The sequence below is a fragment of the Trichocoleus sp. DQ-A1 genome (assembly GCF_039961955.1).
GTDB lineage: Bacteria > Cyanobacteriota > Cyanobacteriia > Cyanobacteriales > FACHB-T130 > FACHB-T130.
This window is the reverse complement of the sequence record NZ_JAMPKE010000018.1, coordinates 57,672-115,342: the sequence shown is the minus strand read 5'-3', so window position 1 is coordinate 115,342 and position 57,671 is coordinate 57,672. Positions and strand designations below refer to the sequence as shown.

Here is a 57,671-nt window from a genome sequence, read left to right as displayed (position 1 = left end):
TGTATAGACCGTTCCCTAGAGATGATTGTAGGACTGTTAGGCATCCTCAAAGCCGGAGGAGCATACCTGCCTTTAGATCCAACCTATCCACAAGAACGTCTTAGCTTCATGCTAGAGGACGCTCAGGTATCCATCTTGCTAACTCATTCCCATCTATCCTCCCTGTTGAAGACCTGTTGGGGGGATCGCCAAGACGGTTTATCTGTAGTTGGTTTGGATACGGACTGGGATGCGATCGCTCACCATCCCCAACACAACCCAAGCAGCAACGTAACATCTGAAAATCTAGCTTATGTCATCTACACCTCTGGTTCAACTGGAAAACCAAAAGGCGTTTTAGTGCAGCACAGAGGGCTATCTAACTTAGCAGAAGCTCAGCTCGAAGTTTTCAAGGTACAGCCAAGCGATCGCATCCTGCAATTTGCATCCTTAAGTTTTGATGCCTCAATCTTCGAGATTGTCATGGCATTGCGATCGGGAGCAACTCTCTATTTAGCCAAAAAAGAATCTCTTCTGCCTGGACAACCCTTAATCAAGTTATTGCGCGAGAATGCGATTACTCACGCCACGCTCCCGCCTACTGTACTCGCAGTATTACCAGAAAAACTTCCTGCGCTGCAAACTATCATCTGTGCAGGCGAATCTTGTTCTAAAGATATTGTAAACAAATTGGCTTCTGATCGAAGATTTTTTAACGCTTATGGACCAACTGAATCAACTGTCTGGGCTACGATTTCAGAAATTAATGACAATAGCAAAAAGCCGCCCATCGGTCGCCCAATTGCTAACACTCAAATTTATATATTAGATAAATATTTACAGCCTGTACCCATCGGAATTACTGGCGAATTGTACATTCAGGGTGATGGACTGGCGCAGGGATATCTCAATCGCCCTGATTTAACTACCGAACGATTTATTCTTAATCCTTTCAAAAAGGCAAAAATAGAAAATGAAGAAGAAACCCGAAAAAATTCTTTTTTCTCCCCCCTTTTAAAGGGGGGTAGGGAGGATCGTCTTTATAAAACCGGCGATTTAGCTCGTTATCGACCAGACGGCAACATTGAATTTTTAGGTCGCCTTGATGACCAAGTAAAAATTCGCGGTTTCCGCATCGAATTAGGAGAGATTGAGGCACTGCTGACTCAGCATCCGACAGTCAGAGAAACGGTGGTAATTGCTACAGAGATATCTGGTGATAAGCGTTTAATCGCTTATATTGTGCCAGCCCAAAATTTTACCCCTACAATCATTGAACTCCGTGATTTCCTAAGGAAGAAGTTGCCAGAATACATGGTTCCTTCAGCTTTTGTCATGATAGAAGCTCTGCCTTTAACACCTAATGGCAAAGTCGATCGTCGGAACTTACCCGAACCCGATAATTCAACTAGCCAAACCCTAGATAAGGCTTACATTGAACCTCGTAATCCTACTGAGTCAGTCCTCGCCAAAATCTGGGTTAAAGTTCTTAACATCGAGCGTGTAAGTATTTACGATAACTTCTTCGATTTAGGGGGAAATTCGCTGCTGAGTATCACCCTCATGGAGCAGATACGCAAGCAATTTGAGCGCGAATTACCGCTGTCTACCCTGTTCTTAAATCCAACCCTTGAAGGTCTAGCAAGGGCGCTATCTCCCGAAATTGATTCTCCGTATTGGTCGCCCTTAGTTGCAATTCAGCCTAAAGGTCAAAATCCACCTTTCTTTTGCGTTCATCCCATTTTAGGAGTAATCTTTCCTTATTATGAAGTCGCATATCATTTGGGGACAGAACAACCATTTTATGGGCTACAACCTCTGGGTATGGACGGAGAACAATCCCCATTAACTCGTATTGAGGATATAGCGGCTTATTATATTGATGCCTTACGTGCAGTGCAGCCGAATGGCCCTTATTTTTTAGGAGGTTGGTCTTTTGGAGGTTTGGTTGCTTTTGAAATGGCTCAACAATTGCAGAAATCTGGGCAAAAAGTAGCTCTACTTGCTGTACTGGATACTTCAGCCCCAGTTTCTAACAACAAACCTTCCTTCGGGGACGGTTTAAAGTTTCTGATGAACACAGTAGCGCGACATATATGGCCTTATTTTATGGATTATTTTTATCTTATAGCCGCTACCGACAAGCCCCAAAGCAAGCTAATCTCTAAAGAATCTAAAAAACGAATATTAAAAGAATTAAGAAGTAAATCGATACTTAGGGTTTTTCAAGCGAATAGTCAAGCAGCGCTTAGCTATGTGCCGCAAGTCTATCCTAGCAAAATTACTCTTTTGAAAAATAGCGAACAAAATATCGCTGCGAATCAAGATCCAAGTATGGGTTGGGGCGAGCTAGCTGGAGGAGGAGTGGAAATTTATAACATTCCTGGCAATCACCTAACCATGCTCAAGAAACCCCATGTCCAGGTTCTCACCGAACAGTTAAGAACCTGTATTGAGAATGCACAGGTCGGAAGATAAGAGCGATCGCTTACTCTGTGATGTAGCGATCGCTCTTACCGTGGCTTACTATTCGTACAATGCCCATAAGTAGTGGGCACCCAGCACCAGCCCTTGAGCAACATGAGCGCGGTTGCGTGGCTCCTCCCAACTGGGTTCTGCCAAAGTCAACAGTTCTCGTGCGTGTTCTACGTCAAGTTCCTCGTGGACAGTATAGTGTGACTGGCTACCCGGTGCTGCCCAACCTCGCTCGTTAATCGTGCGGGCGATCATCCCACTAACACTCGAATACAGATGCTCCAGCATCCCCAAAGCGGCTCCACCCGCTTCACTTGATTGCGTCAGACAGTAGCCCAGAAGTGAATGATTGAAAGCTAACACTGATGCAGGACAGGGTATTTCTAAATCTTCTGGAGTGGCACCTAAAGCACGCAAAAATTGGCGGAAGGTGTATTTGTGAGAGGTCAATAAATTGCCGTGACCATGTTCTTCAGCCACGTTTTCCATCACCGAAAGTCGCCGTTCTAATACTGGAGTCCGAGCCAAAACTGCCGCTAATGATTGCGAAAATGACTCAATTGCAAAACAAATTGGTAGCTGTGTGGAAAGAAATTGTGCCCGTGAGGTAGAGGGTGCCTGCATCCACATAAAGTAAGGATGACGGTGGAAATCATAAGCCTTATTTACCATCAGCACTGCTTCTGATAGCGTGGTGCATCTCACGATATCTTCTACATACAATTGGTGAAGTCCTACTTTTCTCTCGGTAGCAATCGAGCAATTGTCTAGGAGCTGCATGACTTACCTCTTCCCGCTAACCTTACCCCTCAGTGGTAGCCTTTCTGTAAATCCCTAGTCCACCGTGAATGTGCGTAACTATGAGCTTTCCATAAAAAAATCCATAAGCACAATTACTGAGAATGCTGCTTGTCCTCTATCTGATAAAGGAGATCGGCTTGTGAAGACAAAGGTTAATGTTGCGGACGGATCGGAATCTCAACAATAAATTCAGTTCCCTGCCCAAGTGTGGAAAAACATTGCAATTGACCGCCGTGTTTTTCCACCACAATCTGGTAACTAATTGCTAACCCTAGCCCTGTCCCTTTACCAATCGGTTTTGTAGTAAAGAAAGGATCGAAAATACGTTTTTTGACTTCCTCTGTCATCCCAGGGCCATTATCAGCAATGGCAATCAGAACCCGACTTTCGTCTACGACACAGGTGCGAATCCGAATTGTCGGTAATTGGTAATCGCTAATTCGCAATTGGTTATGAGAATTTTGTTCTTTTTGTTCCCAGGAAGATAAACAAGATGCCTGGGCTATTTCCTGGTAATCTCCTATTGTTTTTGAACCATTATTCATGACTTCTTCCAAAGTATCGATCGCATTAGCCAGAAGATTCATAAATACTTGGTTAAGCTGACCTGCATAACACTCTATGAGCGGCAGGGAACCATACTCTTTAATCACTTTAATAGCGGGAATTTCTGTCTTAGCTTTCAGGCGGTTTTGCAGAATTAACAACGTACTATCTAGCCCTGAGTGAACATCGACCTCTTTCATTTCTGCCTCATCAAGGCGCGAAAAATTCCTCAAACTCAGGACAATTTGACGAATTCTGTCAGCCCCCACCTTCATCGACGACAGCATTTTTGGTAAATCTTCAACTAAGAAATCTACTTCTATCGCCTCCGCTTCGTCTTGAATCTCAGACACCGGATTGGGATAATGCTTGGCATATAGCTGCATTAGGTTTAGTAAGTCTTGAGTATATTCATTAACGTGGACAAGATTGCCATAGATAAAGTTAACTGGGTTATTAATTTCGTGGGCAACACCCGCTACTAATTGACCCAAACTAGACATTTTCTCGGTCTGAATTAATTGCGTCTGAGTACGTTTAAGTTCTTGTAGAGTTTGGGACAACCGTACATTCTTTTCATTTAGCTCATGCGTCCTCTCTTGGACTTTTTGTTCCATCGAATTGTAAAGCATAGCATTTTCCAGAGAAATTGCTGCCTGAGCTGAAAGTACCCTTAAAACTTCTATTCTATCGGGAGTAAAAGCTCCGGATGTTAGATTATTTTCTAAATAGAGAATACCGATTAATTTCCCTTGATTAATGATAGGCATACAGAGAACGGACTTCAATTTATTTAGCTCTATATAAGAGTCATTAATAAACTTTCCCTCACTAGCCGCATCATTTAGAACCACATCTGAGCGAGTTCTTTTTACATAATTAATCACTGTCAGAGGTAACTCTTGACAACCTTTAAGCGGAGTTGACTGTCGAACAATAACCTCTTTTGATTCAACCGATGAGCGGGCTTCAATCAGCAGTTTTTCATCTCTTACCAAGAGTAGTAGACCTTTTTGTGCGCCAGCATTCTCGATAGATATTTTCATTAAAGAAGCTAGTAACTTATCCAACACGATACAAGCAGCGATCGCTTGACTAGCTTTCATCACAGTGGTGAAGTCCAACGTATTAGAACTACTACCCGTAGAGGAATGTCCAGTAGTCGTGGGAGTATCTTTAACGCGAGGCAGAATAGATGTTTTAGTCAGAAAGTGCGGATATTTTTCCTCTAAATCTTCTACTTTGCGCTTAGCTCCCCAACGTTGATAGCCGTAATAAGCTTCTGTAATATGGACTTTAGCATACTTCTCTTTTCCTTTCGCTAACCAAAACTTAGCAGCGAGTTCATTCGCTAAAGCTTCATTCTGAATAAACTCATTTTCTTTTGCGGACTCGATGGCGCGTTCATACAAGTCTATCGCCTCTAAATCATTGCCAGTGATGCGACTAATTTCAGCTTCTACTAACAGGTACTTGTGCAGAAAATTTTCTGGACAGTTGTCTGCCCAAATCTTCATCTGCTTTTGATTCGCTGCTAACGTCTCCCAAGATTGTTTTTGTACAGATTCTGAAGCATTCGGATAGAGAGCAACTAGAATCAGTGAGTGATAAAAGTTATGTGTAGATACTGAGATATGACCGAAAATAGAAGTATGTAGCTTTGAAGCTAACAAACTACTGTTCAAAGCTAAATCCGGTTTTTCGTATAAGTAAAGAATTTGGGCTTTTAAAATATGGAATTCACAAATTGCCGCCGAACTTTGATGTTGTTCGCAACTTGTCAAGAAGTTGGATTCGCTAATCCCATCGTTTTCAAAAGATGAGGTTCCAGCAGTCATGCCTATCAAGTTCGACACCGCTAGGTTATAACCTAAAATTATATCAATTGCCCATTGATTTTTACTCTTTTGGCAAAATAGCAAAGACTGAGGTATTTGTTTTAAACTTTGCTCTAAACTTTTACATTGATGGAAGGAAGCAATGACTTTGTGAAGACGAGTATAACCTGCCCATTGCAAATCTCCAAAGTCTAGCCCCGTTTTATATGCCTCATCATTAATTGTATGACTAAACTTAATTGGCTTCACCCAATTACTCAAGTAATTGGCAAGAACTACCAATTCTGCACATTTTTGAGCTACATTATTAAACTTATTACTTAGTTTAGTTGCTAGCACCCCAAACTCATAACCAGAGTGGGAATTCCCTAAAATTGCGCTGAGTATCATTCCATAACACGAGTAGCTATACGCTGCTCCTGATGCATAACCATAGGTGAGAGAAAGATTAACTGTTTTAACAGTAACTAGCTGCCAAAGGTCAAAATTAACAAAATATGCTAACGGCCCCATGTTTGCTAATAATTTGACTGCTGCTTTTACTTCCGGAATTTTTATTGCTTCTAAATTAATTAAAGACCCAATATCATGGGTTTCTAATTTCTTATTAACTTCGCCTATTTCTAGCTCAACTGCTGTTGCTAATTCCCCTTCAGGTAAGTCAATTCCTAGCAGACTAAGAGCATTACGCCCTGCTTGAATTGCCTCTTGGTATTTCGCAAGCATGGTATGCTGCACAATCAGCATATTATAAACTTCAGCTTTGTCGAGAACTGATTTTGCTTGAGATAGGGTTAGCTCCAGCAAGGCTTCAGCCTGAGCAAAATTACCGTTTAAATACTCAATTTCGGCTCGTTTTTTATGCAATGAAAAAGCTAGATCGTAGCGGTTTCCCCAAATATCGCTTGGTAAAACATTCATACAAGCAGTCAAATAGTGAAGTGCTGAGCTGTATGCGGTTGCATCTTTCGCTTTTCGAGCTGCTTCCAAATTCAATATTATTAATTCAATTTTTGCCTCTTCATCGACAATTAAGTCAGAACCGATATTTAGATGATCGACTAATTTAAAAATTATTTCTATCTGGTCTTCCAAAGGCGTACTTGCTAAAAGGAGATTGCCAATTTTGAGATGAACTGCTTTTTGAAGCGAGTTATCAATCAGTGCATAAGCTGCATGTTGCACGCGGTCGTGTGAAAATTTATAATTAAAAACTAATAGTTGAGAACTAACCCCTTCCTCTTCGGTCGTTTCCAACACAGAAGTAGGCTTAATTAATTCTTCTTTCAGAGCTGGCAAAAGGTCTTTAAAAGTTTCATAAATTGATTTCTCATAAATGATAGACAGGGTATTTAAATCGAAACTATTACCGACACAAGCTGCTAACCGTAAAGCCTGCTGTGTTGAGTTCGGCAATTTTTTTAATTTTCCTATCATTAATTCGACAACATTATCAGTAATACCCAACGCTTCAATTTGAGCGATGTCCCATTGCCATAGGGCTTTACTTGCCTCTTCTTCCCCCTGAGTAAGAAAGGTCTGAGGGGGGGTGAAGGTAAGCAGGTTTTCCTGATATAGAGTTTTTAGAAATTCATTGACAAAGAAGGGATTTCCTTCTGTTTTACGCAGGATGAGGGAAGCTAAGGATCTTACTGATTCCCTATCCGTATGCAAGGTGTCAGCAATCAAGTGGGTAATATGCTCAAGTTCTAAAGGTGCTAGATTAATCTGGTTGATGATAGCTCCATCATCGCGTAAACTATCCAGCGTCATCATCAAGGGATGAGTGGAGCTGACTTCATTATCCCGATATGCTCCAATGAGAAATAGATAATGCGTTTGATCATCCGTCATCATCAACTCCATCAATTTGAGCGTGGCAGAGTCAGCCCACTGCAAATCATCCAGAAAGATGACTAATGGATGTTCTTGTTGGCAAAATACCCGAATAAAGTTTTGAAAGACTAAATTAAAGCGGTTTTGGGATTCAGTTGGCCCTAATTCCTGAACTCTAGGCTGAGAACCGACAATGAGTTCTACCTCAGGAATAACATCAAGAATAATTTGCCCGTTAGAGCCAAGGGCTTCTAGGAGTTTTTCTTTCCACTGGTTGAGCTGTGCTTCGCTTTCCGTTAAAAGTTGCTGGATTAAGGCAGAAAAGGCGCTGACGACAGCAGAATAGGGAATACTCCGCTGAAACTGGTCAAATTTCCCTGAAATGAAATAAGCTCGCTGTTGAGTGATTGGTTTGTAAATTTCTTGCACTAAACATGACTTGCCGATGCCAGAATAACCCGACACCAACATCATCTCAATATCCCCTGGCATTGGCTTACCAAACGAGAATTGGCTCACTCGTTCAAATGCTGTTAGTAAAGTATTAATTTCTTGCTCTCTGCCATAGAGCTTCTCAGGGATTTGAAATTTATTAGAGATATCATGACGACCGGGAGAGAACTCTGGAATTTGGTTATTTATTTCTAATTGAGTTAGACAATATTCTAAATCTGCTTGAATTCCATAAGCACTTTGATATCTATCTTCAGCAGTTTTAGCCAGCAATTTCATAACAATGTCCGAAACTGCTTTGGGAATGTTTTGATTAAGCTTATGAGGCGGAATTGGCGTAAGCGCAATATGATTATGTACTAACTCTATTGCATCAGTACCATTAAAAGGTAGTCTGCCAGTGAGAAGCTCGTAGAAGGTAACGCCAAGGGAGTAAAAGTCAGTACGATAATCCAGCGAACGATTCATTCTGCCAGTTTGCTCTGGCGACATATAGGCAAGAGTGCCTTCTAAAACATTAGGATTTTTTAGGGTAGGGTTTTCCCGCGACAAAACGCTGGAAATCCCAAAATCAATAAATTTGACTTGCCTACTTTTTGGGTCAAAAACAATATTAGATGGATTAATATCTTTGTGAATAATGTTTAAATTATGCAGTTTAGCTAAAGTTTCAACAATTTTTATAGTAATTTTAATAGCTTCTAAAACTGTAAAATTTTGTTTGTCCATCAATATCTTTAGAGATTGACCCCCAAAATCCTCCAAGAGCATTACTAGAGTATTTTGATATGATTTTAAATCATACGCTTTAGCAACACCATCTATATTCAACGAACGGGTAATTTCATATTCTTGCTTATACCTAGAAATTTCTTCTGGTAATGGATAGTCTTCTTTGATAACTTTAAGAATAAGAGGCAAATTATCCCGAAGTCGGCATCCTCGATACACAAGCGACTTGCTACTTTCATAAATTAGCTCAAAAATCTGATATCCCGGAATTGTTCTCATAATTATTCCATTTACGGATTTGTAGGCGATCCAGTCCAGTTAGAGACGCTTTTTGTAAGTGAACACTAGATCAGCCTATTGTGCTGAAGTAAAATTAAAACTTTATTCGATTAATTGAAAGCGTATTTATACGGAAATATAGTTTTCTCCTCAGTGAATATCAGTGTATACACAGTTTGGGCAAGTCATCTTTCTGACACTCTAAAAAATGTAACCTAAAATACTAATTGCTTTCTTGACTTGTCCAAATAAATGTAGCCAAATGTTAGAGATAGTTTGAGTAAAAAGGATTAAAAGAGTCTAACCAAGTGTATTTTAATGCTTGTAAAAACATTGCTTGCCATCTGGAACTGCATCTAATCCTCGTTCAAAAAACTTATTCTTGAGATTCGCCTGCCAGTGGTGAATTTTTCAGGATTGCAAGACCAACCGAAAAGACTGGGATGTTAATGATTTTACAAAAAATATATAAATCTGTATTTATCAATAAAAAATATTTTATGTCCAATTTTTATAAAAAGTTAACAAATGGACTTTTTTCTTAATTCTACTTTAATTACTATATTTATTTGATATAAAGTTGACATACATATACGAATCCAAGGAAGTGAGCTTGAGCTGAAATTTTACTGATTTTCATTTATGAATGCAAAGTGCAAAGTTAAAAGAGGATTTATGCTATTTTTGGAATTTTAATTTTCTCCTTTTAACACAGCAGAATACTGAATTAAGAATGGAAAATTTTAGGCAAGATAGATATTTATTAATACATACAGAATTGGAGGAAAAAATGACTCAAGAGAAAACGTATCTAGAATTGTCAGAGTCAGATAGTAGTTCTCACAAATTTTATGAAGTAATTGTCAACGGTACGGAAGTATCGATTCGTTACGGTCGCATTGGTGACTCAGGACAAACTCAAGTTAAAACCTATCCAACCCCGGAAAAAGCTAAAGCTGAGGCGACCAAAAAGATTAATGAGAAACTGAAGAAAGGTTACGAACAAGCAGTTATGGGCGTGCGAAGTAAACGTCCCGTGACTCGACGGGAAATAAAGAGCGATCGCTCAACTGCAAACCAAGCACCTGTAGTTTGGAAATTTGCCTCTTCTTCCCCTGCTTTCGGCATCTTTATTGACAACTCGCGCTGTTGGGTTGGCAATCAAGCGGGTCAAATTTTTGCTCTTAGCCATACGGGAATTGTCCAAAATCAGTTTCGTCTTCCTGACGGCGTGAAGTGTATTGTTGCTGATGAAGGCTGGCTTTATGCGGGATGCGATGATGGCAAAGTATACGATTTGACTGGAAAAATTCCTCGTGTCGCTTATGAAATTGCCCCCAATGTGAATATCTTCTGGCTGGATATCAAAGATGCCATTCTCGGTGTTTCTGATGACGCTGGAAATGTTACAACTATCAATCACGAAGATGAGTCTCAATGGAATAAAAAAAGTAGTGGCGAGTATGGCTGGATGGTGCGCTGCGATGAGATTGGTATCTATCACGGTCACAGCAACGGCGTAACCATGTATGACTGGGAAGATGGAACGAAGATTTGGAATCAAAAAACTCGCGGTGAGGTGCTATTTGGCTGGCAAGAAGAAGCATTTGTATATGCTAGTACCAGTGAGAATCAAGTTTATTGCTTTACCAAGAAAGGGGAAATTAGCACAATTTATCAATGTGATGCACCTGTTTATTCTTGCGCGACTGCTGAAGAAGGTAAATATGTCTTTGCAGGCGATAATTTCTCCTCAATTTATTGTTTTAGTCAACAAGGAGAGCGTCTTTGGAAACTAGCCACTGGCTGCGGTTCGGCTTTCTCCATGCAGTTTATAGATGACCATCTCTACATCGTCACCACCGATGGTTCTCTTGCTTGCATCGACGCTAGTGAAACTGCAATCAAAGCAGCGCAAGCGGGTACAGTTCCCCAGGCTATTAACATTAAAGCACCCACTGCCGTTGCCGCAGCCGTTCCTTCGAATACTTTGGAAACGACATCGAACGCCACTCAAGGAGTAATTGTGGAGTGCTTTAAAGAAGGCGGGAAGTTAAGAATTCGCGCTATTTCTCCTGGCTACAATCCCAGTTGGAAAGTACAATTTCCTCAAAATATTCGCTCTGAAGGTGCGCGTTATCTGGTGGAAGAGGTGCGCGAATCTTCTCGCGGTGGATTTTATCGTGCTTTTGGGGATATCAAGAAATTAGTGTCTCGTTAAGGGTGCATCTCAGATTTACAAAAATATCAAGCAGCTAGTAGACCATTGAGAATAATTTTTCTTGCTGATTCAAAATCACGCTGCTCTCTGGCAAAATTAACTTCTTGCATATATCCTCTATATTCAAATGTCCAGAATAATTTTGCGTCTTTAAGATATGTTGCAAGGCCAGGAGATGAAAATCGGTATATTTGGTGAATTGTGGGCAATTAATGGTTAGTTTTGGTTGTTAGTAAAATTTTGCCACCCTACGGAGGTTAGCTCGAACTGCTCACACGCCTAGTTTTGTGATTCGTATTCTTCACAAATTCTTACAGCAGCTTCTAGATATCGATCTAATAGACGACGTTCGGATATATCAGGTAATACTAATTCAACAGCCATAGTGGTTTCCATTACTCCACCATGCTCTTCTCCATCTTTAAAAGCTGATATAGAACCCCACAGCCGAGCTATGGCGGTTTGAATTTCTTCCCTTTCAGGCAAATACCATATTTCTCGACTAATTTCAAGACACTGTGAAGGAGTTAAAACATTTTGCTCTTCCATTGCTTGCTGAATATATTTATTAAGTTGGGAGAGTTTATCCGATTTAATCTCGGATGAATATATTTGTATGCATTTTATTGCCCATTGGATTGCCAGAGTATAGTGATATTTTTGTAGCTCTCGCGCAATTGGATAAGCCCAAAGTATTTCTTTTTGCGCTATAGTTTGTTTTACATTTCCTATGATTTGTTTCATAAGTGTAACTATATCTACCGAGATAACAATTATTCCCTGTTAACTGTTCTGGCAGTATTGTATTTACAATATAAATACACAGGGCTAAACGCTATATAAAAGGTGAGTAGCTATGGGTGACAAAGCAGAAAGGATTAAGCGAGCCGAAGTCGTAAATATGAGAATTGAGCCAAATCAGCTCGACCTCATAGATAGTGCAGCGAGTCTTTGTGGTAAAACTCGGAGTGCTTTCATGCTAGATGCGGCATATCGAGCAGCAGAGGAGGCTTTGCTGGCTCTGAGATTATTTCGTCTTAGTAATGAACAGTGGGAAGCTTTTAACAAGGCTCTAGACACCTCTCCAACGAAAAACGAAAAGTTAATTGAATTGCTTCAGGCACAAACCCCTTGGGAATAAAATACATCCCACCATAACCTCTTCAGCAGACACACGAGTGAAAAAGAATCAAGGATAGTGCAAAGAACACAGACACTCTCTGCGTACCTCTGCGCTATCCTTGGCGTACCCTTGCGTTAAAAAAGTCCTATTGAACTAACCTGCGAATCTTTCCATAAGCGACATAAGAGCCGCCATTTTTAGCTTCTTCCACTTCATCAACAACATAGAGAACGTTTTCTTCTCGAATGTCACGGGGAAAGCGGATGTTGTAGTTAGGATCGTATCCATCCGACACGACTCTGGCTCTCAATTTACTGCCTTCTTTTACGCACTGCACGATAACTCCATCACCTACAGTATCAACTGTTTCTAAATCGGCAGCAGAAGCTGGTGCATTCAGCTTTTGTCGTTTCGGACTGGAAGAAGATGTACCATTTTGAGATGATGCGGCGCGTTCTTGTCCAGGTTGCACTAAGCGGCGAATGTTACCGGAGACGCGATAAAAGCTACCGTTAGCAGATAGATTAATTTCATCAACAATGTAGGTGACACCTTCTTCCCGAATATTACGAGGGAATTGCACATTAAAATCAGGATTGTAACCGTCAGAAATGACGTGAATCCGCAACTTACCACTAATGCGATCGCATTTTACCAAAACTCCCGCATCCACGCTGGAAACTGCTTGTAAGCTGTTGGCACTCGCAGCAAGTCCGCGCAATTTTAAATCGCCGCGATCGCGTGTAAGTGCCTGGTAAGATTGATCTCGCATCTCCTTACGACTGACACTATCAAACTTTTTGCTCTCCAGGCGTTGTGCATAATAATCCAGTTGTTCCATCTCTTCGGCAACTTCAAAGGATTCATGCAATGCTTTGAGCTTGAGATCCTCGATTGTCTTGCGAAGTTTCTGGGATGCGGCGGTATAATCTCCTTTGTCAGCGAGTGCGATCGCTTCATCTTTTACCTTACCAATCCTCAGCTTACTCGCTTGCTCTACAACCCCTGCATCTGGCTGCACCTTACTGGCTGATTCAGCATCAGTAACGGTTAGGCTAATCAGGATTTCGTCAGTGAATTGTTGAATGCTGCCATCGACAACCGCTTGATATTTATAAGCAACGGTGGCAATATTTTTTAACCCAAGATTTGCTTGCGTAGGTATTGACAATTCTACGGCTAGCTGCTTATTTTCTACCTCATAAACATCGCCGCAGAAAACTTCAAAGTTATTGCCAATTGGATTGGATCGGTAATTGTTGAGAATCCCGGTAATTTGTACAGAATCCTCTGGTTGCAGCGTCACCGTCAGATTTTGCGCGACAACAGACGTGAGGCTTTCCAGTTCAATTCTGAATACATCAGTAGCATCGTCAGGTGATTGGATGAAATAGAAGTTTCCCCCGGCAGCATTTGCCATACCAATGAGCAAATCTTCATTAAAATAAGTTCCAAATCCTAAAGTTGTAGTAATGATTCCTTGTTCGGCTTGTTGTCTTGCAGTGTTAATTAATACTTGAGAATCAGTAATGCCAACATTCGCCTGTCCATCTGTTAATAATAAAACGCGATTGATACGTTCTGTTGACTGCTGAGATTTTATATTGTCGCATCCCATCAACCAACCGCCACTCAAGTTAGTACACCCGCCAGCCTTTACCTTACCAATTAGCGAACGAATCGCAGCTTTATCCTGAACTTGCTGGTGCTGAAGAATTGTTTCTGGCGTATCGTCATAAATTACAACTGAAAGAAAATCCTCTGGGGTCAAATATTCCACAAGCCTTTGTGCAGCTTGAATAGCATTCTTAAGTGGCGCTCCCGCCATCGAACCCGATCTATCAATTACTACACTCAAATTAAGCGGAAGACGCGGTACTTTGTTGCGCGTTTCTTCTTCAGCCTTGAAACTAACAATCAAGTCTACGGTGGACGGGGTAGCGGCTGCAATAAGCGATTGACTCAGGGAGTAAGTTGCTTTCATTTGTAGCGTCCTCTAGATATTTTGTGCAGTTTCTAGCGTCGAGTCGAGAATGCTGTTTTGGTGATTTGTGACTTAGATAAACTACAAGAGTAGAGATGGAAATTTCGGATTTTTTATGGAGAAAATCGCATATTTTTCAAATCCCAAAAAAATCAAAAATTGTAGGGGTATGGCAATGCCATGCCCCTAAGAATATATCGCTAACCCGTGATATTTTTTTCAGTATTACCGTCTGTATTTATCCCAAATTCGTCGAATTTGCTCTTGAAACTCAACACCCTTTTGCGGATTAACCATAGCGACAAAATTGGCATAACCCTGAATTGAAGCCATCACATTATCAGAATTTCCCCAGTGCTTACCTTCTAAGCCATCTTTCTCAATTTGGAACAAAGTAGCACGAAAACGTTTTAGCTCTTTTTTAGAAATATTTGGATAATCATTCACGACAACTCCAGTAACTTCTTGCTGCCGATTTTTCCGCAATATTCTAGTCTTCTGTTCGTTAATCGAAAACCCTTCATAAGCCACGATTGACTGAGTGCGTTTGAGAATGTTGCAGATATTTCGGAGGCTATCACCAGAAGCCGAAAAAGTTAAATCGTCAGCGTAGCGAGTATAAACAAAACCCAATTCGTCAGCCATACTGGTAAGCCGTCGATCTAAGCGGCGACACATTAGATTCGTAATTGCTGGAGAAGCTGGCGAACCTTGGGGTAAATGTCGATCGGTAAGTGCTACATAATAAGTTTTGCCGTCTAATTCAACCTCCTCGATATCCGGTTGGGTACACAACAACCCGAAAATTGTTGCCGCAGCTTCCGAATAACCGAATGAGTGGAAAAGTCCTTTAACTCGCTTATAAGAAATTGAGGGGAAGAAATCTTTCAGGTCAAAATTGATAATTACGTCGCGTTTTACGTGAGGTTGAGCGTTGCTGACGATAGAGCGATCGCGTCTAAAACCATGAGCTGCATCGTGCAGTTCCAGCTTTTCCAAAATATTGCCCAAAATCCAATGCTGCGCCTGCTTCAAGCGTGGCATCGGTGCCGAAATCAGCCGTTCTCCACCCGTTTTTTTAGGAATCTTGAAGCGGATATAGTGAGAAATTGTCGAAGTCTTGCGGGAAAAAGCGAGAAAGCGCAATTGTCCCACAGTAATTCCCATCGCAGCGGCAATTTCGTAGGGTGTACCGCACAAAGGTAATCCATAACTTCGCAACCTTTCCTCATCGCACTCAGTATAGTTGAGTCCACCTGAGACATCTTCACCGAGATAAAGGATTTCTCTCTCTTTTCTTTGCCGCCAATCTTGCGCTCGTTCTTGCCTTTCCCGTTCCCGCCGTTCTTTCGTCTCCTGTCGCTTTCGCTGCGACTCGGCGAGGCGTTGCTTGAGTAGCTGCTTGCGAAGTTCCTTTTCGTTGTGAAGACGCGAACTCTGCTGTCGCAGTTGCTCCAGTTCTCGCCGGATCTCCCCCATCCGCCGAATGTCATCGGCTGGATCTTGGGGTATCTCGCCTTGTGCAGGCCAGAACCCATAACGTATCATCTCTTCGAGGATAAATTCCTCTTTGCCCGTTTGTCGGATGCGATCGTAGAGTTCCTGGCGGGTACGAGGCTGATCTGACATATTTGTAGAAGTAGCGATGCGTTTCCGCAATTATAGTACGTATGTACTCAGTGTCAACAGCGCAATAATCCTTGAAACCTGGAATTGATGGAGGCTGGAACTTCCAAAAAAGCATTCCCAGGCTGCTCCTGGGAACGAGAGAATATAAAAAAATTACGCGCCGCTATCAGTTGGTTGCCCCTTCGTAAACATCTCAGGACTAGGGATATGGGAAAATAAAAATTTGTGACTCCGAGGGAAAGCCTCGCTCACAATTAGAGTAGGCAAAGATTTTCTTACGAGGTCGGCAACCTTGATTAACAAGCTTACTCCAGAGCAAGAAGCTCTGATTCCGGTTTACATAGAAAAATGGATATCCCTGGCACTTTCCACCGAGCCAATCGCTCGTCAAAAAGCTGCTGAAGCCGTCAATGTTGCCTGCACTGTTTGTTGGAATGAAGAACCTAAAATTCTTTTTTTCGATAGCCTTTATAGCTTTTTGAAGGATATTGATGTTTACTTTCCGGGCTGGGAAGAGGGATACCAGATTGACTGGTTGGCTAAGTTAGAAGACGAATTGTTTGAGCAACTGTCCGACCCTGTTACTAGCCAACTTTGCGACCAACTGCTTGAGCCAATGGATGAGCTGTTGAGTAGGCTGTGGAACCCACTATTGGATCGGTTTTACCAGCAACCGGAAATCTCAAGGAGAGCCGTTACCAACTTTGCTCACGACGTGAATCCTCAAGACTGGCTTGTTCGATGTAGTTTTATTGACTTCTGTTTTTCTGTCTTAAATTGCTCTCTTAATGAAAGTGAGCAGAGAGAATGGGAAGTGTTGCAGTCGCTCGTCAAAAGTTGCGGCTGGATATATATATTTGTTAAACATACTAGCGAAGATAATTGCGAATTTGTTTGCATTGTGTGCGATCGCCCCACAAAACTGCTCTACGATCATCAGCAACTTCTTCACGCTGAAGAAGAACCAGCAATGCAGTTTGCCGATGGTTTCAGTATTTATGCGTATCACGGCGTAGGATTACCTGAGAACTGAAACATCGATTGAGAAAAAAAATTACGCGCAGCTGTCAGTTGGTTGCCCCTTCGTAAACATCTCAGGACTAGATTGCTCAACTCAAGCGGTCTCAGGGCTACCCCCTTCTTACACTTCAGGGAAGTCCCACCGGAAAAGGGGGTAGCCCTGAATGACCGCACAGTTAAGAGCAGGCTAGTGGTGCATGGCTAGGCTAAACGCAAGGACGACGATCCATCGTCCGGATTGCAAGGCTGTTTACCAACTGATTAGGTGCGCGTGATTCGTCAATACTGACGGGCGTGTTGCATTCGCAACGCCAGAATGTGTTCGCAAGGGCCTTTGTACAGCTTATTCTGTTGATGCCAGTTGCAAGTACATTCTGCGGCTATTATACGCTCATCTGCGTCAACTGTCAATGAAGGATTCAAGGTTTTATCTTTGTCTGAAACATTACCTTGCAGACTAAACGCTTTCGTGGCGTCGCTGGTAACATTAGTCACCTGCACAGCATTGTAAACCAAGAAACGGGTTGCCTTCTCTTCTCGCTCGTTGGCAAAGCGTAGGCGTTCCATCGGTAAAGGTTCTCGCGTCAGTTCCCGCACTCGATAAACTTGCTTGTTTAAGTCATAAATTGCACGTCCGGCTTGCGTATAAGCACTTAATGCACCGAGAACTACGGCACGGTTTAAACCAAGGCGTTCCGCAAGCGAGTCGGGACTTTCTATCCAATTCTTCTTCAGCGCCTCGAAAATTTGTTGCTGCGTCCATTTGTCGATGTCGGCGCGGGGTGCCATCAAGTCAAAGTTACCAGATTGCGACCAGTCATTTGCCGTCCATCCCGATAAACCGAGGGTAAAAGACATATCGCCTAAGTCAGCGACGTAGAAGGAAGGCATACCCGTACCGAGTAGGTGAACGGTAAACTTTTTCGCCACGGGGATGAGACGTTCGAGGATGTGAAGGCGGCGGCGTCCCCAAACGCGGATTTCTTGTGATTGCGATCCAGTGTAGAGCGATCGCGCACAAACGATTTCAATTCCCCACGGGTCGAACGTTATCCGCACAGGTTCCCCAGGTTTAAGATGGTAGCGCATACTGCGAGGCCCTTGTTTTTCCTTGTGGCGACGCAACACAAAGCACATATTGTAAATATCCATCGGATGCAAATCAACTCGCGTCGCTGGTAAAGACATCGCCGAACTAACTTGCAAAAAGCCTCTTACCCAACTGTCGGGTAAATCGATTTTGACTTCTTTAAAAGTTTCTTCGTGAGTAGTTTGAACTTCAAAACCAGAGGGATCTATTTCAAAGCTGGTATTCTTGTAACTGCGGATTTTTTGAAACTCATCGTAAAGTGCCGCTGAATAATCAATATTAGTCGTACCGCAGGCAAACTCGTTGATGTTTTTAAAAACTTCGTAGCTGGCACCGAGACGACCATAACTTGATTCATCCTGGCTGAAACATTCAAAAAATACTTCATCGGGATGAACTGTAATCACCGGATCGAGAACAAACCAAGCATCGCGGTCTTTTTGAAAAAGGTAATTAAAATAGCGGCGTTGTGCTTTGTAGAAAGATTCCCGCCGCTGGTAACTATGCTGGCTTAATTGATTAAGTTCATCCTGCAAGGGCTTGATTTGATTCGCAACTTCTTGGCGTTGTGCGGCGATGAGTTGCCAGTCTAGATCCTGTTGTTTTGCTGCCCATTCTTTATATGCCGTTTTATCTTTTGGTTTGAACCGCATATCGGAGACGACAACATCATGTAAGGCGCTAATTGCCTCACGAAAGGCGACATTCTGACGCAATTCTCCAATAAAGTACGTGGGTTCGCGTTTAGTATCCGGAGAAAAGGACATCCGGGTGTTTGCACCGCTTTCATTAACCGATGTACTTCCGTTATAGCTGTAGTTAAATTCCATAATCTCGCGAAGTCATAAAGGATAATTTTTAACCGCAGATGAACGCAGATTTAACCTAGAAGAGAAGTTTTAGATGCTCCGCCTCGCTTATCAAGCTTCGCCAGGAAAAAATGAAGAATTCAATACTTCTCGCTCCAAGTCATAAGGACAAATAGGAGGAAAGTCTACATAATCCAATGATGTTTCGCCAACAGCTAAATTTAAGGCGCTTGGATAGGCTTCCTCTAGTGCGGTAGGTAAATAAGGCTGCAAACTAGGGCTTTCTTCAAGCAATTTTAAAATTTGGTATCGCTGTTCTCGAATTGTGGCAAGCCAACTTTTAGAACGGTGACTAGACTGAAATTCCCACTTGAGTAAATGACCTAACAAAATTCCCAAACGGTTCCTTAACTCCCGTCGTTCCTGCCTGCCCAAAGACTCAATTTCCTCCGCCAAGTTTTGGATATCTAAACTACTCAATGTTCCTTCTCGAAGCAACTTTACTTGCTCTTGCGTCCACCTATAGAAATCTGCCTCGTATAAGCTAGAAAATTGACCAGATGATAGTATAGGTTCTGCGGTCATATTTCACCTCTTAAAATATACCGTTGACATAAAAAAATCGCATTCCTCTAACTATTTATTAGTTGGCTTACGCAATGTAAAATACTATAGCATTCCCAAACTTTGCGGCATCTTGAAAAAACTTGACCAGTTGAAAATAGTAGAACATTAAATACTCGAATTCATCAGTTCCCCTTTCCCATATATTTGGATAAATTTTAGCTGCGGAAAGTGCTGAAGGGTGAAAACGTGCTTGCAAGTCTGCTTCAGAAATTTGTGATAATGCTTCTGCCACTTCTTGTACTTCTTCAGGCATTAGAAAACGCGCTGGGCCATAATCAAACTGAGGATTATCTGGATCATCTAGCGGGGAACCTCCCATCACCACATTGACTAGGGGAGGTTCGCCTTCGTACCTTGTTCCAGTAAGCAAAAAGTGGATACCATGCCAAGCTTTATCTATATCCAGATAACTTTCATCTGAATATTTAGCACCATCATCAGGGAATAAAAAGCCCAGAATAGAATCAGGATTTTGTTGCAATTCAGCAAGCCGAACTGTCGTAACCCGTCTATAGTTTCCTCTCATTCCCATAATAAATCTCCAAAAAGCAGATACTCGATCCTAATGTTATGGTGTTTCTCCTATCTAACTAAGTTCTAACTTGGACAACTGGTTTTACCTGAATGGGTAAGGATATCTGAGGATAAGCTTTTTGAATTTTCAGCATTATCTGAATTGCTGTGGCTTTGTCGGCGATTGCCATTGTGACAGATTGTCGGGTGAGAATTTCAGTGACAATTTGTGCAGCTTCCTCGCTTTTTTGGGCTTCGGTATCTAGAAAAGCAAATATTCTTTGTTTGGAAACTCTTCCCCGATTGACACCGGACAGGACGCTGATAAAGTATGGCGTTAGGTCTCGCAACCGTTGGGAATTATTTACAGCATGGTTTTCTAGATAGTTAGTAGCAAAGGTCTGCATATCTGTTGAGGGATGTTCGCTGAATTTGAGTAGGTATTCTTGTCCATCGGTTTCTTTGAAGTTGCGAGTTACTAAATCGCGCCCAAAAGAACGAACATCTTCGCGAATGCTGTCACAGACGCTAACCATTACTTCTGGTGTCCAATCTTCATTAGTGAAATCTGTGCTAAAAATTCTAGATGCAAATTCTCGCGAATCATCCCACTTTGACTCTAGTAGCCGCACTGCTGATAACATTTCTTGGGAGTTGGTGCGGATACGGTTTAAGGTTTTTAAAAACATTTCTCTTGCTGCTTCACGCACTGATAAAATTTCGTGATTTGCCAGCTTGACAATCTCACTTGTCTCGAAGTCAGGGAGAAAGCGATCGCTATTTTCTCTCAATACCAAACCACCCAATTCCTGGGCGACTGAAGATTTAGCACCAAGTAGCTGCATCGCGCGTTCTTTGCTGATATTAGACATCCATCCGGGGATGTCTTCTCGCATCAGTTGTACTACATCCTTGTGGACGCCTTCGTGTCTCTCTGGCGTAATTAAGACATCAATCAAGTCAGCCGCTAACTCGGTGAAAAAATCTGGATGATTGCTTGCCAAACGCCGAATCACCGGACGGATTGCGTTGCGGATATCAGCGACAGCATTAACTGCCATTGAGACGATGAGGATGCGATCGCTTAATAATCTCTCATCAGGTAGTTGCCCAAAAATCCTCACCCCAATACCGCGTACTGACTCATAAGGAGAGGCAAGAAGTAATTCAATTAAATCTGGCGGTAGATCAACAGCACGAATATCATGATTTAATAGAATTCTTGCGCCTAATTCTTGAATTTCCAGTATCGGGTGATTAAGTAAATCAAGGATTACACCAAACCCCAAATTACGCAGTTGCGGCGCAAAACAGAGCAACAAAGTTTCACTAATTTCTCTTGAACTATCTGTTTGCGTAGGTTCTAGTGCCAACACAGCAGCAATAATTCTTCCGATGAGTACCCTGGCGGTGGTATCGGTTAAAATTGATGAACTTAGTAACCTTCGTGCAAAAGCACGGGTATCAGCTTGTTGACTGGTCACTAAACCCGCGATAAAGTCGCTGGATTCAAAAAAGAATTCTCGTTGCTGTTCGATCCAACGATAGGCTTGTGTACGTGCTTCTGGGAATGCACAATTAGCAAGAGCCAGGACTAATCCGCTGTTAGGCTGGGCGGGGTTGTAGCGATCGCGGGCCAGTAAAAAGCCGAATTCGGCGGTTATTTCGTAGGGTTTATTCAGGAATTTGATTAATGTGTCTGTGTCAAGGCGATCGCAAAATTCTTTGCAGACGCGCAACGCTTTAACTGCAAAATGATGAACGGGACGGCAATCACTTTCTATTAATAACTGTACAAGTGCTGCTGGGTTTTGCTGCCAAAGTTCGGAAAAAGCTTCTTCTCTTACTTGCGGTTCTGGATCTCCCGGTTTGTAACCATCTTGACAACGCCATGCTTTAGGATGGGAGGCATAGCGGGGACTGTTTTCGTAAAGAATATGATTAAAAATTAGGTAGCCAGCATAAGTATCCCAACCTCTAGTAAAGCTTTCATAGGAACGGCGTTGTCCGTTCCATCTCCTGAAAGTTGACTGCTTGGCTGGTTGAGCGTCATCATCCGAATACTGTAGGAGAATATTGACTGCAAGATTGATATAGTTAGAATCGCTTTCTTCACCCAAAGTTTTAAGAGTACGCCAAACTCGCCGCCGCAGATATTCACGAGTTTGTTGGCTGTAAGCTTTTTTCGACTGCGGACTCTTGAGTTCTTCAGTGTGACGTTTCCCGGTACTATAATATTCGCGCTTCACTGAGTCCCATTGCCAACCCGTTTGCTGATTATTAAACGTCCCCGGTTCTTTCTCAAAGGCATAAGCAAGGATTCCGAAAACTTCTGCATCATGGCGATACTCAGCTATCTTAAAAATATGGCGAATTCGCTGGAAGTAGTTAGATTTAAAAGGTGTTTCGCATAAAATATCGAGTAGTGCTGGACGCACGTATTGGTTATCAATTTGATAAATAGTATCGAGAACGGAAAAACGCCTGTAATCGCTGCTATTTAAATAATCGCGAAGTGTAGTTGTAAATGCTTCTGCTGTTCCATTTCGAGCTAAATCGCGCAATTCTAACGGCAGTTGTTCTATCTTCTCAGAACTCATCTGCCCTTGTGTCTGTTCATCTGATAATTTAAATAGTGCTTCCCAGGCAATGCGGCGGACAAATTCAGCAACAGATTTATGCTGGGAAAGTTCTCTAACGAAGGGAATGGCACTCTCATCCCCACACCAACCTAAAGCCCAAGCGATGCAGTAATCTCTCAAAGGTTCGCCAGTTCTAATGAGTTGAATTAACAACGGCGTCGCTTCTCTAATTTTAAGTTCTCCAGCCCGCCAAATTGCCCTTTCCAGAGGCCATTTTCGATTGTCCCGGTTCGCCAAACGGTTGAGGATGGCTTGGTGGCGTGGGTCGCTGGTGACTGGTATATTACTTGCAGTTTGGACTGGTGCGGCTGGCGTCGGCGGGTTAACTGCCCCAGTGGTGACATCCCGGTAGCCCTTCTGAATTTGGGAGTCAACCAGCTTATCGAACACTCGCTGCGCTTGGGCTAAAGGTACAGCCTGAACTGTCTTTGTCCCTTCCTTGAGAGTTGTACCGCGTCGTCCGTAGCGGAAGTTAACGAGGTAGCGGTTTTCACCTGTCTTGCAGAGATCGACTTCGTAGACTTTATCTGAACTCCCGGCTTGGTAGAGAAGCGTAGTCCGTTGGATGAGTTCCATACGAGTGTCTCAAGGCTTGCTGTGTAAATAGTATAAATGTACTAAATAATTGCCAAAAGCGATCGCCTTCTTTGGGGAACTCGTCAACGCTGTTTATCGCGGTTCTCGGTTGACTCAAATACAAAACCCAACTCAAGTTGGAGGTATGCAGAAATTAGACGGGTGCGTAGGCGCAGAGTGGGAAAATCGCTTAAGCGATCGCGATTATCAAAGTGCCGAAAGACAAAGTGACGAAAGAGCGATTTTCCCCAAAATTTAACCTCACCACACAACCTTAGCGACGGTGGAACTCGACGACATCGCGTTTAATCGTGACATCGTAATTGCCAAAGAAGTCGTGTCCTAACAATCCCATATCTTGTTCTGGGCCAGCGATCGCAACTAGCACTTTGTTAGCGACAGCACCATCCACGGCAATCGATTGCACATAGCCGACGGGAAACTCGACTCCCACCGCACTCGCAGTATCTGCCTTGACAGTCTTCACCGGCACCACTCGCAATGCTGATGCCATCCGGCGGGTAATCATGGTGCCGCTAGCCCCAGTGTCTACAATCATCTCAAAAGTCTGCCCGCCATTAAAGGTTACATCAATGACGGGTGTACCACCGGCTCGACGTTTGATCCTAGCTTGAAAGACTCGTTTGTTCGCCTCATCGGTGCCGCAGAGACTCCCCAAGTCTATCGTTCTGCCCCCCGGTGCCACCATGAAGCAAGCCGCGTCCTGAGCCTTAGCCGCCTCTGACACCCCCGCTACGGCTGCGTAGGAAACCAGCCCAGTTAGAGAAACTACCACGGTTAGAAATCGTTTCATCTTGCTTTCCTGTCTCATTAATTGAGCGCCCCGCAGATTGATTATTGCTCAATTCGTTAATTTCTGACGGCTGCTGAATGGTGTTACAACTCTGGCTTATGGCAAGTGCTTTTGTCGAGGGCGATCGCCTGCGTGGGTCTTTCTAGGAGAGACGCGATGAATCGCGTCTCTCCTAATCGCTAGAGGATTGATTCTGTAACTCCGCCTCGCAGAGGGGTCTGAGGAGAGGTCTGCCGACTTGTATGTACACCGTAAGCTTTTGAAGCGGGTTCAAGAATCTCTCAACCTTGGCACCAGCCAGTACAACCTCTCGTTTTAGACAACCTCGCGCCTTAGAAAGTATTCTGAAGAAGTGTTTCACCGCGTCGATATATTTCACGAGCATAGTCAGTCCAAGCTCCTTGTCCCCAGTAACGAAAACAGCTTGTTTGAAGCAAAAGATTATTCATCAGTGCCTCTCGATAGCTAGATTGTTGGGTAACAGATTCCCCAGCAGAACTCTGGCTTGATTCTGCTTCCCCTTGGAGCAATCGGTCGATTTTATCGTGAAATAAAGCACTGAGTTTATTCATCGGAGTCAAGACATTTTCATATCCCTTGACCCAACTCAGGTGATTCGTCCAAGAAGCGCCATCCATGTGAAAGTTTGGATTAATCTGCTTCAATTCTGCAATCGCATTGGCAACCGCTTCTGGAGTACAATTTTCGGCGGTTACTCGCTCCCAAATTTGGTGTTGACCAATTGCTTGACAAGTTGGATAATCTTCAGGCGTGCAACCTGCGGCTTCTATGAGTTCCAAGTATTCTGTACCTGTCATTCCGACAACGCCTGTTTTTCCTCCGCCTTCATTTGCCATTTGATACCAGGCTTGGTTGAAAGCGCTAGGAAATTCATTCATCATCACGCCGCCATTTTCACCATCTCCAATCTGGGTAACAATGGGCGGTACCGAAACATTTCCTAACTGCTGCCGAGATAGGGTTTTAGCTTCGTAGTAAGGCTGCATTTGCGCCACTAATTTTGTATCGGAACCTTGAGTCTTAATTAGTGCCGTAATACTAATCGTTTCGCCATTAGAATTTCGCGCCACCAAGCGGTGAGGTAAATGCTTATAGGACAAAGATTGACCCGTTAGCGTTTCAACAGAATGTTCTTGAACCATTAACCAACGGTATCCACATTCTTTCAGCGCTTTTACAAATTCAAACAGGGTATCTGGGTGATTGGGAAGGTGCATTTCTGGAGGAGAAAATCCTTTCACTCGCACCAGTGCATCCCATCCAAAAATGGCTGCAAAATGATGTTGCCATGCTTGAATATGTAATTTGATATCGGGAATCGGGGTAGAAGGAACAACCGCATGACTCCACATTGTCCCCAGCCATTCTACATAAGGCTGGTAAGTGGGGTTACAGGTGATGCGCTTGAGATTTTCTAAGATGTCTCCTCGTCCCATTTGTCGCAGTCCCCAGAATAGATTCCCGGAGAAATCTAGCATGACGCGGGGATTGCAACCATTCGCAACCAATTCGGGAATAAAATCTGCCATACGGCTATAACAATAGGCAAATGGCCCTGCATTATGGTTGTCTCCTTCGTAGGGATGCTCAAACATATATTGCAGGTTGCTCTGGAGTTCGCCATTCGCCCCAGCGGGGATGGTAGGCTGGTGCATATGGAGCGCGATCGCAAATCCAGCCGTTACATCTTCTAACCGAATATTCGTAGTAGGTAAAAATACAGGGTTATCCTGGTTTACGACAGCACTAACTTCTTTTTCCCATCCGGAAATGTTAGGCAATCCATCAATTACTTCGGATAAAACGGGAAGCGTCGTTTTAGGAGATGAGGAAACCATTACAGATTGCTCTAATATTAGATGAATTTATTTAATTATTATATAAAGGATTAGTCAAATAATTATATTGTCTTTGGTACTGTAAATAGTCAAAAAGAAATTTCTTCAACCACTTACAGTACCAAAAACTATCCAAAAATCGCACTAAGATAAGGCGCGGTAAGGGAGTCGATGCTGAAAGCGATCGCTTTCAGATTGCTTTAACCTTTGGTTCGGCGAACATGATCGGAAATTCGCTGCTTGCGTTCCTCTGAGTTTCTAGGAGATGGCTTGATAAAATCCCCCGAACTCCGCGATAAATGTTCCATAATTCGCTTCTTGCGGTCATCTGCACTTGCCATAATTTACCTACTAAGTAAAAGTGTTATTGTGGGCTTTATTCTCTATTATTACTAATAATTTTTAAATCCGCATCCCGCTAAGGGGTTAAAAGTCTTATTACCCGTTTTTCATTTCAATGAATTTAATGTTAAAGCTTTTACTCAGTTTTGACCGACATCTTGTATCAACAAAATTACTCTAAGTAAAACGATAGGTTAAATTTATAAATTCAACCCCATTCAGGTGGAATAGAGCGATTATAGCAGTTGTCTTGCAGTTGTATTTTTTTTAGGAACCGCGAAGATGCAAAAAGCGCGCAGAAAGAGGAAGAAGAGAGTTCCAATATTTTATGAATGAATTAGGATTGCTATAGCCTATTTAAGATGCAAGCCGGATAAGAGCAACCTAATCCAACTCATTTAACAGATGACTCTAGCATCCGAATTGTATTCTGATTGGCATCAATTTCTACTTGCACGCCGACTGGCAGAGTAAATTTATCTTTAATGTGACCAATCTGCGAACCATACCAAGCTGGAATTCCTAAAGGTTGAATGTGTTCTCTCAATACTTGCGATAAAGTTAGGGAAGGTTGATTATCTTTGGGTTGACAATCGGTACATTGCCCAAAAATAAACCCAGAAATTTGCTCTAGAATACCGGCGAGTTTTAGCTGAGTCAGCATCCGGTCTATCCGGTAAGCTTCCTCCCCAATTTCTTCTACAAATAAGATACTTTGTTTCCAATCTGGGAGATAAGATGACCCCACCATTGCCGCCAGCACTGATAAGTTGCCTCCGGCTAATTTTCCCCTAGCCTTTCCAGGCGTAATTATTTCTGCTTTAAAGCTAGCATTCGGGGGATTTTGCATTGTGACAGCTTCCCCATTAAATAGAATGCGTTTAACATAATCTACTGTAAACGGATTCCAAGTGGATGTGCCCACGGGGCCATGAAAAGTGACAACGCCACTTTTGGCATAAATTGCTAACAGCAGCGAAGTAATATCGCTGTAACCAATGAGGATTTTGGGAGAAGCTTGGATGAGGGGATAATTCAAGAGTGGCAAAATCCGATTGCAACCCCAACCGCCACGCACAGCAACAATCGCTTTTACAGAAGCATCGGCAAACATGGCGTTTACATCAGATGCGCGATCGCGATCGCTTCCTGCCAAATAACCATAACGGTCGAGAAGATGCTTCCCTAATTTGACCTTTAACCCCAAACTTGCCAGGGTTTGCTGTACCTGTGCAATGTCTTGCTGGTCAATGGGACTAGCGGGATTAATTAATCCCACCGTATCGCCAACTTTGAGGCGGGGTGGTTTTAAGGCGGTTTTTAAAAATGGATTTGCGATCGCAATCTGCGGGAACTCAGTTGCGATCGCAGAAAGCGCAACGGTTTTAAGAAACTGGCGACGATTAATAATGAATGACAAATGACGATTAACAAATCACGACTGGCTATTGACAGTTTCCCACAGCGTCTTGAGAATCAGATAAGTAGAGGTGGCACCCGGATCTTGATGACCGGCGCTGCGATCGCCTAAATAACTCGCCCTGCCTTTCTTCGCTACCAAGGGAATCGTCTGTTTCATCCCTTCCTCAGCCGCAGCTACGGCTTGTTGTAAAGCTTCTGGGGTGCTTGCACCAGCCACGACAGCTTGCTCAAAAGTATCCGCAGCAGGTGATAGAGAATCCAGCATGGTCTTATCACCCAAATTCGCCTTACCCCGTTGCACAATACCTTCCACAAACGCTTGGAAAAGCGTCACCATCTCCTCATCGGTCAGTTCTGACTTGCCTGCGACTGCCGTACTAGCCCGTAGGAACATCGTGCCATACAACGGCCCGCTGGCACCCCCAACACTGGAAATGAGCGTCATGCTGACAGTTTTGAGGATGTTGCCAATATCCTTATCTGCCACAGTGGCTAGCTGAGTCGCCACTTTTTGAAAACCCCGGTTCATATTGATGCCGTGGTCAGCATCTCCAATTGCCGCGTCCAGTTCGGTTAGATAATCCTTATTTTGTTCTACAACTACTGCTACGGCTTGTAGCCATTGCAGGATTTGTTCTTTACTGACCATATTCAAAACTCTAAACTCAGACGCGATTTGTTGCGTCTCTACAACTCTAAACTCTTTTATATTCCCCACCTTAAAGCTGGTGTCTTCACGGGTGCATCCCAAAGTTGAATCATCTCATCATCTAACTTCAGCAGAGTGATGGAACATCCTTGCATATCCAAAGAGGTGATGTAAGGGCCAATTAAATTACGAACAATTTGAAGTTTTTTCTTTTCGCAGATTTCTGCTAGTTTTCGATAGACAATGTACAACTCAGAAAGGGGAGTGCCGCCCATACTGTTAACAAAGGCAAGAACGCGATCGCCACTTTCAAACGCAGGGTCAATGAGTTCCTGTTCCACCCATTCTCCCTTATCTGCATCCCACTCGCGCACTGTGCGGGTGTAATCTCTGTCTTCGATGATAGAAACCGCTAGCATCTCGGTAATTTCATCGGCTGACTTCAAGGACATTCGCTGTCGTCCCGGTTCTCCGTGAATGCCGATGCCGGATTCTATTTCATCATCCCCCAAACTAAAAGTCGGGCTACCTTTCGCGGGGACGGTACAAGAAGTCAGCGCCATACCCATGCTACGCCCGTTGAGATTAACTTGGCGACAGAGGTTGGCAACCTGCGTGAGATCGTAACCTTGTTGGGCAGCAGCACCGCAGATTTTTTCAGCGAGTACCGTCGCGCCGACACCCCGACGCCCTTGAGTATAAAGGCTATCTTTGACCGCGATATCATCATCGATCAAGATATTGAGTACCGAAATGCCCTCTGAGTGCGCCAGTTCTGCTGCCATCTCGAAGTTCATCACATCGCCGCTGTAATTCTTGACGATATTGAGGACACCCGCACCCCCCGTAACCATTTTGGCAGCTTCTAGCATCTGGTCAGGAGTAGGAGAAGTGAAGACTTCACCCGGACAAGCAGCATCCAGCATCCCCAAACCGACAAAACCGCCATGCATCGGTTCGTGTCCGCTACCCCCCCCGGAGATGAGGGCGACTTTGCCAGGAATGGGTGCCTCGACGCGATAGATAAAGTGGGGGTCAAAGTGGACTTTAATTAAATCGGGATGCGCTGCTGCCATTCCTTCCAGGCTTTCGCGCACTACATTATCGGAGTTGTTGATGAGTTTTTTCATATCGTCTTAATTTCGCTGGGAATTAATTTTTAAGTTAATTAAATTAGCTTTTGTTCAAGATTAGTCAGTCGGAGGATGCCAACCACTGACTGCCCAACGCCTCCTAGCGGCAATGATAACTGGGTTATTCATTCGCAGACGAACAATTGTAGCCCGACCAATCACTGTAAGACCTTCAACCCTTGTGCTGTCAGGACTCCAGGCAAAATGGTCAGACCATATTTGCGTGCGTGGGTTGAAAAAAGTCACAGTTTCGCCCGTCAAAGGATCTATCGCCTCGGTTGAGTCACCCTTAAATTCATTGCATGAACGGCAAGCTAAACAAATGTTCTCAAAGCTTGTCTCTCCACCTTTAGAGACAGGCTGAATATGATCGTGCGTCATGGGAATTCCACTATTGGCTTCACTGGTTAAGCAATAGCAACAACGCCCGCGATCGCTATCGGCGATTTGATTTCGTAAACTTTCCGGTATGTATGCAGACACGATATCTTAAGGGGTTGGCACGCGATGTCCCCGCCATCGGAGTAATACTGCTGCGTGAGCTTTTTTTAACATGAAAAGGTCAGCCTCGTGCCGCAGCGCCATTAGTTCTAAGCGTTCTCCCTCTATCAGCGTACCGCTAGAATTGCCCTCAAGCAGGGTATTATATCGTTCCATCTCTACTGCTGTTTTGCGGCTATTAACAATCTGCCATAGCGTCTTGTCATCAAGTTTATCCAAGGCAGCAATGTCAGCCTGAAACTCCTCTGGCACATCATCCCATTCCGGGGGGCTACCTATTTGTAAGGCATGAAGCATGACTTCTTCAACAGGGCGCTGCGTTGCATTAGCAGTATTAACTAAACGCTGATAGAGTATTTCTGGAATTTGAAGTGTAACAGTTTCAACTGCCATATCCAGCCTGGTGATGTTTTCTCAATGTTATGCCAGACTGCAACTTTGACTCACCAGGCAACTGCGGGGTTTGCCGTTGTTGAAATCTGGAATCCTTGTATGACTGGCAATTCAAGGATAATTTTCGCAAAGATATTGATAAATAATCGCAATAAGTCTAAAGTAATTTCTAGTTTCCTGGTTGAGCGCACCAAAGCGGCGGTTTCTCATCGTTCCGAGGCGCTTGACGTTACGACAGCATATTTAGGGTTGCTATAGCAATAAACACAAGGCAAAAGGCATCGATAGATTTGGCACCAATCCAGAAAATAGTAAAAAATCGGTTAATCGGGGAAATCTTAGGATTTATACAGCCACGACCCTCTCTGCTTGTCGGCTTAATTCTGAGCCTCCTGATTCTCCTAATTTGCCTGGTGGTCAGTATTGGCTATGGTGCAGCCGACATTTCTGCAAGCACCATTTATGCAGCGTTGACAGCGTTTGATGGGTCTGCGGATCACCTGATTATTCGGACGATTAGGCTACCGCGATCGCTCATCGCCATCCTGGTTGGTGCCGCAATGGCGATCGCGGGTGCGATTATGCAAGGCATCACCCGCAACCCCTTAGCTGACCCCGGAATCCTGGGAATCAACGCAGGTGCGGCAATGGCAGTGGTCATCGCCGTATTTGCTTTCGATACAACCGATCCGAGTTTTTATGCTTGGTATGCCTTTCTGGGTGCCGGTGCCGCTGCGATCGCTGTCTATTTCCTCGGTTCCTTGGGTCGTGGTGGACTCACCCCACTCAACCTCACCATCGCCGGTGCAGCGATTAGCACCTTCCTGTCTTCAGTGACAACCGGCATCCTGATTTTCAGCCAACGCACGCTTGATGAAATCCGCTTTTGGATGGCTGGATCGATTGCGGGTCGTGACTTCGCGATTGTCTGGCAAGTGCTGCCCTATATCACCCTCGGACTGATATTAGCCTTCGCTTTAGGTAAACAAATCACCACCTTGAATCTCGGTGAAGATATTGCCAAAGGCTTAGGTCAACGAACCGCATGGGTAAAAGTTGCCGCTGCTTTCAGTGTCATATTACTGGCAGGCAGTGCCGTTGCTGCCGTTGGCCCGATTGGATTTATTGGTTTAGTTGTCCCCCACGTTGTCCGCTTGTTGGTTGGCGTCGATTACCGCTGGATTATGCCGTATTCTGCGGTTTTTGGAGCCATTTTACTGTTAACAGCGGATATCGGAGCCAGATTGCTGATTAAACCCCAAGAACTTCCAGTCGGAGTCATGACTGCTTTCGTGGGTGCGCCCTTGTTCGTTTATCTTGCCCGCTTCAAGGTGAAAAAATGAACAACTGGTTGGTCGTTCGTTCTAAGGCGCTTCCGGTATCCTTCCGTATCGATCGGCGTATCCCTAGTATTCTGAGTATCCTGGTCTTCGTTACCCTGGCGGCGATGGTTGTCAGTGTTTCTTACGGGGAATATCCAATTCCCATCATCTCTGTCATCAAAACCTTACTCGGACTGGAAACCGGAAACCCTGACTATCCCTTCATTATCAATACACTGCGACTGCCTAGAACCTTAGTCGCGGCTCTTGTCGGAGTGGCATTGGCGGTTTCCGGTACGATCTTGCAAGGCATTACCCGCAATCCCCTAGCAGACCCAGGCATCATCGGGATTAACGCGGGTGCAAGTCTGGCGGCGGTTAGTCTGATTGTTTTGTTTCCCAGTGTCCCGATTGCAATCTTGCCGGTGTCTGCCTTTGGGGGAGCATTGGCTGTCGCTTTTCTGATTTACTTTTTGGCATGGGATCGGGGGAGTTCTCCGGTTCGCCTAATTTTGATTGGGGTCGGGATTGCCGCCGTGATTGGCGCTTTGACTAGCTTGATGGTGACATTCGGTGAGATTAATAGTGTGAGTCAGGCGTTAGTGTGGTTGGCGGGGAGTGTCTACGGTCGCAGTTGGGAGGAGGTATGGTCTGTTGCACCTTGGTTCGCGGTGTTGGTGCCCTTGGCTTTGGGGAAAGCGCGACAGCTGAATGCTTTAAATTTGGGCGATGATGTTGCCAAAGGGCTGGGTAGTTCGGTGGAATGGGAACGCGGCTGGTTACTCGCGATCGCTACCGCGTTGACGGGTGCGGCAGTGGCTACGGCTGGTACGATTAGCTTTGTTGGGTTAATGGCACCGCACATCGCACGTCAATTGGTGGGTTCAACTCATGAGGGGTTAATTCCTGTCTCGGCAACGATTGGGGCAATGATTGTAGTGGTTGCGGATTTGCTAGGGCGATCGCTATTTGCTCCGACTGAGCTTCCCTGTGGTGTAATTACAGCCGCGATTGGCGCTCCTTACTTTATCTATCTGTTGGTGCAAAACCGCAAACGATGAACCCAAAGATGAACCGACTCTCCACCCGCAGGCTCACCTTGGCTTATGAAGGTGTGCCAATTATCAAAAACCTTGACTTGGCGATTCCCGAAGGGAAAATAACCGCTTTAGTGGGTGCCAACGGTTGCGGTAAGTCTACACTGCTGCGGGGTTTAGCGAGATTGCTCAAGCCACGGAACGGGACGGTTTATCTGGATGCGGCTGATTTATTCAAGTTATCTACGAAAGAGGTTGCCAAGCAACTGGGAATTCTTCCCCAAGGGCCAGTGGCACCAGAAGGGTTAACCGTGCGAGATTTAGTAGCACTGGGGCGTTATCCTTATCAGAACTGGTTGCAGCAGTGGTCAAAAGAAGATGAGCGGTTGGTCGCGTTAGCCTTGGCGACGACTGGGATGACCGAATTGGCAGAGCGATCGCTAGATACTCTTTCGGGTGGACAGCGACAACGCGCTTGGATTGCAATGGCGCTAGCTCAGGATACAGAGATTTTACTCTTAGATGAACCCACAACTTTCTTAGACTTGGCGCACCAAATTGAGGTGTTGGATTTGCTTTTGGAGTTGAACCAGACGCAAGGACGAACGCTGGTAATGGTGTTGCACGATTTAAACCAAGCTTGTCGCTATGCAGATTACCTAGTAGCGGTGAAGGAAGGGTGCGTTTATGCCCACGGAACCCCGATGCAGGTGATGACCGAAGAAATGGTGCGCCAAGTATTTGGGCTGGGTTGTCGCATCGTGGAAGATCCCGTAGCCGGAACACCGATGTGTATTCCGCTGGGGCGGAAGCTGAAGATAAGCCAAGAGGCTGCCTTAAAGGGCGATCGCTTCACTGGAAACTGAGGGCATAGAAACAAGTCGCGATCGCCCTTGGCGCAAGCGAAGCTATCACGCTTTCACTTCCGCGTGCAACTGCGCCACAACACATTAAACTTTTGCAGTTAACGAGAATAATTTTCAACTATTCGTTAGGAAAATGATGATAAAATTTTTCATCAAGTATTTGCAAATCGCCCGCAGCAAATCGCCAACAGGCTGGAAGTCTGGGGCTGCACAAACAAAGCCTGCTGACCCAGGCTGAATTGAGTCCGCGTAGGCGGACTTGGTTGAATAGAAGTGAAGCAACTTCTGCTCCCTTCTAATCACACTTGTTAATACAAAAATAAAATTTGGAGCCGTATTTTTTGGTTTTTCAATTATCAATTTGCCAAAGACATAATGTTAAATTTTCTATCAGGGTGGGGTTTTATTAAAGAGCGTTTGCGTTCTCTTGATAAGTTGCAAAAAAGTAGTAGACGCTACGCAATCAGAGGTTTCCAAATAAAATTTTTCCGGATTTTCCCATTAATATTAGGTTTCATCTTTACTCTATTTTTGGGGAGCCAGAGTCTAAGCTTACCAGCAGCCTCGACTGAAATTCTCTGGGATACCTACGGCGTACCGCATATCTACGGCAAGGATGCAGGAAGCGCATTTCGCGCCTTTGGTTGGGCGCAGATGCAAAGTCATGGCAACCTGCTGTTGCGCCTCTACGGTCAGGCACGGGGACGAAGTGCCGAATACTGGGGAGAGGAGTACCTAGAATCAGATCAATGGGTACAAACGATGGGAATTCCCGAACGTGCCAGCGAGTGGTATAAAGCGCAAAGTCCGGCTTTTCGCAGTTATATAGATGCCTTTGCCGCAGGAATCAATGCCTATGCCAAGGAACATCCCGAACTGATTGATGATGAAGTGAAGGCGGTGCTGCCAGTCCAGCCAGTAGATATCCTGGCGCACGAACAGCGGGTGATGAATTTTACATTTATTGTAAATCCGCAGATTGTTCAAAGCCTTGCCGATAACAAATCAATGGGTTCTAATGCGTGGGCGATCGCGCCCACGCATTCTGCAAGCGGGAACGCGATGCTACTGGCAAACCCGCACCTGCCTTGGTCAGATTTATTTGTCTGGTATGAAGCCCAGATTACCGCACCAGGAATCGATGCTTACGGGGCGACACTGGTTGGACTTCCCGTACTCGCGATCGCATTCAACAATAATCTCGGCTGGACTCACACAGTCAATACCCATGACGGTTGGGACGCTTACGAACTGGAACTAAAAGACGGCGGCTATCGCTTCGACGGTAAGGTTCAAGCCTTTGAGACAGAAAAGAAAATCTTGAAGGTGAAGCAGGATGATGGCACACTGCGCTCAGAATCACTGGTCGTACAACGTTCCCTGCACGGCCCTGTTGTCGCAGGCAAGGAGGGAAAAGCCGTGGCATTGCGGGTTGTGGGGCTTGAGCAACCCGGAGCGTTGGAGCAGTGGTACTCGATGGCGCGTGCCACTAAACTGCCTGAATTTGAGGCTGCCCTGAAGCGCTTGCAGATTCCGATGTTTACCGTGATGTATGCAGACCGGGAGGGACATATCATGCACCTATTTAACGGTCAGGTGCCAATTCGCACATCTGGAAACTTTGAAGACTGGGAAGGCATTATCCCTGGCGACACCTCTAAAACCTTGTGGACGAAAACTCATCCCTACCGCGATTTACCCCGTGTAATTGACCCACCTAGCGGCTGGTTGCAAAATACCAACGATCCACCGTGGACAACGACTTTCCCAGTAGCGTTAAATCCAGCAGATTTCCCATCTTACATGGCACCGCATTTCATGCACTTTCGAGCGCAACGCTCTGCAAGGATGCTGGATGAGGATAAACAAATTTCTTTTGAGGAAATGATTCAGTACAAGCACTCGACACGCATGGAACTGGCAGATCGTTTCCTGGATGATCTAATTCCCGCTGCACGGCAGTATGGAGATAAATTAGCGCGTCGAGCCGCTGATGTGCTGCAAGCTTGGGATCGAAATGCGGATGCAGATAGTCGGGGTGGCGTACTCTTTTACCTTTGGGCGGAAGAGATGGAATTCGATAATGCATTTACTACCCCCTGGAACGAGAATTCCCCGCGCATCACACCCGACGGCTTGGCAGATCCTCAAAGCGCAGTTAAGGTGCTTTCTACCGCAGCAGCAAAGGTAGAGGCAGCTTATAAAGCCATAGATGTACCTTGGGGCGAAGTTTTCCGGCTGCGGTCTAATGGTGTGGATCTGCCTGCCAATGGTGGTTCGGGAGACCTTGGTATCTTCCGCGTTGTCAATTATGCCCCGACGAAAGATGGGCGCTTTCAAGCGGTTGAGGGCGATTCTTACATCGCTGCGGTCGAGTTTTCTAACCCAGTTAAGGCGATGGCACTGATCGGCTACGGTAATGCAACTCAACCGCGATCGCCCCATCTTAGCGATCAGTTACCGCTAGCCGCCCGAAAACAGTTGCGTCCGGTATGGCGATCGCGTCAGGATATCGTTGCTCATTTGGATGAGCGCAAGGTATTCTGAGGCGCATTCATGAAAATAAAGCCCCTAGCACTGATGCTAGGGGCTTTGTGCTTCCAGAAGCGATCGCTCCCGATCAAAAGCGAAGTCGTGAGTGTTACTTTCCAACCATGCTGATTGAGTTCAGTTCTCTAGAAAGGAATTGAAGCAGCAGGAGTTGAGCTGATTGCACAAAGAAATGGTCGCCGGGAAGCATTTGTAGCGAGAATTTAGCACTTGTCTGCTGTTGCCAAGCCTCAAGACGCTCAACGCTGACTTTGACATCCTGCAAACCACCAAAAGCAGTGATAGGACACTGAAGTGGCGGTTCGGTAGCATAAACATAAGTTTCAAGAACGGTAAAATCTGCCCGGAGGATGGGGAGAAGCAGTTCCATCAGTTCCACATTCTCTAGTACTGCTTCGGGAGTCCCGTTAAGACGGCGCAGTTCCTCGATAAAAGCGGGTTCTGGCAGAGCATGGATGGGCGGCTCTTTTGCCGGGATTTGAGGGGCGCTGCGACCGGATACAAACAGATGGACTGGACTCATCCCGTACTCTCTGCGGAGTAGACGTGCCACCTCGAAGCTGACGAGTGCGCCCATGCTGTGACCGAAGAAGGCAAATGGCTCGTCTAAGTATGGCAAAAGGGCGCGAGCGATCGCCTGCACCAGAGGTAAAGCCTGAGTAAATGGCGCTTCCAAAATCCGCTTTCCTCGTCCGGGAAGTTCGACAGCACAAACTTCGACACCCACAGGTAGACCCTGAGACCAGGTGCGAAAATTGAGCGCCCCACCACCAGCATAGGGAAAGCAGAACAGGCGCAGGCTGGAGAGAGGATTTGGCTTAGGACAATACATGATTGTTAAGGGTTGTTGCAGCGAATTCACCCACTGGGGGAGCATCCAGCAAACCGTTATCAATTAGGTAGGAAAAGTAGGGCGCAAACAACTCAGCCTCTAAGGGCGGACAAACAATAGAAGAACCGGCAAGCCCGTCTAGGGTATTCTGACAGTCAAACTGTAAAATTGCCGGAGTGGAGGCTGGTTCTTGTGATGTTGGTTGATTCATAAAATCCACTAGGGGAGACAAGGCATTTCCTGAAGATGTTTTAGCCGCCTCCAATAGTTCGCTGTGCCATTGATCGTATGAAACTTCCTGAAGGGGATAGCCAAACGAGCGAACCCAATTAATAACCTGGTTCCAATGGGCGGGATAGGGATTGACGATGTGAAAATCCTTGTTTAAGGATTCTTGCTGCTTGGATAGATAAGCGATCGCTCTACTCGCATAATCTATCGGAACTAAATTCACCATTGCATCACGCTTGGGAACGCTACCGAGTTGGATGCAACCTTTTACCCATCTGAAGGTATTATCGCTTTTGTTGCAAAGCCCGGTTTGGCTATGCCAGGATATCCGTCCGGGTCTGTAAATACAGACCGGAATTCCGCGATCGCGTGCAATCGTTGCTAACTTTTCGGCAACCCATTTACTCTGAGCGTAACCAGTATCTATCACTTCCTCAGGATTGATAGAATCCTGTTCTCGAATGACCCTGACTCCAGAACCGCCCGCCGGAGAAACAGCATTAGTGCTAGAAATAAAATGCACTGGCTTAAGTTTAATTAAACTTGCCAATCTCAAAACTTCCTGAGTTCCCAGTACATTGGCGGCTTTAAGGGCAGAGTATGGGTAAGTAAAATTAACTAAGGCACCATTGTGATAGATGACATCGATTTGACTAGCCATGTCTCGAAATTGTTCATCCGAAAGCCCTAAAAGCGGTTTAGACAGCTCTCCCATAACCGGGATAATTCTGGAGCTGAAATTTTCATCCCAAAGTGAGTAGGATTCCAGGCTATTTTGTAGCCGTTCTTTCCCAGACTCTGCATTAGTAGCACGTACCAGACAATAGATATCTGCTTGTGTTTGTTGCAAAAGTTCGGAGAGTAAAAAAGCTCCTAAAAACCCAGTTGCTCCAGTTAAAAAGATGCAACTTGGTTCAGTGACTAACTCAACAGGTATAGAGTCAGGGCGAATTGTCGGATCTAGGACAGCTTCAGCGTCTAGATTTAAATTCGAGGCGGGAGAAACAAAAGGAATGACTCCCTGTTTCATTTCGATGTTTTTCCCTAAATCGGCGATGGTAGGAGCATCAAAAAAATCGCGCAAGGTCAGTTCTATCTGGAAAGTTTCTCGCACCTTGGCAAGTAACTGAGGGATGAGTAAAGAGTGTCCCCCTAGGTCGAAGAAATTGTCATAAATCCCGACCTTTTCCAGTTTGAGAAGTGGAACCCAAATTCCAGCCAGTAGCTCCTCAACGCTGTTGCGAGGAGCTACAAATGTATCTGTTTCGGGTTTTATTGTCTCCGGTGCTGGCAGTGCCGAACGGTCTATTTTGCCATTTGGGGTAAGCGGTAAAGCTTTCAAAACTACGAAAGCAGAAGGCACCATGTATTCGGGTAGCTTCTCTTTGAGGAAGGAACGCAGATCGTTAATGAGTGCTGAATTTGAAACGATATAAGCTACTAAACGTTGTCCCAGTTCATCCTCTCGCAGCAAAACAATACTCTGACGTACCCGAGGAAATTGAGACAATACCGCCTCAATTTCCCCTAACTCAACCCGGAAACCCCGAATCTTCACCTGGTCGTCAATTCGTCCGAGAAACTCGATGTTTCCGTCGGGTAAATAACGAGCCAAGTCTCCGGTTTTGTAAAGTTTTGAGTTTTGAGTTTTGAGTTTTGAGTTAGGTGGGACGTCTTGTAACTCATTCCTCAAAATAGAGAACTCATCTCTCTCTATGAAGGAGTCGATAATAAATTTTTTGGCTGTCAGTTCCCGCTGATTTAAATAACCTCGCGCCAAACCAGCACCACCGATGTATAACTCACCCGGTACGCCAATTGGAACTGGCTGAAGATGAGCATCCAAGATATAAATCTGCGTGTTCGGGATTGGACGACCTAGAGGAACTGTTTCAGAAATACGATCCGCTTTCCCATCTGCTACCCGCTCTGCTACCTGATAGGTAAGTACGCCTACTGTTGCTTCTGTTGGCCCGTAATGGTTGAAGATTTGGCAGTTGGAAGCTAGTTTTTGAATTGTCTCAATCAAATTCCAAGTTAAAGCTTCACCACCAAGGATTAATCGCTTTCTAGGTAAGATGTGCGCGGGGTTAGAAGCTGTCAGTAAAGCCGATAGGTGAGAAGGAACAATTTTGAGGCAATCAATGGGATGTTTTTGAAAGTAATTTGTCAGTGCTTCTGGGTCAGTTGCGCGTTCTTGGGAGATTATATGGAGACACCCACCCGTACACAACGCTGGGAAAACAACGGTATGACCTAAATCGGCAGCGAAGGTGGAAATAATGGCATAACTGGCACCTGCTGGCAAATCTAGTCTGTTAATAATCCCGTTGAGATAATTCAGCAGTTGTTGATGCTCAATCGCAACTCCTTTGGGTGTGCCAGTAGAACCGGAGGTGTAAATTACATAAGCGAGGTTTGAGGGCTTTTGGATGGAATTTTGACTTTCAACTTCTATGGTTTCCCAATCTGTATCCAGACATACGACCTTGGCGCTGTGTTGGGGAATTTCTAAAAACTGTTTTTGAGTTAACAACACTGGCACTTGAGCATCTTGCAACATCAAGGCGAGGCGTTCTTTTGGCATTGCCGGATCTAGCGGTAGATATGCACCGCCTGCCTTGAAAATGCCTAGCATTCCCATCACCATTTCTAGAGAACGTTCAACGCAAATACCAACGACGACCTCTGGTTTAACTCCCAAGTTTTGCAGGTGATGCGCTATTTTGTTGGCACGATCGTTGAGTTCTCGGTAGGTTAATTGTTGATTTTCAAATACAACGGCAATGTTCTCTGGCGTGCGTTCTACTTGTTCTTCAAACAGTTGGTGGATGCACTTGGATTGGTGGTAATCAGTTTGAGTGTTGTTGAATTCAACTAATAATTCGTGTCGAGAGCGATCGCTCAGTATATTTAACTGACTGATTGCGGTTTCTGGATTGTTAGCAGCACTTTCCACTAAGCTATGAAATTGTTCTGCCAAGGCTTGAATCGCCTCTATACCGATGATGCCAGCATCATAGTCAAACTTTGCACTCAGCGACTCATCCCGACGCACGCAAGAGAGTTTTACTTTGAAGCGATCGCAGCAGACGTACTGCTGGTAAATCGCAAATGATAAATCGCTAGCAGAATACTTGTTTAGCTGTTCTTCAAACTCGAAACCGAAGGGAAAGCCGGATAAGGTTGCAGTGCTAATATTTTCCTGGCAGAAATACTCTTGCCAGTTATTGGCATCGTTTACAGACTGCTGAACTTGCTGTACGATTTCACTAAATCTCAAGCTGTCTTCTAGATGAGTGCAAAGCGGTAAGAATTTGGCAAACAGTCCTAGTGCTGGCTCCAATTCTTCATATTTTCGACCATTAAAAGCAGTGCTAACGATAATATCTGGTTGTCTAGTTAGTCGCCAAAGTAGAGTTTTCCAGCAAGCGAGTAAAACGGCTGAAATTGAAATATTGTATTTTTGCGCGATCGCTGTAATTTTGGCAACCAAATCTGGCTCAATCTGACACTCGATAGAGTTGAGGTCAAAATTAGCGGGTAAGGTAAGCAATTTATTCTCTAAAGGCAGCTTTAAATTAGCCAATTTAGAGAAATCTTGTTGCTTCCAGTATTCTTTACCTGTTAAATCCTCCTCATCCTCAAGCAATTGATTCTGCCACTCGGAAAATTGCACATATTGCACAACTTCTTCTTCGGCTATTTCCTTACCTTGAAGACTGGCGACATATCCTTGACTAATTTCTTGTACCAGATTCTTCAATGTCCAACTGTCGGCGCAAAGAGAAGGCAAAGTGACAATTAAAATATGTTTGTCATCCGACAGAGTTATGAGGGATGTACGCAGCAGCGAACCGCCTGGTTCGGAAGTAGAAATTGAGCGCCTTTCTTCTTGAATAATTGCCTCGATTTTTGCTTCTTGGCCCAGGGGATTGTAATTAGTTAGATTGCTGGAATGCCAAGAGGTGATGTGGAAGCGATCGCTAACTAATTGTATCGGAATTTTTATCCCAGGTTCTCGATGGAAACTTGTCCGGAGAATTTCATGACGATTGATGATTTGCTGCACAGCCTCTTTTAAAGCTGTTGCATTGAGATTGCCTTCTATCAAAATGGCAGACTGGGCGCAATAATTGGCGTTATCTTGTTGCAACGACCAAAGATATTTTTGTTGAGGAGAGATCCGAAATCCATTTATAGTTTGCATTTTTTAATATTCTCGCTACATTGCTTAATTTGCAAAACAACTTAAACTCGTTTGTCAATAAACTTTGGCAAGGAAACCGCAGATAATTGTTCGGATTTCTCAAAAAAAACTTATTTAAAGTTTAAGGCGAAAAATGCTAAATCCCTTTGCGGTTTCCTTGGCACTTCTTTGCGTTTAAAAACCTTCCTTTAAATCTCTTCGCCAGTCATCATTTCTCCCATAGCAACCACAATCTTCCGCGAACCTACAAATGGGTTACGGCTGTGTGCAGCCAACATATTGTCCAACATTAAGATGTCTCCTTCCTGCCAAGGAAAACTAATAGATGCCTGTCGATAAACTTCTTGAAGTTCGGCTATTACAGAATCTTCAATAGGAGTGCCATCTCCGTAATAGACATTCCGGGGCAAGTTTTCCTCTCCAAATACAGATAATAAAGAGGCGCGGACTGCTGGATCTAAGCAGGAGACATGGTGCAAGAAAAGTTGATTAAAAAATACTGTTTCTCCCGTTTTGGGATGTTTCGATATCGCCGGACGAATCTGGCGGGTTCTCAAACCATTGTCTTCTTTCCACTCAAACTCAATTGCAGCTTTCCGGCAATAATCTTCTACCACACTTTTATCGGTCGTTCTAAAAAACTCTTGCCAGCTAACATCTAATCCATCTGTATAGTTGCGGACGTACATAATTTGCTTTTGGGCAAATCTTTCTTTAAGTTCGGAATCGAGTAAATGGTAAACTTTGCGACAGTCGATAATGGGAGTTTCTCCGCCTTGCTGTGCAGCTTTGACGCAGAAAAACCAAATTTTTAAAGGCCAACAGTGTAAATGCGAACTCTCGTTATGAAACAAGATAGATTTATCCGCAGGATAAGGAGTCGAACCGTAAACTTGTCCGCTAACTCCTTCGCGGGGTAAGTCTCCGTATTCCCCGAATAACTGGGGACAAATGGCTTGGGCAAATTGCTCAAAAATAGACACTAAAGGTTCGTTAAAGCCTCGGAATAGAATTGCTCCATGTTGTAATAACTTGGTTTGAATTAATTCTTGGTTATTTTTTGCCCAGTCAACGATATCAACCTCGTTTACCGCAGGTTTGAGAATTAAGGGGAATGTTTCACCCGGTTGTAAATATTCGGTTTTGACTAATTCGCCTTTGGGCAGAGTTACCGCTTTGGGTTTGATGTTTTTGAACTTACTGAAGTTACTTTTTTCGCGTTTGACTTCTTGCATGGCTTTTTGTTTCTTTTCAGCTTCGGTGAGAATTTCTAAACGATTGAGGCGCGTATCCGGCTGGGCGACGATGCTGTTAAGGAGGGTTTCAAAATGGGCGGATAGGCGCGCGATCGCATCCGCATCAAATAAATCAGCGTTGTACTTCCAACTGCCAACAATGCCATCCTCTGTTTCTGACACGAATAGCACTAAATCAAATTTCGCTGTCCCGCCCTCTACTTCGATTGGGGTTAAAGTTAAACCCGAAAGTTCTAAAGTAGGTACGGGTGTATTTTGCATCACGAACAACACTTGAAACAGGGGAGTGCGGCTCAAATTCCTTTCAGGACGCAGTTCCTCAACCAACTTCTCAAAAGGCAAGTCTTGATGGACATAAGCTTTTAAAGTAATGTCGCGCACTCGCTTCAGCAATTCGCGGAAACTGGGGTTGCCACGCAGATCGGTGCGTAAGACCAAAATGTTGACAAAGAAACCAATCAACGATTCAGTTTCAACTTGAGTGCGATTGGCGACATCGGTGCCAACAATGATGTCATCCTGACTGGTGTAGCGGTGCAGCAGTGTCTGAAAGGCTGCCAGCAGCGTCATGAAGAGAGTTACACCTTCTTGGCGGCTGAGTACATTTAGTGCCCCAGACAGCTTTGGAGATAGCTCAAAGGATTGAATGCCAGCTTGAAAAGTAGAAGCAGCCGGTTGTTTGGTGGGTAGTTTAATCTGGGGCGGATTGTGACCTAACTGCTGCTTCCAGTAATCAAGTTTGGCTTCCAAAACTTCCCCTTGCAGCCATTGTCTTTGCCAAACTGCATAGTCTGCGTACTGTATGGGCAATTCGGGCAGTGGCGAGGGTTTCCCGGCACAAAAGGCTTCGTAGAGTGCCGCCACTTCCCGAATCAGTACCCCCATCGACCAGCCATCAGCAATGATGTGGTGCAGGGTCAGCAGTACCGCATTTTCTGCCTCATCCAGTTGTAATAAAGTGACGCGCAGCAACGGCAATTGAGTGAGGTCAAAAGGTCGTTGCGCTTCCTCCGTGGCAAGTCGCAGCACCTCAGCGTCTCGTTCGGATGGTGGCAATCGCAGGTCTATTACTGGCAGTTTGAAAGTCGCAGAGGGGATAATTACCTGAATGGGTTGTCCTGCGTCTGTCGCAAAGATTGTCCTTAAAGCTTCGTGACGCTGGATAATCGCCTGAAAGCTTTGCTCTAGCGCTACGATATTGAGCGCACCGACCAGACGCACTGCTGCCGAAATGTTATAGGCAGAATCGCCTGGATTTAATTGGTCGAGGAACCACAATCGCTGTTGAGCAAAGGAAAGGGGCAGTTTTTCCTCCCGCCCAACTGGCACCAGAGGCGGAATTTGAAGATTTTCTTGGGCGCGACAAGCTGTTTCGATACGTTCTGCCAAACCAGCGACTGTAGGCGACTCAAACAGGAAACGCAGGGGAATTTCAACTTGAAAGGCTTCCCGGAGGCGAGAAATTACCTGAGTTGCCAGCAGCGAGTGTCCGCCTAAGTCAAAGAAGCGATCGCGCATACCGACTTGCTCTAAACCGAGAACTTGAGTCCAAATCCCTGCGACAACTTCCTCAATGGCGGTGCGGGGGGCGATATAGGCGCTTTCTAACTCTGGTCTAGCGGTGTCGGGTTCTGGCAATGCGCGACGGTCAATTTTTCCGTTGGGTGTTAGAGGAATTGCCTCTAGCAGTACAAAGCTAGAAGGCACCATGTAATTAGGTAGCTTCTCCTTAAGGAAGGAACGCAGTTGTACGGGTGTCTTTGCAGCTTCCGCTGACTTCGGTACGACATAAGCAACTAAATTCTTATCGCTATTAGCCTCTCTAGCGATTACCACCGCTTGCTGCACTGCTGGATGTTGGCTGAGTACCGCTTCAATTTCCCCCAGTTCAATCCGGAAGCCCCGCACTTTAACTTGGTGATCAATGCGTCCCAAATATTCCAATTCACCATTCGGCAGATATCTCGCTAAATCTCCAGTTTTGTACAGTAATTCAGACTTTTCTGACTTCTCTAAAAATGGATTGGGAATGAACTTCTCGGCTGTCAGTTCAGGTCGATTTAGGTAGCCTCTGGATAAACCTTTGCCGCCGATATACAGTTCACCCGTAACACCCACTGGGACAGGCTGTAGATGGGTATCGAGTATGTAAACTTGCGTGTTGGCAATGGGACGCCCGATGGAAACGCAAGCGTCGCTACTTTCAACTGGATGAATAGTAGACCAAATCGTGGTTTCGGTAGGGCCGTACAAGTTCCACAAGCGCTCGCCCCGCACTAGCAATTGAGCGGCGAGTTGTCGCGGTAAAGCTTCGCCACCACAGAGGATTTTCAAGTTCTTGTTCCCCTGCCATCCTGCTGCCAAAAGCATTCGCCAAGTTGCAGGTGTTGCTTGCATGATGGTCGCCCCAGAATCGGTCAATGTTGTTAACAACTGTGCCCCGTCAGATGCGATTTCACGGGTGGCTACAACAACGCGAGATCCTACAGTTATGGGGAGGAATATTTCCAGCGCCGCAATATCAAAAGATAAGGACGTGACAGCTAGGAAATTATCTTGCTGGGTTATTCCTAATTTCTGGCGCATAGAAATTAGAAAATTGACTACACAGGCGTGGGAAATTTGTACGCCTTTGGGTCGTCCGGTTGAGCCGGAAGTGTAGATAACATAAGCTAAGTTGGAAGGATTTTTAACTGAATTTGGAGTGCCGATTTGTAGACTTTCCCAATCGTCCAAGCATACAACCTCGGCATTATGTGACGGTAGGGTATTTAACAGCCGCTTTTGGGTTAATAACACCGAAACTTGAGCATCGTCTAACATGAAAGCAAGACGCTCTGGGGGATAGGCTGGGTCTAGGGGTAGATAGGCTCCCCCTGCTTTGAGAATGCCCAGCAATCCCACGACCATTTCTAGGGAACGTTCTACACAAATTCCCACTAAAACTTCTGGCTTCACGCCGAGTTTTTGTAGATGATGCGCTAGTTGATTTGCCTTGGCATTGAGTTCGGCATAGGTGAGTTGCTGGTTTTCAAAAATAATGGCGATCGCGTCTGGTGTTCGTTCCACTTGTTCTTCAAACAACTGGTGCAGACAGCGATCCGTCGAGTCGTTCGTGTGAGTATTGTTCCACTCCACTAACAACTGATGCCGTTCGGGTTGCGTTAAAAATGGCAAAGTGGAGATAGAGCGATCGCTATTGGCAACAATACTTTCTAACAACGTTTGAAAATGTCCTGCCATCCGCTGTACGGTGCTGGCATCAAACAAGTCTTTGTTGTACTCAAATACTCCTGTAAGACCTTCTGGTTCCTGAGATAAGTTGAGTACCAAATCGAATCTCGCCGTTTGGCTCTCCATCTCTTCAAGACTGAGCGTAACTCCCGGCAATTCTAAAGTTTGTGTCGGCACGTTACGCAGAGAAAATAACACTTGAAACAGTGGGTTACGGCTCAAATCCCGATCCGGCTGCAACACTTCTACCAGCTTCTCGAAGGGCAAATCCTGGTGGCTGTATGCTCCCAGCGCCACCTCGCGCACCCGTCCTACCAACTCCTTAAAAGTAGGATTATTCGCTAAGTCGGTACGCAGAACTAAAGTATTCGCAAAAAAGCCAATAATCCCTTCCAGTTCGGCGCGGTTGCGGTTGGCAATTGGCGAACCAACTAAAATATCCTCCTGTCCGGTGTAGCGATAAAGCAATGTTTTGAACGCCGCCAGCAAAACAATGAATAAAGTTGCTCCTTGCTGCTGACCTACTTTAGTCAGTGCCTCAGTCAGCGCCTTGGACAAAACAAATTTTTCCTCTGCACCTTGGAAGGTTTGCACCGCAGGTCGCGGTCTGTTTGTCGGCAAGTCCAGTACAGGAAGATTGCCCCCCAATTGCTTTTTCCAATAAGCAATTTGAGACTCTAAAACTTCTCCTTGTAGCCACTGTCGCTGCCAAACTGCAAAGTCTGCATATTGAATACTTAATTCAGGAAGGGGTGAAAATTTGCTACTAGAGAAAGCTTTATAAAAGGTGACTAACTCTTGAATAAATATCCCCATTGACCACCCATCTGAAACAATGTGGTGCATCGTAAATAACACCACGTACTCGAATTCGCTCAGATACAGCAGGCTAACTCGTAGCAAAGGTGCCTGTGTGAGGTCAAAGGGTTTTTGCGCTTCTGCGATGGCGAATTGCCTTACTGCTTGCTCTCGTTCCGTGTTGGGAAGTTCCCGCAAATCGATGACTGGAAGCGTTAATTTTAAATCAGGGGTAATGACTTGAACAGGTTGCCCATTTACTGTCGTGAAGGCAGTCCGTAGGACTTCGTGACGCTCGATAATTGCGTTGAGACTTTGTTCCAGAGCGATCGCATCCAGCGTTCCCTCAACCCGCACAGCCGCAGGGATGTTATAGCTGGTATTTCCTGGCTCTAATTGGTCAAAAAACCACAACCGCTGTTGGGCAAATGACAAGGGAAACGAGTTAGATTCCCGGTTTTGGCGTGGTATTTGGGTTGGTGCAATCGGCTCTTTTTTCTGATTCAGCCGTTTTAGCAGCAATTCGCGTTTTTCTGGAGAAAGTCCGGCGATGCGAACGACGAAGTCGTCGCGCTTCGCTTCGCTTAAATTACTCATTTGCCTACTCCTTCCTTAGCCAAAACTTCTCGAACTTCTTCCTCCGATATTTCATCTAGCTCTGCTAACATCTGAGCCATCATTTCCTCATCGGTCTGTTCAGCGAGTTTTTGCGCGATCGCGACTGCTAAATCCGCGACAGTGGGAGAGTCGAAAAACTGCCGCAAGGGAAACTCCACATTAAAGGCGTCACGTAATCGGGAAATCACCTGAGTTGCTAGCAGCGAATGTCCTCCTAGCTCGAAAAAATTGTCGTAAATACCCACTTGTTCAATCCCAATCGCTTCAGCCCAAATTCCAGCTATTACCTCCTCAACATTGGTGCGGGGAGCAACAAACGTTCCTGCTAACTCTGGGCGAATTTGCTCAGGTGCTGGCAGTTTTTTTCGATCCACTTTCCCGTTAGCCGTTAAAGGCAGAGTCTTTAAAATCACAAAAGCAGAAGGTATCATGTATTCCGGCAACTTCGCCTTTACAAAAGAACGTAAGTCACCCATTAGATTTGATTGAGTAGATTCTTCTCTACTTCCCTGCTGCTGACTGAAAACCGAATAAGCAACTAAACGCTTGTCCCCAGACACATCCTCCCGAACTACAACTACAGCCTGTTCTACGCCTGGATGCTGCTTTAGCACCGCCTCAATTTCTCCCAGTTCGATACGGAATCCCCGGATTTTTACCTGATGGTCAATTCGGCCTAGAAACTCAATGTTTCCATCCGGTAAATAGCGAGCCAAGTCTCCAGTTTTATAAAGTTTTGAGTTTTGAGTTTTGAGTTTTGAGTTTTCTTCTGACTCCTGACTTTTGATATCAAATCCGTTTACCGCATCAGGAAAGCACCCCACCCCCAACCCCTCCCCGCAGGCGGGGAGGGGAGCCGGAGCCGTAGGCTGTGGCGGGGTGGGGTTCAGAGGGAATGCTGGTTCATGAAGGGAACTTGATATGACTGCTGAATTATTGAAAAATGGGTGGGAAATGAATCTTTTGGCGGTTAGTTCCGGCTGATTTAAATAGCCTCGCGCTAAACTCTCTCCACCAATGTAAATCTCGCCAGATACACCAATAGGCACAGGCTGGAGATGATTATCTAGGATATAAATTTGGGTATTTGCTAAAGGACGACCGAGTGGAACTGTCTTTGAAACATTAGCTACGTTCCCACTCTCCACCTGATAGGTAAGAACTCCAACCGTTGTTTCTGTTGGCCCGTAGTGATTGAGAATGCGGCATGATGGAGCTAAGTTCTGGATTTTCTCAATCAAACCCCAATTAGATGCTTCTCCACCCAAAACTAATCGCTGACGAGGCAAAAGAAATTTTGGTTGAGAGGATGACAGTAAAGCCGATAAATGAGAAGGAACGACTTTAAGGCAATCAACTGGATGCTGTTGAAAATATTGCGATAGCGCTTCAGCATCCGCAGCGCGATCTTGGGAGATGATATGCAGACATCCTCCCGTACACAAAGAGGAAAATAAGACTGTATTTCCCAAGTCCGCAGCAAAGGTAGAAACCATTGCGAAACTGGCACCATCGGGAAGATCCAATCTTTCCAAAATGCCATTGAGATAGTTAAGAATTTGCCGATGTTCAATCGCAACACCTTTGGGTGTTCCCGTAGAGCCAGAGGTGTAAATTACATAGGCAAGATTTTCGACTGTTGCAACTGATTCTAAGTTGCGATCCGAAGGCTGCGCGGTAGCGCAATCGCTCTCTTGTTGCATTTGCGACTCGGAATCTAAGCAGAAAACGGTAGCTGTCGAGTCGGGAAGGTTTTTGACTAACTGTTGTTGCGTTAACAACACCTTTGCCTGAGTATCTTGCAGGATGAACGCTAGACGATCCGATGGCAAGGTGAGATCTAGGGGGATATAAGCTCCCCCAGCCTTCAGCACTCCCAACAGTCCAACAACCATCTCTAGGGAGCGTTCTAGATAAAGACCGACTAAAACTTCTGGTGCAACACCCAGCTTTCGCAAGGAATGAGCGAGTTGGTTTGCGCGTTGATTTAACTGTTGATAAGTGAGTTGTTCGCCTTCGTAAACGAGCGCGATCGCGTCCGGCGTTTTTTCAACCTGTTGCTCAAATCGTTGATGTATTCCCTGAAATTGAGGAAAATCAATCTTGGTATTGTTAAACTCAATTAGAAGTTGCTGGCGTTCTACGTTGCTGAGAATACCTAACTCACTAATCGCAACATCTGGAGTTTCGAGGATACTATCAACTAAAGTGCTAAAGTTTTCAGCTAATCGCTGAATATCCGCTTCATCAAATAAGTTTGCGTCGTAGTGGAACTCGATACTCAAAGAGTCATCCCGCTCAACGCCAGCCAGTTTGATTTTGAAGCGGTCAATACAGGTGTAAAGCCGTTCAATTGAAAAGGTAACACCAGCAGCAGAACACTTAGCAAGTGACTGATTAAATTCAAAACAAACTGGAAAAAAGGATGAATCAGCCGAGGCATTCAAATCCCAGCTAAAGTATTCTTGCCATTGGTAAACTTCTTGCTGCGCCTGATGAACTTTTTGCAGTAAGTCAACAAATGAAAGCTTTGGTTCTAAATGGCTTTGAATCGGTAAATATTTGGCAAACAATCCCAGCGCTGATTCCAATTCCTCGTATTTTCGACCATCGAAAGCTGTCCCAATTACCAAACAGCCAGATTTGGTGAGCCGCCAAAGCAAAATTGTCCAGCAAGTCAGAAGAAATGACGACACAGTTCCATTCTTACTCACGAATGCTGTTATTTCGGCTAATCGGTCGGGATTGATTGTCTTTGTAATAAATTGCGGTTGAAAATTTGCTGGTTCTGAAACTAACTTTTCAAACGGTAGCTCGATATTTAACCGTGCAAAAAAGTCTTGTTTTCCCCAATAGTTTCGTCCCGCTTCCGTGTCTTCTCCTTCTAGCAATTCATTCTGCCATTCGGAGATATCTGCATACTGCATTATTTCATCGTCGAGTTCCGTACCGAGACAGCAAGCAGCGTATGTCCGGCTAATTTCTTTTGCTAAATGCTGTAAAGTTGCAGCATCGGCACAAAGACCCGGTAAATTAATCAGCAAAATATGCTTCTGCTCGGACAGAGTAATTAAGGATAGGTGTAATAGCGAATCTTGCTCAAAATTGCAGTGTTCATTACTTATTTTGTTAAAAAGCGCTTCCAGTTGTTTTTTTTGCTCTTGGATATTGCTAGAACTCAAATCAATAGATTGCCAGTTAATAGGGCTGCTATCTGAAATAACTTGTAAGGGAATCGTCATTCCAGGTAGACAGCGAAAATGGGTGCGAAGGATTTCATGTCGATTAACAATTTTTTGCAAGGATGCTTTCAACATCTCTACATTAAGAACGCCTTCAATTGAAAGATAGCACTTCGCTTGATAAGCTTGAAGCGAATCAAGTTGTTGCAAACCCCATAGGCGCTTTTGTTGCGGAGAGATTTGGAAGCCTTGAATGGTTCCATTTTGCATTTCTAGAACTTTATTATCCATTTTCAAAACTCACCTATGCTGTATTAAATATGTTTGCTGCTAAAAGGTTCAGCCATACCTACAACAACTTTGCGCGAACCAATGAAGGGTGTTCTTCCATGAGCCGTTAACATATTGTCAAGCATCAGAATATCTCCTGCTTGCCAAGGAAACATCACCGTTTCTTGGCGATAAGCAGAGCGAATTTCCTCCAAAGCTTCCGGTTCAATGGGGGAACCATCTCCGTAATAAGTGTTGTAGGGAAGCTCAATTTCCGAAAATGCTAACAATGCTTGACGAACTTTTGGTTCTAGAGTTGATACGTGAAAGAAAGCTGCATGATTAAACCAAACTGTTTCGCCAGTTTTCGGGTGGTTAACTACCGCCGGACGAATTTGGCGAGTTCGCAGCTTGTCGCCTTCTTTCCACTCCATCTCAATACCGTTCTCATGACAGTATGCTTCGACAACGGTTTTATCTGAAGTTTGAAACGCTTTTTGCCAGGGAAGTCCGAGTCCACCGCTAAAGTTGCGAACATACATCACTTGTTTTTGCAGAAAGCGATCGCGTATCTGGACAGGAATGCGATCGCATACTTTCCGAATATCCGCTATTGGCGTTTCTCCACCTTGTTCCGCAGGCTTTACGCAATGGAAATAAACTTTTAAAGGCCAGGTATTGGCGTAGGAAAGTTCGCTATGAAGAAAGATAGTTTGGTCGGCTGGATAGTCTGTGGAAGTATAAACATTGTCCTTCACCAGAGTCCGCGGTGATGAACCCTCTTGATACGGTAAAAGTTTACCATCAGAACTGGCTTTAACAAACTGTTCAAATACTTCAATGCCATTAATTTTGAAGTTGCGGAAGAGTATTCCCCCAGAATTGGCAAGTTGAGTTTCAATAAATAAACGATTATTTCGCGTCCAACTAATTAAATCCAAACCGTCTACTATTGGTTCGATAACGAGCGGTAAAGGTTGGTTAGGTTGCAGGGGCGCTACTTGAATCAATTCACCTTCAGAGACAGTAATTGATTTTCTCTGGGCAGTCCCTATTTTTTTAAGGCTGAGTTTGGGCGATTTTGGGATGTTCATTGTCCTATTTAGTTTCTTGCGAGAAATTGTGTAACTCCCTTAATAACCTCTTCCCAACCCCTCTCCTCCTGGGAGAGGGGCTTCCGGCTCCCCTTTCCCTGCAAGGGAAAGGGGCTGGGTGAATAAGGTTCTATCCATGCAGTGCCTTGCGTTTAACTTGCTTTAACTTTTGCAGGCTAGTTTGTGCGAGTTCTTTTTCTTGAGCGATTTGCTGTTGTTGTTCGGCTTGCGTAATTATTGCTGCAAGTTGTTCTAATTTAATCTCTGGTTGTGCTACAACTTGGCGCACAATAGCTTCTAAATGTCCGACGATTCGAGCAATCGTTGCAGCATCAAATAACTCGGCTTTGTACTCGAATGAGCCTTTCAAACCTGTGGGTGTCTCCGTTAAACCCAGCCTTAAGTCGTATCGCGCGATACCGCTGTAAAACTCAACTGGACCCAGGGTTAAATCTGGAAGTTTTACGTCTGGGATGGGGGCATTTTCCAGCGCAAACCAGACTTTAAATAAGGGAAATTCACTTTGTTTGCGGTTGGGTTGTAGCGCTTCTACTAACTTCTCAAAAGGCAAATCTTGGTGAGCATAAGCGCCTAAAGTGACTTTGCGCACCCGTGCTAATAATTCTCGAAAACTGGGATTTCCAGATAAATCAGTGCGAAGAACTAAAGTGTTGACAAAAAATCCGATTAGTGGCTCTAGTTCAACGCGATCGCGATTGGCAATCGGGGAGCCGATGAGGATATCTTGCTGTCCCGTGTAGGCATAGAGCAAGGTTTTAAACGCCGCCGAAAGCGTCATAAATAAGGTAGCTCCTTCCCGCTGACTGAAAGCTTGAATTGCATCGCTCAAATCTTTGGGGAAAGCCAAATAATGGATGGCACCTCGATTTGACTGAACGGCGGATCTAGAGCGATCGCTCGGTAGTTCTAAAACTGGTAAATTGCCGCCTAACTGCTGTTTCCAATAACTTAAATGTTTTTCCAGCACCTCTCCCTCGAGATATTGCCGCTGCCAAACCGCAAAATCGGCGTATTGAATCGGTAATTCAGGCAGCAAAGAAATTTTCCCAGTCGTAAACGCTTTGTAGAGTTCAGTCACTTCTTGCAACATCACTCCAATTGACCACAAATCAAAGATGATATGGTGCAGGATGAGAACTAAAATATGTTCTTCCTCACCGAGTTGCAGCAGTTGAATCCGAAACAGCGGTGCTTGAGTTAAATCGAAGGGTTTTAATGCTTCTTGGGCAATTAGTTGTTGAATTTTCCCTTCTCGATCCGCCTCTGGAAAAGCTTGCAAGTCGATAACAGGAAATGTCACTTTCATAGCAGGAGCAATTTCTTGAATTGGTTGCCCTTCCATCACAAAACGGGTGCGTAATATTTCGTGTCGCCGCACAATTTCGTTAAAGCTTTGCTCTAGCGCCGCAACGTCTAATTGCCCTACCAGGCGAACTGGTGCAGGAATATTATAGTCAGGCGAACCGGGTTCTAGGTTATCGAGAAACCACAGTCTTTGTTGAGCAAAAGATAGCGGTAGTGGCTGATTGCGGGAAGCACGCGGAATGGAACTAGAATCTATTTGTTTTGCTTGCTGAGTTGAGGCAATTACTTCAGCTAATTCCGCAACAGTTGGTGACTCAAATAAAGTCCGTAGCGGTAATTCGACTTGGAAAGTTTCCCGCAGCCGGGAAGTTACTTGCATAGCGAGTAGTGAGTGACCACCTAATTCAAAGAAGTTATCAGAGGAACCTACCTGCTGTAGATTTAGAATTTGGGCATAAATATTGGCAACTGCTTGTTCAAGGGGTGTACGCGGCGCAACAAAAGTTTTTTCCAGATCAGGGCGAATTTGGCTAAGAGTAATGAGCGATCGCCTATCGATTTTACCATTCTGATTTAGGGGAAATTCTTCTAGCAAAATAAAGTTAGAAGGTACCATATATTCCGGCAGCTTCTCCTGCAAATAATCGCGCAATTGAGGAACAAATTCACGAGTTAATTTCCCTTGCAGCGGATTATTCGCATAGTTTCTCCAAGGTTTTACTTTGCCACTTGTTTCCAAGAATGCTGGTAATTTGTCTGGAGATGCCAAGTTTTTATGCACAAATACTGCATCATAACGGTCGCCGGAATAATTAAGGTGAATGCAGTAAGATAAGTCTTGACCTAGAGCCAGAATCTCTTCAGGTTCAATCCCCTCTTCCGTATTGCTTTCTCGCAGTAAATTCCGCAAGTCGGCAACAGTTCCTCCTCCATCATTTTTAGCTAGCAATTCTAAAGTTTTCATCTCAGATACCAGACGGGCATTAGGAATTCCCGTGATTCCCAAAATCTCTGGGTTGGTTTCTTCCAGTAACTGACGAATACCAAGAGTCGGATTTTGCTTCTGCCAATTTAGCCAAGAAAAATCTTGCAAACAATCGACTTCAGCGCCGACTCTAAGAATTACATCGTAGCGAAATTTGGTCAATTCATTCTGGTATTTTCCTGGTTTCGGTTTAATTTGGACGTGACTAATTTTGGAAAACTTCTGCTTCAGTACTGTGAAAAATTCCGGAGCGATAATTAGTTCCTGCTCTTGTTGCAAGCGTTTTTGAATCCGCTGCCGTAATTCAGCTATCGAAAGGTTAGAAGGAGCTTGATGCAGTTCTACAGAAGCATGAAAAGCTTCTAATAACGGCAAGCTACGCACATCCCCAATGAAGATAGAACCACCTGACTTCACAGCATTTACAGCACCTTCCAACACACCCAACAGATAGTCAGTGCTGGGGAAATACTGAATCACGGAGTTAATAATCACCGCGTCGAAGGCACCCGCTTCTATTCCCTCAAAGTTATCTGCCAGTCGTCTATCTAGCGTTACCTGGGGCAGGTTTTGTGTGGTTAATTGCTGTTGAACATAATCCAGTGCAGATTGAGAAAAATCGGTGCCCAAGTAATAAGAACAATGAGGTGCTATGGGAAACAAGAGTAGACCCGAACCACAACCAATTTCTAGGACGCGGGAGGGTTTTAGGGCGAGAATTTGCTCAACAGTGCGGTCAACCCACATCCGCATTTCTTCGGCTGGAATTGGTAAGCCTGTATAGCTACTATTCCAACCACTAATATTTAAGGTATCTTCCTGAATATTGGAATTTTGGTGGTAAGTCTTTTCAAAGACGGTTTCCCATTCCGATACTTGCTCAGAATACCATTGTGTTTTTGGCAATTCACTTGAATCTTGAGGAAGTTGTTTGGTTGTCAAATAAGCAACGAGGCGAGGCGAATTCAAATCGTCCTCTTGAGCCAAAACAACGGGTTGCTCAACAACTGGATGCTGCGCTAATGCCGCCTCAATTTCCCCTAGCTCAATCCGGAAGCCGCGAATTTTAACTTGATGGTCAATTCGACCTAAAAACTCTAGGTTGCCGTCAGGAAGATAACGAACTAAATCTCCTGTTTTGTAGAGGCGCAACCTCTCCCCCAATCCATCCCCTAGTAGGGCAGGGGCGTCAGGCTCCCCCTTCCTTCGTAGGGAAGGGGGCAGGGGGGTTAGGTTTTGATTAAATGGGTTGGCAATAAACTTTTCGGCTGTCAGTTCTGGACGATTGAGATAACCTCGCGCCAGTCCTGCACCGCCAAGATAGAGTTCGCCAGCAACGCCGATGGGGACAGGTTGTAGAGAGTTATCCAATACATAGACTTGTGTATTGGCAATCGGGCGACCAATAGGCGGAGTGCCTTGGCTACCGCGTTCGATTAAGGCGTATGTTGAATAGGTAGTATCTTCCGAAGGCCCGTAGAGATTAAATACCTGCTGGATGTGGTTTAGCTGATAGAGTTGCTGCACCAGGTTATTTGGCAGGGGTTCGCCAGCAAGATTCACGGTGCGGACTGTTGCGGGGATAGCGTTATCTCGGAGTAAGGACGCGATCGCACTGGGCACGGTATTAATTAACGTCACTCGCTCCGCCGCTGGTAAAATCGGCAAATACAAGGCGTTTTTAGCCAAAATGACCGTACCACCGCAGCTTAAGGGAACAAAGAGTTCAAATACTGACAAGTCAAAGCAGATAGAAGTAGAAGCCAAAACCCCTGCCATATCCGCTGGTGTAAACACTGTTTTCGCCCAATCAATTAGCGCCACAGTGTTGTAATGTGCGATCGCAACCCCTTTCGGTTTGCCAGTAGAACCAGAAGTATAAATGATGTAGGCGAGGTTATCTGCGCTTACTTGAGTGGCAGGATTTTCCGGGTTTGACTGAGCAATCATGTCCCAGTCAGAGTCTAGAGAAACAACCTTCGCATTGTGTTTAGGAAGACTCTCAATCAGTTGCTGTTGCGTCAACAATACCGATGCTTGCGTATCCTCTAACATGAACGCTAAGCGTTCTTGGGGATACTTGGGATCTAGCGGTACATAAGCACCACCTGCTTTGAGAATCCCCAAAAGTCCAATCACCATTTCCAAAGAGCGTTCCATGCAAATGCCAACGAGAACTTCGGGTTTCACTCCAAGTTTTTGCAGGTGATGCGCTAATTGATTCGCTCGACTATTGAGTTCGGTATAAGTTAGCTGTTGATTATCAAAAATTACCGCAACCGCATCAGGTGTCTTTTGTACCTGTTGTTCAAATAACTGATGAATCGATTGTATAGATGCGATTAATCGTGTCTCTACATTATCCTGCGCCTGAATATTGTTCCAGTCCCACAACAACTGATACCGTTCTGCGGCGGTCAAAATTGGCAAGTCGCCAAGACGCTGATTAGGATTAGCTGCAATACTTTCCAACAATGTTTGGAAATGCCCCAGCATCCGAGTAATTGTGGCGGCATCAAAACGGCGCTCGTCGTACAAAATTCTGAGCGACAACTGGGTTCCCGTTCCTGCCATGATCGTTAGGGGATAGTTTGTCTTCTCAAAAACCTGCAAATTGTATATCTTTAGGTTCTGATTTTCTTCCCATTGTTCCGGTTCAACGGGATAGTTTTCTAAGGTGACAATGCTCTCAAAGAAAGATACGTTGGCAGGAATTTCACTCCATCCCTGAATTTTGACGAGAGGGCTATACTCGTACTGACGCATTTCTGCTTGTTGAGCTTGAAAACGATTTAACCAAGGCAAAAGTTCGGCTTCGGGATTGACATCTACCCGCATTGGCAAGGTGTTGACAAACATCCCGACAATCGATTCCACCCCCACTAAATCGGTTGGACGCCCAGAAGAAATCGCCCCAAAAATTACATCCTGTTCGCCACTGTAGCGACTCAGCAGAATCGCCCAAGCTCCTTGCACTAAGGTGTTAATCGTTAAGCGATGCTGACGTGCTAAGGCTTCCAGAGCAGCGCTGACAGCCTGCGATAGCTTCATTTGCTGCTCGTTCTCGTTGTTTTCTAGACTCGCCTGATTGTGCATCCGGTCTAGTCCTAGAGGAGTCGGTGCGGTAAAGCCTTGCAGTGTCTTTCTCCAGAACGCTTCCGCTTTCGACAAATCTTGCTGCTGTAGCCAGGTAATGTATTCCCGGAACGGACGGGGGCGTTCCAGGTGTAATTCTTGACCTTGGCAGAAGGCTTGATAAAAGGCGTAAACTTCCTGAAAGACCAGGGGACCCGACCAACCATCTAAAAGGATGTGGTGATGGCTCCAAACCACTTGATAGGTATCATTTGCTAACCGAATCAAGGCGAGACGCATCAGAGGGGCTTGGGAAAGGTCGAAATCGCGATCGCGATCTGCCTGCAAAAACATTTCTAACCGTTCTGCTTGCAACTCCTGCGAATGCCGCCAATCTTGTTCCTCCCAAATTAGTTCAGCTTGGCGGTATACCACTTGATAAGGCTTTTCCAAATCTTCCCAAAAGAAGGCAGTTCGCAAAATCGGATGTCTGTCGATT

General features: G+C 44.8%; 32 protein-coding genes (2 of these 32 cut by a window edge). 9 read left to right on the top strand and 23 right to left on the bottom strand.

Features of this window, described 5'->3' with window-relative positions; translation table 11 throughout:
- On the top strand, positions 1 to 2,457 hold the 3' portion of the coding sequence (locus NDI33_RS17650; RefSeq protein ID WP_190677500.1) for a non-ribosomal peptide synthetase. 1,659 nt of this gene lie to the left of the window's left edge; only the last 2,457 of its 4,116 coding nucleotides appear in the window; the start codon falls outside the window, past its left edge; its stop codon occupies positions 2,455 to 2,457.
- A gap of 48 nt (positions 2,458 to 2,505) precedes the next feature.
- Here the strand turns inward: NDI33_RS17650 and NDI33_RS17645 are convergent, their stop codons facing one another.
- A complete protein-coding gene (locus NDI33_RS17645) occupies positions 2,506 to 3,234 on the bottom strand; it encodes an iron-containing redox enzyme family protein (protein ID WP_190677498.1) in 729 nt (242 codons plus the stop codon).
- A 173-nt stretch (positions 3,235 to 3,407) separates the two neighbouring features.
- Positions 3,408 to 8,939 carry an ATP-binding sensor histidine kinase gene (locus NDI33_RS17640; RefSeq protein WP_190677496.1) on the bottom strand — a complete coding sequence of 1,844 codons (5,532 nt, stop codon included), beginning with the start codon at positions 8,937 to 8,939 and terminating at the stop codon, positions 3,408 to 3,410.
- 790 nt (positions 8,940 to 9,729) lie between these two features.
- Here NDI33_RS17640 and NDI33_RS17635 point away from each other — a divergent pair.
- Positions 9,730 to 11,160: a WGR domain-containing protein gene (locus tag NDI33_RS17635; protein WP_190677494.1), complete on the top strand. Its 1,431-nt coding sequence runs from the start codon at positions 9,730 to 9,732 to the stop codon at positions 11,158 to 11,160.
- Positions 11,161 to 11,439: 279 nt separating this feature from the next.
- On the opposite strand, the gene NDI33_RS17630 is transcribed toward NDI33_RS17635, so the two are convergent.
- Positions 11,440 to 11,904, bottom strand: a complete 465-nt coding sequence (locus tag NDI33_RS17630; RefSeq protein ID WP_190677491.1) for a hypothetical protein — start codon at positions 11,902 to 11,904, stop codon at positions 11,440 to 11,442.
- Positions 11,905 to 12,016: 112 nt separating this feature from the next.
- On the opposite strand from NDI33_RS17630, the gene NDI33_RS17625 reads away from it, so the two are divergent.
- Positions 12,017 to 12,301: a DUF1778 domain-containing protein gene (locus NDI33_RS17625; RefSeq protein WP_190677488.1), complete on the top strand. Its 285-nt coding sequence runs from the start codon at positions 12,017 to 12,019 to the stop codon at positions 12,299 to 12,301.
- Between the two features lie 127 nt (positions 12,302 to 12,428).
- Here NDI33_RS17625 and NDI33_RS17620 read toward each other — a convergent pair whose 3' ends face one another.
- Both NDI33_RS17620 and NDI33_RS17615 read right to left on the bottom strand, forming a co-directional pair.
- Positions 12,429 to 14,267 (bottom strand): VWA domain-containing protein, encoded by a 1,839-nt coding sequence (locus NDI33_RS17620; RefSeq protein WP_190677486.1) that lies wholly within the window; start codon positions 14,265 to 14,267, stop codon positions 12,429 to 12,431.
- 225 nt (positions 14,268 to 14,492) lie between these two features.
- Positions 14,493 to 15,896, bottom strand: coding sequence for a reverse transcriptase family protein (locus tag NDI33_RS17615; protein WP_190677484.1), 1,404 nt, complete (start codon positions 15,894 to 15,896; stop codon positions 14,493 to 14,495).
- 292 nt (positions 15,897 to 16,188) lie between these two features.
- Here NDI33_RS17615 and NDI33_RS17610 point away from each other — a divergent pair, with 292 nt between their 5' ends.
- Complete coding sequence (locus tag NDI33_RS17610; protein ID WP_190677482.1) at positions 16,189 to 16,929, top strand: DUF6745 domain-containing protein; 741 nt, start codon at positions 16,189 to 16,191, stop codon at positions 16,927 to 16,929.
- A gap of 266 nt (positions 16,930 to 17,195) precedes the next feature.
- On the opposite strand, the gene NDI33_RS17605 is transcribed toward NDI33_RS17610, so the two are convergent.
- The 4 genes from NDI33_RS17605 to NDI33_RS17590 all read right to left on the bottom strand — a co-directional run bounded on the left by NDI33_RS17605 (position 17,196) and on the right by NDI33_RS17590 (position 23,173).
- Positions 17,196 to 18,836, bottom strand: a complete 1,641-nt coding sequence (locus NDI33_RS17605) for an SWIM zinc finger family protein (RefSeq protein WP_190677480.1) — start codon at positions 18,834 to 18,836, stop codon at positions 17,196 to 17,198.
- A gap of 90 nt (positions 18,837 to 18,926) precedes the next feature.
- Positions 18,927 to 19,400, bottom strand: coding sequence for a DUF29 domain-containing protein (locus tag NDI33_RS17600; protein ID WP_190677478.1), 474 nt, complete (start codon positions 19,398 to 19,400; stop codon positions 18,927 to 18,929).
- Between the two features lie 67 nt (positions 19,401 to 19,467).
- Complete coding sequence (locus NDI33_RS17595) at positions 19,468 to 19,974, bottom strand: YfbM family protein (protein ID WP_190677476.1); 507 nt, start codon at positions 19,972 to 19,974, stop codon at positions 19,468 to 19,470.
- A 58-nt stretch (positions 19,975 to 20,032) separates the two neighbouring features.
- Positions 20,033 to 23,173, bottom strand: a complete 3,141-nt coding sequence (locus tag NDI33_RS17590) for a HEAT repeat domain-containing protein (RefSeq protein ID WP_190677474.1) — start codon at positions 23,171 to 23,173, stop codon at positions 20,033 to 20,035.
- 49 nt (positions 23,174 to 23,222) lie between these two features.
- Here NDI33_RS17590 and NDI33_RS17585 point away from each other — a divergent pair, with 49 nt between their 5' ends.
- Positions 23,223 to 23,432, top strand: coding sequence for a hypothetical protein (locus NDI33_RS17585; protein WP_190415774.1), 210 nt, complete (start codon positions 23,223 to 23,225; stop codon positions 23,430 to 23,432).
- Between the two features lie 15 nt (positions 23,433 to 23,447).
- Here NDI33_RS17585 and NDI33_RS17580 read toward each other — a convergent pair whose 3' ends face one another.
- The 8 genes from NDI33_RS17580 to NDI33_RS17545 form a co-directional block, all read right to left on the bottom strand.
- Positions 23,448 to 23,987, bottom strand: a complete 540-nt coding sequence (locus NDI33_RS17580; RefSeq protein WP_190677471.1) for a retropepsin-like aspartic protease — start codon at positions 23,985 to 23,987, stop codon at positions 23,448 to 23,450.
- Positions 23,988 to 24,319: 332 nt separating this feature from the next.
- On the bottom strand, positions 24,320 to 25,846 hold the full coding sequence (locus NDI33_RS17575; protein ID WP_190677469.1) for a glycosyl hydrolase family 57: 1,527 nt from the start codon (positions 25,844 to 25,846) through the stop codon (positions 24,320 to 24,322).
- A gap of 200 nt (positions 25,847 to 26,046) precedes the next feature.
- Positions 26,047 to 26,187 (bottom strand): hypothetical protein, encoded by a 141-nt coding sequence (locus NDI33_RS17570; protein WP_190415779.1) that lies wholly within the window; start codon positions 26,185 to 26,187, stop codon positions 26,047 to 26,049.
- A 395-nt stretch (positions 26,188 to 26,582) separates the two neighbouring features.
- Positions 26,583 to 27,608, bottom strand: coding sequence for an LD-carboxypeptidase (locus tag NDI33_RS17565; RefSeq protein ID WP_190677467.1), 1,026 nt, complete (start codon positions 27,606 to 27,608; stop codon positions 26,583 to 26,585).
- A 15-nt stretch (positions 27,609 to 27,623) separates the two neighbouring features.
- Positions 27,624 to 28,259 carry a dihydroxyacetone kinase subunit DhaL gene (gene dhaL, locus NDI33_RS17560; protein ID WP_190677465.1) on the bottom strand — a complete coding sequence of 212 codons (636 nt, stop codon included), beginning with the start codon at positions 28,257 to 28,259 and terminating at the stop codon, positions 27,624 to 27,626.
- Positions 28,260 to 28,315: 56 nt separating this feature from the next.
- Complete coding sequence (gene dhaK / locus NDI33_RS17555; protein WP_190677463.1) at positions 28,316 to 29,389, bottom strand: dihydroxyacetone kinase subunit DhaK; 1,074 nt, start codon at positions 29,387 to 29,389, stop codon at positions 28,316 to 28,318.
- A gap of 60 nt (positions 29,390 to 29,449) precedes the next feature.
- The gene (locus NDI33_RS17550; protein WP_190531333.1) at positions 29,450 to 29,875 is read right to left on the bottom strand and encodes an HNH endonuclease; all 426 of its coding nucleotides are present in this window, start codon (positions 29,873 to 29,875) and stop codon (positions 29,450 to 29,452) included.
- Between the two features lie 6 nt (positions 29,876 to 29,881).
- A complete protein-coding gene (locus NDI33_RS17545; protein ID WP_190428129.1) occupies positions 29,882 to 30,286 on the bottom strand; it encodes a hypothetical protein in 405 nt (134 codons plus the stop codon).
- 347 nt (positions 30,287 to 30,633) lie between these two features.
- Between NDI33_RS17545 and NDI33_RS17540 the strand changes: the two genes are divergently transcribed.
- From NDI33_RS17540 to NDI33_RS17525, 4 genes are all read left to right on the top strand, one after another.
- Complete coding sequence (locus NDI33_RS17540) at positions 30,634 to 31,629, top strand: iron ABC transporter permease (RefSeq protein WP_347275929.1); 996 nt, start codon at positions 30,634 to 30,636, stop codon at positions 31,627 to 31,629.
- Positions 31,626 to 32,669, top strand: a complete 1,044-nt coding sequence (locus tag NDI33_RS17535) for an iron ABC transporter permease (protein ID WP_190677459.1) — start codon at positions 31,626 to 31,628, stop codon at positions 32,667 to 32,669. Before NDI33_RS17540 ends, NDI33_RS17535 begins: the two co-directional genes overlap by 4 nt.
- Positions 32,670 to 32,677: 8 nt before the next feature.
- A complete protein-coding gene (locus NDI33_RS17530) occupies positions 32,678 to 33,511 on the top strand; it encodes an ABC transporter ATP-binding protein (protein WP_190415802.1) in 834 nt (277 codons plus the stop codon).
- A gap of 375 nt (positions 33,512 to 33,886) precedes the next feature.
- Positions 33,887 to 36,058 (top strand): acylase, encoded by a 2,172-nt coding sequence (locus NDI33_RS17525; RefSeq protein WP_190677457.1) that lies wholly within the window; start codon positions 33,887 to 33,889, stop codon positions 36,056 to 36,058.
- Between the two features lie 94 nt (positions 36,059 to 36,152).
- Here the strand turns inward: NDI33_RS17525 and NDI33_RS17520 are convergent, their stop codons facing one another.
- From NDI33_RS17520 to NDI33_RS17495, 6 genes are all read right to left on the bottom strand, one after another.
- On the bottom strand, positions 36,153 to 36,893 hold the full coding sequence (locus NDI33_RS17520; protein ID WP_190677454.1) for a thioesterase II family protein: 741 nt from the start codon (positions 36,891 to 36,893) through the stop codon (positions 36,153 to 36,155).
- A complete protein-coding gene (locus NDI33_RS17515; protein WP_190677452.1) occupies positions 36,880 to 41,334 on the bottom strand; it encodes a non-ribosomal peptide synthetase in 4,455 nt (1,484 codons plus the stop codon). The genes NDI33_RS17520 and NDI33_RS17515 overlap by 14 nt, the downstream gene beginning before the upstream one ends.
- Before the next feature lie 188 nt (positions 41,335 to 41,522).
- Positions 41,523 to 47,219: a non-ribosomal peptide synthetase gene (locus NDI33_RS17510; protein WP_190677450.1), complete on the bottom strand. Its 5,697-nt coding sequence runs from the start codon at positions 47,217 to 47,219 to the stop codon at positions 41,523 to 41,525.
- Positions 47,216 to 50,713 carry a non-ribosomal peptide synthetase gene (locus tag NDI33_RS17505; RefSeq protein WP_190677447.1) on the bottom strand — a complete coding sequence of 1,166 codons (3,498 nt, stop codon included), beginning with the start codon at positions 50,711 to 50,713 and terminating at the stop codon, positions 47,216 to 47,218. Before NDI33_RS17505 ends, NDI33_RS17510 begins: the two co-directional genes overlap by 4 nt.
- A 23-nt stretch (positions 50,714 to 50,736) precedes the next feature.
- Positions 50,737 to 51,786, bottom strand: a complete 1,050-nt coding sequence (locus NDI33_RS17500) for a TauD/TfdA family dioxygenase (protein WP_190677445.1) — start codon at positions 51,784 to 51,786, stop codon at positions 50,737 to 50,739.
- Between the two features lie 130 nt (positions 51,787 to 51,916).
- Positions 51,917 to 57,671, bottom strand: the 3' portion of a protein-coding gene (locus NDI33_RS17495) for a non-ribosomal peptide synthetase (protein ID WP_190677443.1). It continues 167 nt past the right edge of the window; the window shows 5,755 of its 5,922 coding nt (coding positions 168-5,922); its start codon lies beyond the right edge, outside the window; it ends in the stop codon at positions 51,917 to 51,919.

What these genes read in the sequence shown, in the direction of transcription:
- NDI33_RS17645 (WP_190677498.1), bottom strand. Translation starts at nt 3,234, where the DNA reads ATGCAGCTCCTAGACAATTGCTCGATTGCTACCGAGAGAAAAGTAGGA.
- NDI33_RS17640 (WP_190677496.1), bottom strand. Translation starts at nt 8,939, where the DNA reads ATGAGAACAATTCCGGGATATCAGATTTTTGAGCTAATTTATGAAAGT.
- NDI33_RS17635 (WP_190677494.1), top strand. Translation starts at nt 9,730, where the DNA reads ATGACTCAAGAGAAAACGTATCTAGAATTGTCAGAGTCAGATAGTAGT.
- NDI33_RS17630 (WP_190677491.1), bottom strand. Translation starts at nt 11,904, where the DNA reads ATGAAACAAATCATAGGAAATGTAAAACAAACTATAGCGCAAAAAGAA.
- NDI33_RS17625 (WP_190677488.1), top strand. Translation starts at nt 12,017, where the DNA reads ATGGGTGACAAAGCAGAAAGGATTAAGCGAGCCGAAGTCGTAAATATG.
- NDI33_RS17620 (WP_190677486.1), bottom strand. Translation starts at nt 14,267, where the DNA reads ATGAAAGCAACTTACTCCCTGAGTCAATCGCTTATTGCAGCCGCTACC.
- NDI33_RS17615 (WP_190677484.1), bottom strand. Translation starts at nt 15,896, where the DNA reads ATGTCAGATCAGCCTCGTACCCGCCAGGAACTCTACGATCGCATCCGA.
- NDI33_RS17605 (WP_190677480.1), bottom strand. Translation starts at nt 18,836, where the DNA reads ATGGAATTTAACTACAGCTATAACGGAAGTACATCGGTTAATGAAAGC.
- NDI33_RS17600 (WP_190677478.1), bottom strand. Translation starts at nt 19,400, where the DNA reads ATGACCGCAGAACCTATACTATCATCTGGTCAATTTTCTAGCTTATAC.
- NDI33_RS17595 (WP_190677476.1), bottom strand. Translation starts at nt 19,974, where the DNA reads ATGGGAATGAGAGGAAACTATAGACGGGTTACGACAGTTCGGCTTGCT.
- NDI33_RS17590 (WP_190677474.1), bottom strand. Translation starts at nt 23,173, where the DNA reads ATGGAACTCATCCAACGGACTACGCTTCTCTACCAAGCCGGGAGTTCA.
- NDI33_RS17580 (WP_190677471.1), bottom strand. Translation starts at nt 23,987, where the DNA reads ATGAAACGATTTCTAACCGTGGTAGTTTCTCTAACTGGGCTGGTTTCC.
- NDI33_RS17575 (WP_190677469.1), bottom strand. Translation starts at nt 25,846, where the DNA reads ATGGTTTCCTCATCTCCTAAAACGACGCTTCCCGTTTTATCCGAAGTA.
- NDI33_RS17570 (WP_190415779.1), bottom strand. Translation starts at nt 26,187, where the DNA reads ATGGCAAGTGCAGATGACCGCAAGAAGCGAATTATGGAACATTTATCG.
- dhaL (WP_190677465.1), bottom strand. Translation starts at nt 28,259, where the DNA reads ATGGTCAGTAAAGAACAAATCCTGCAATGGCTACAAGCCGTAGCAGTA.
- dhaK (WP_190677463.1), bottom strand. Translation starts at nt 29,389, where the DNA reads ATGAAAAAACTCATCAACAACTCCGATAATGTAGTGCGCGAAAGCCTG.
- NDI33_RS17545 (WP_190428129.1), bottom strand. Translation starts at nt 30,286, where the DNA reads ATGGCAGTTGAAACTGTTACACTTCAAATTCCAGAAATACTCTATCAG.
- NDI33_RS17535 (WP_190677459.1), top strand. Translation starts at nt 31,626, where the DNA reads ATGAACAACTGGTTGGTCGTTCGTTCTAAGGCGCTTCCGGTATCCTTC.
- NDI33_RS17530 (WP_190415802.1), top strand. Translation starts at nt 32,678, where the DNA reads ATGAACCGACTCTCCACCCGCAGGCTCACCTTGGCTTATGAAGGTGTG.
- NDI33_RS17525 (WP_190677457.1), top strand. Translation starts at nt 33,887, where the DNA reads ATGTTAAATTTTCTATCAGGGTGGGGTTTTATTAAAGAGCGTTTGCGT.
- NDI33_RS17520 (WP_190677454.1), bottom strand. Translation starts at nt 36,893, where the DNA reads ATGTATTGTCCTAAGCCAAATCCTCTCTCCAGCCTGCGCCTGTTCTGC.
- NDI33_RS17515 (WP_190677452.1), bottom strand. Translation starts at nt 41,334, where the DNA reads ATGCAAACTATAAATGGATTTCGGATCTCTCCTCAACAAAAATATCTT.
- NDI33_RS17510 (WP_190677450.1), bottom strand. Translation starts at nt 47,219, where the DNA reads ATGAGTAATTTAAGCGAAGCGAAGCGCGACGACTTCGTCGTTCGCATC.
- NDI33_RS17505 (WP_190677447.1), bottom strand. Translation starts at nt 50,713, where the DNA reads ATGGATAATAAAGTTCTAGAAATGCAAAATGGAACCATTCAAGGCTTC.
- NDI33_RS17500 (WP_190677445.1), bottom strand. Translation starts at nt 51,786, where the DNA reads ATGAACATCCCAAAATCGCCCAAACTCAGCCTTAAAAAAATAGGGACT.